Origin of the sequence: Nocardioides terrae, assembly GCF_900112345.1 — a bacterium.
GTDB lineage: Bacteria > Actinomycetota > Actinomycetes > Propionibacteriales > Nocardioidaceae > Nocardioides > Nocardioides terrae.
The window spans coordinates 57282-114952 of the sequence record NZ_FOLB01000005.1; the positions used below are offsets into that span (position 1 = coordinate 57282).

A 57671-nucleotide genomic window follows, 5' to 3' on the forward strand; every position below is an offset into this window, starting at 1 on the left:
GCGCCTCCCACACGTCCGGCGCACCGAACATGAGGGCCTTCGTCCTGGCGTAGTCCTTCGACGGCCCGCCCTCGACGAGGTACGACGCCACGGTGAACGGCGCGCCGGCGAAGCCGATCAGCGGCGTGCTCCCGAGCTCGGCGACGATCTGCTCGACCGCCTGGGTGATCATCGGGACGGAGTCCGGAGTGAGGTCCGGGATCGCCGCCACGTCGGCGAGCGTGCGCACCGGCTGGGCGATGACCGGCCCGACGCCCGGCTTGATGTCCAGGTCGACGCCGATCGCCTTCAGCGGGAGGACGATGTCGGAGTAGAAGATGGCCGCGTCCACGCCGTAGCGCCGCACGGGCTGCAGCGTGATCTCGGTCGTCAGGTCGGGGTCGAGGCAGGAGTCGAGCATGGCGACGCCCTCGCGCAGCTTGAGGTACTCCGGCAGCGACCGGCCGGCCTGCCGCATGAACCAGACGGGCGTGTGCGACACCGCCTCGCCACGGGCAGCCTTGAGGAACGCGGAGTCAGCGAGGGTGGTCACACCCCGGATGGTCGCACCCGGTCCGGCGTGTTCGCACATCCGGATGAGTCAGGCGCGCCTAGGGTGGGGGCATGGTGGTGCGTCACGAGACGCGCCCGGGCACGGGTGCGTCCTCCGGGAGCGGCGAGGTGCCGCCGGAGTTCCGTGCGGCGGTTCTCGCCATGCAGGCGGCGACGCTACGTCCGGAGATCTTCTGCGAGGAGATGCCGGCTCCGCAGCGGATCGCCCCACACGCGTCGGCGCTGAGCGCCGACGTCACCGTCGACGACACCGAGGTCGGCACCGGCCGGCTGATCCTCCTGCACGATCCCGAGGGCAACGACTCGTGGGGCGGCGGCACGTTCCGGTGCGTGGCCTACGCCCGCGCCGAGATCGACGTCGAGCTGATCACCGACCAGATGCTCGGCGAGGTCGGGTGGTCGTGGCTGCTGGAGGCGCTCGCCGCGCACGAGGCCGGCCACACCGCTGCCTCGGGCACGGTCACGCGGGTCGCCACCGAGAGCTTCGGCGGCATGGCCGACGAGGGCGGGACCGCCCAGCTCGAGATCCGCGCGTCGTGGACGCCCGACGCCTCGGAGACCGGCGTGCCCGACATGCGCGCCCACGTCGAGGCCTGGGGCGAGCTGCTCTGCACCGCCGTCGGCCTGCCGCCCGTCCCCGAGGGCGTGGCCGTGATGCCCAGCCGCCGAGGCCAGCGCGGTCAATGAGCCCCAAGGTCCCCACCGAGCCGGATGCCGTCGGCGAGCCCGAGGCCAGCCCCGAGGCCGCCGCCGAGCCCGCGCCCGAGGCTGCTCCTGAACCCGAGCCACCCCCCGCGCCACTGCTGACCCTGCGTGACGGGCTCCCCCACGTCACCGACACCGACGACGGGCTCGCCTCGGCCTGCGCGGCGATCGCGAAGGGCACCGGGCCGGTCGGCCTCGACGCCGAGCGCGCGTCCGGCTACCGCTACTCCAGCCGCGCCTACCTCATCCAGCTGCGCCGCGAGGGCAGCGGCACCTGGCTGATCGACCCGATCGGCCTCTCGACGCTGGCGCCGCTCCAGCAGGTGCTCGACGGCGCCGACTGGATCCTGCACGCCGCGACCCAGGACCTGCCCTGCCTCGCCGAGCTCGGGATCCGCCCGACGGCGGCCCTCTTCGACACCGAGCTGGCCGGCCGCCTGCTCGGCTACCCGCGCGTCGGCCTCGGCACGCTCGTCGAGAGCGTCCTGGGCTACTCGATGCTCAAGGAGCATTCGGCCGCCGACTGGTCGACCCGACCGCTGCCGGAGTCGTGGCTCGAGTACGCGGCGCTCGACGTCGAGGTCCTCGTCGAGCTCCGCGACGCGCTCGCCGGGGAGCTGGAGGCCGCCGGCAAGGCCGAGTGGGCCCGTCAGGAGTTCGACTACCTGCGCAGCTTCGAGCAGACGCCGCGCGTCGACGCCTGGCGCCGCACCTCCGGCACGCACAAGGTACGCGGCCGGCGCGGGCTCGCGGCGATCCGGGAGCTGTGGGAGGCCCGCGACGCGATCGCCCAGCAGCGCGACGTGACCCCCGGCCGGATCCTGCCCGACTCGGCGATCGTCGCGGCCGCCATCGAGATGCCGACCGACCGCAGCGCGCTGCTGAGCACGAAGGGCTTCCACGGCCGCGGCGCGGAGCGCTACTCCAACCGCTGGCTGGCCGCCCTCAAGCGCGCTGCCGAGCTGCCCGAGGACGAGCTCCCCACCAAGGCGCCGCGTGGCGACGGGCCGCCCGTCCCGCGCGCGTGGGCCGAGCGCGACCCGGTCGCCGCACGCCGCCTGGCACTGGCCCGCGAGGCGATGACCGGGCTCAGCGAGCGGATCAGCGTCCCGGTCGAGAACGTCCTGACGCCCGACTACCTGCGACGCACCCTGTGGACGCCGCCGCGGACCCGGGAGCCGGGCGAGCTCATCGACGAGGTCACGGCCATGCTGGCGGCGTACGGCGCCCGTGGCTGGCAGATCGCGCTGACCGCTCCCCTGCTGACCACGGCGATCCTGCAGGCCGAGGCCGAGGCCTGACTCAGCCGGCGGGCGTCGCGCTCGGGGAGGCCGGCGGGGCGAGCACCGGCTTGGAGAGCTCGTCGATCTGCGTCGTGAGCGCGTCCAGGTCGGCCGTCGGCCCGCCCTGGAGCAGCTGCCGCAACGGCGCGGCGACGGCCTGCTCGAGCGTCGGCCACTGCCGGGTGAACGGCAGGATCTGCATGTTGCGGACGGTGCTGACGAAGATCGGCGCGTGCAGCGGCTGCAGCAGCGGCTGGCGGAAGTCCTCCGAGAGCGCGACCTGCTGGTTGACCGGGACCATGTAGCCGGTCTGCGTGACGGTCCGGACCATCTGGTCCGAGGAGAGCGCGACGAGCAGGTCGGCGGCGGCCTCCCTCCGCTGCGTCGTCCGCGACAGGCACAGGCCGGTGAAGTCGCCCACGGTCGAGGCCTCGTCGACGGTCGGCATCGGAATGACGTCCCAGTGCAGGTCGTCGACCCCGCGCAGCTGCGGCACGAGGCTGCGGTCGCCGGCGATCATCGCGACCCGGCCCTGCTCGAACCACTGCAGCGCCGACTGCCGCTGGAGCTGACGGTCGGTGAGGGTGAGCTGCGGGTTGCTGAGCGTGGCGAGGATCTGCTGCAGCGCACCCTTGGTGCTGTCGTCGGAGAACGCCAGCGACGTCTGGTCGTCGTTGACGAGCTTGCCGCCGGCCGAGGTGATGAACGGCGCCAGCCCCGAGACCGTCGGGTCGATCGCGAACCCGCGCACGCCGGGGCGGACGCTGGTCGCGAACGTCGCCGCGGTCTGGAACTCCTCGAGCGACCAGCTCCTGTTGCTCGCTCCGGGCACGTTGAGGCCGACCGCCTTCATGCGGGCGAAGTCGACCAGGTCGGTGTTGTAGTAGATGACGCGCGGCGACACGGCGTAGGGCATGCACTGCAGGTGGTGCTCGGCGGAGAACGCCTCCAGCGCGTCGCGGGAGTACTCGTCGCCGATGTCGACGGCGCGCGCGTCGAGGTAGGAGTCGACCGGCTCGAGGCGCTTGTCGTTCCACAGCTGTTGGAGGTCACCGCGCGAGATGAGGAACACGTCCGGCGTGGACTGGCCGGCACCGATCTGCTGCATCATCGACGCGTCGTCCGGCCAGGACTTGAAGGTGACCTGGGCCTGCCGGGTGCTCACGTTGTAGTCGTCGACGACCCGCTGGTAGGCCGCGAGCTCGGCCGGGCTGCCCCAGGCACCGAAGGTGAGCTTCGCGGGCGGCGGCGGAGGCGCTGTCGACTTCGTCGGCGACGGCTTGGGGTTGGCCGACGGCTCGGCGTCGCTGTTGCAGGCCGCGAGGGCGAGGGACCCCGCCGCGACGAGGACGGCTGCGCGGGCGATTCGGGTGCGCAGGGTCATCGACGCGGATCCTCCTGAGGTGCGGGCAACCCGCTCACCCTATCGGCTCGCCGAAGCCGTGCTGGCCGAGGTCGTGATAGGCGCGTGCGGCCTCGATCACACGGCCGAACGTCGCCGGGTCGAGCGCAGCGCCCGCCCGGCGTACGTCGGCCGGGTCGACGTCGACCAACCGGTCGAGCCTGACCTCGCTCGGCCGGCGCCGTGCGTCCCGGCCCCCGAGCCCGCACGAGACCGCGGCGGACGCCTCGAAGGAGATGGTGCACGTCGGACCGGGAGCGCCTCACGGCGCATGGCCGCTCGTGGCGGCTGATTTTGGGACCCGGGGCTGCCGCGGCCCGACGTGCACGCTCCATGTAACCACGTCAGACCAACCCTTGTTCCAGTTCTTGGTGACCGGCTGCCTCGAGTTGCTCGGAGAGCGCCAGCATCCGGCGGATCTCCTCCTCGGGGGTGTCCTGCAGGGCAGCGCGGCCGGCCGCGACGACGCGCGCGAACGCGGCGGCGCGGAGGAGCACGTCGGCGAAGTCGCTGCCCGCGATGCCGCGCAGGACCTGGTCGACCATCGCCTTGAGCTGCTCGGGGCCCGGCGGGTCGGCGACCCCCGCGACCACGCGCGCGACCTGGGCGGCCGACCGGCCCGCCTCGAACTCCCGCGCGACCTGGACCGGCGCCGCATGCACCCACGAGCGCAGCAGGAAGAGCCGCCACAGGCACCCGGCGAGGGTGTCGGCCGGCGCGCCCGACCACACCTCGGCGATCGTCTCGATGCCCTCGGTGTCGGCGAGGTGGAGCAGCCGGTCGGCGGTCTCCGGGTCGTCCGAGGAGCGGGCGCCGCGGACCAGCAGGGTGGCGGCCTGGTCGGCCGCCTCCCGGACGCGGGCGGGGTCCGTGCCGCTCTGGATCGCGTCGAAGAAGCCGTCACCGGGTCGCATCGGACGATGGTGCTGGCGCATGGGTTCGACCTTAACCGCTGGGATACGGGAACGGCCCCGGAGTCGACGGAGACCCCCGTACGCCTCCGTCGGCCTCGGGACCGAGCAGCAGGACCATTCCCTGAGCAGCGGCTCGCGAAACGTGGCCGGCCGTCCGGAGCCGGCTGCGATCAGGCCAGCAGCTTGCGGATCCGGGCGTCGCTGACCGGCATCGCGGTGCCGAGCTGCTGGGCCCACAGCGAGACGCGGTACTCCTCCAGCAGCCACCTCACCTCGCGCAGCCGGTCGCCGGGCGGACGCCCGGCGGGCAGCGCGGCGACCTGGTGGAGGTAGAGCTCCTGCAGGTCGGTGATGCGGGCCATCAGGTCGGCGTCGGCGCGCAGGTTGTCGTCCAGCTTGCGGCGGCGCACGCCGATCGCCTGGAGGTAGGTCGGATAGCGACGCAGCCAGGTCGGTCCGGCCCGCCCGATGAAGCCGGGTTCGACGAGCCGGGCCAGCTGCGCCCTCATGTCGGTGACGGCGGGGAGCTGGTAGATGTCGACCCGGCCGCTCAGCGCCTTGTCGGCCTCGCGGTGGGCGGCCAGGGCCCGCAGCGCGTCGGCGAGGACGGCGCGCACGGCCGCCTCGTGCTCGCGCGCGCTGCCGAGTGCAGCAAGCAGGGCGTCGTACTCCTGCTCGGTGCGGACCTGCGCGCGTGCGTCGACGACCGCGCTGACGACGGCGACGCGGCAGTCCTCGACGACGTCGGCGGCGCTCGGGTAGGGCGCGGCGACCAGGCCGAGCTTGTCGGCGGTGCTCAGCGAGTCGACGATGCGCCGGGCGGTCCCCCGGTGCTCGAGCCCGTCGAGACCGAGGAGCAGCAGCCGCACGACGCCCAGCCGGTGCCGCGCCTCAGCCTCCTCCTCGGTGCCGACGACGCTGAGCCCGACGCTGGCGCCCTCGTCGACCAGGCAGGGGTGCACGGTGACCTCGTGGCCGGCGCGCTTCTCGGTGACGGTGCGCCGGATCGTGCCGAACGCCCACGTCCTCTGCCCGGTCGCGGTCAGGCCGGCGTCCCCGGCGACCTCGGCGATGGCCTTCTCGAACTCGCCCGCGAGCGGCGCCTTGAGCGCCTCGAGGTCCTTGCCCCTGGCCTGCTCGCGGCCGCGCTCGTCGACGACGCGGTAGGTGGGCCGCAGGTGCTCCGGCACCTTCGTCCAGTCCCACGCCCCGCGCGGGATGAGGACGCCGGCCGTGCTGCGGCCCCATCGCTCGAGGGCGTCGAGCAGATGCTCCTCCCCGGGCGGCACGGTCGCGAGGAACTCCCTCGCCCTGTCGGGAGCCGGGACGAAGTGGACGCGGAGGTTCTTGGGCAGGCTGCGGATCAGCGCGGTGACGAGCTCCTCGCGCAGGCCCGGGACGTTCCAGGAGAAGTCGGCGCCCTCGACGCGATTGAGCGTGCCGACGGGGATGTCGATGGTGAGCCCGTCCTCGACCGCGCCGGGCTCGAAGTGGTAGCTCACCTTGAAGGTCAGTGGGCTGGTGACGTCGCCGGCCAGCCACTCCTCGGGGAACTCGGAGACGTCGACGTCGCGCGCCACCATCGACGGGTCGAAGGTGAGGAAGCGGGGGTCCTCGCGACGCTTGTCCTTCCACCAGCGGTCGAAGTGCGCGCCGCTGACCACGTTGTCGCCGACCCGGGCGTCGTAGAAGTCGAAGAGGGTGTGCTCGTCCACCACGATGTCACGGCGGCGGGCCTTGTGCTCCAGCTCGCGGGCCTCGTCGAGGAGCTCGGCGTTCTCGCGCAGGAACCGGTGGCTGCTGTGCCACTCCCGCTGCACCAGGGCGTGCCGGATGAAGAGCTCGCGGGCGACGGCGCGGTCGACCCGGCCGTAGGAGACGAGCCGGTCGGCGACCAGCGGGACGCCGTACAGCGTGACCTTCTCGTGGGCCAGCACCGCCGCGCGCTTCCGCGACCAGTGCGGCTCGGAGTAGCTGCGCTTGACCAGGTCGCCCGCCAGCCGCTCGGCCCACTCGGGCTTGACCACCGCGACCTGCCGCGCCCAGAGCCGGCCGGTCTCGACGAGCTCACCGGCCATGACGAAGCCGGGGTTCTTCCGGCTCAGCACGCTGCCGGGAAAGATCGCGAACCTCGCCCCGCGGGCGCCGAGGTACTCCCGCGGACCGGGCCGCTTCCCCCGCCGGTCGCCGGTCGAGGCCTTGTCCCGCTCCTCCAGCAGGCCGATCTGGGAGAGCAGCCCGGAGAGCAGCGCCTGGTGGATGCCGTCCTCGTCGGGGCTGTCGGCCAGCTGCTCGGCCCTGATCCCGATCTCCTTGCAGACCTGCCGCAGCTGCGACTCGAACTCCTGCCACTCGCGCACCCGCAGGTAGTGCAGGTGCTCGCGCAGGCACATCCGCCGGAAGGCGCTCGAGGACAGCTCGCGCTGCTGCTCCTTGAGGTAGCGCCACAGGTTCAGCCAGGTGAGGAAGTCGCTCGACTCGTGCTTGAAGCGGGCGTGCAGCTGGTCGGCCTGCGCCTGCTCCTGGGGCCGGTCCGGCCCGGGCCGCTCGCGCGGGTCCTGCAGGCTCAACGCCGCGGCGATCACGATCACCTCGCGTACGACGCCCAGCCGCTCGGCCTCCAGCACCATCCGCGCCAGCCGCGGGTCGACGGGGAGCCGTGCGAGTCGCTCCCCGATCCGGGTGAGCCGAGGACCCCTTGTGGCATCCGTGTCCCGTGGTGCCGGAGCGGCGCCTCGGCGACCTGCCTGTTCACGCCCGTCCCAAGGGGTCCCCGGCCGAAGACCCCTTGGGTCTGCCGGGGCCGCTGTGCCCGCTGAGTCGCCTCGAGAGCCACTCCCCGCACGTGCGCCACTTGAGGTCCTCAGGGCACCGAGCTCCTCGAGCAGCTGCACGCCGGCGGTGATGTTGCGCCGGTCCGGTGGCTCGACGAACGGGAAGCCTTCGATGCCTCCCAGCTGCAGCGACGCCATCTGGAGGATCACCGACGCGAGGTTGGTGCGCAGGATCTCGGGGTCGGTGAACTCCGGGCGGGCGTCGAAGTCCTCCTCGGAGTAGAGCCGGATCGCGATGCCCGCCTCGACGCGGCCGCAGCGGCCGGACCGCTGGTTGGCCGACGCCTGGCTGATCGGCTCGATCGGCAGCCGCTGGACCTTCGTCCGGGCGGAGTAGCGGCTGATCCGGGCGACGCCGGTGTCGACGACGTACCTGATGCCGGGCACCGTCAGCGACGTCTCGGCGACGTTGGTCGCCAGCACGATCCGGCGGCCGGTGTGCCCCGAGAAGACGCGGTGCTGCTCGGCAGCGGAGAGGCGCGAGTAGAGCGGCACGATCTCGACGAGCCCCGGCCGGCGGTCGACGCCCAGCGCGGAGGTGAGCGCGTCGGCGGTGTCACGGATCTCCCGCTCACCGGGGAGGAAGACCAGGATGTCGCCGGGCCCCTCGACGGAGAGCTCCTTGACCGCATCGACGATCGCCTCGGTCTGGTCGCGGACGACCGGCTCACCCTCGTCGTCGGACTCGGGCAGCTCCATCAGCGGCCGGTAGCGGACCTCGACCGGGTAGGTCCGGCCGCTGACCTCGATGATCGGCGCAGGGGTCTCGATACGGGTCTCGATACGCTCGCTGGCGCTCGCTACTCGACCACCGAGATCGCTGGCGCTCGCTACTCGACCACCGAGATCGCTGGCGCTCGCTACTCGACCACCGGAGTCCAAGCCGAAGTGCTCGGCGAACCGCTCCGGGTCGATGGTGGCGCTGGTGATGATCAGCTTGAGGTCGGGCCGGCGCGGCAGGAGCTGCCGGAGGTAGCCGAGCAGGAAGTCGATGTTGAGCGACCGCTCGTGCGCCTCGTCGATGATGATCGTGTCGTAGCGGCGCAGCTCGCGGTCGCGCTGCAGCTCGGCCAGCAGGATGCCGTCGGTCATCACCTTGACGCGGCTGGCCCGCGACGTACGGTCGGTGAACCGCACCTGGTAGCCGACCAGGTCACCCAGCTCGGTGCCGAGCTCCTCGGCGATCCGCTCGGCGACCGACCGCGCGGCGATCCGGCGCGGCTGGGTGTGGCCGATCATCCTGCGGCCGAGCTCGAGGCAGATCTTGGGCAGCTGGGTCGTCTTGCCCGACCCGGTCTCGCCGGCGACGATCACGACCTGGTGGTCGCGGATCGCCGCGGCGATGTCGTCCCGGCGCTGGGTGACCGGCAGCTGCTCCGGATAGGTGATGGCGACGGGCAGCTCGGACATGGCCCGACCATTCTCCCCGATCCCCGGGCGCGGGCCGTCCCCCGCCCGGGTCAGGGCCGCACGACGGTCAGCTGCTCGGTGTCGGAGTCGGCTGCGTCTGGGGCGACTGCTGCTGGTCCGGCGCGGACCCGTCGGGTGCCTGCTGACGGTTCCGGAACCCGAACGGCCCGCCGCCGTCGCGCTGCCCGAAGCCGTGCCTGCCCGGGCCGCCGGGGAACCGCTCGAACCGGCCCGGGCCGCGGTCGTCGTGCCCGGTCGCGTGGCCGATCGCGATGCCGACGCCCAGCCCGACGACCAGGCAGGCCAGCCCGACCACGAGCGCGAGCCACAGCTTCGTGGTGCGCTCGCGGAACGGACGCCGCGGCGTCACCGGCTGCCACTGCGGCATCGGCTGAGCCGGGCCGGGCGCGTAGGGCCCCTGGCCGGCGTACGGTCCCGGTCCGGCGTCCGGCCCCGGCCCGTGCGGGGAAGGCTCTCCTGCGGGCGGGTAGCCCGGCGGCACCGATCCCTGGACGGAATCCGAGGGCGGACCCGTCGGCGGACCCGAGGGAGGGTCCTGCGGCCCGGTCGGCCCGTTGCTCTGCTCACTCATGCCCGCATCGTGCACCCCGACCCTGTGAGGGGCCTATGACGAGGCGATGACTCAGCTCGACGTTCCGGAGCTCGACTGTCCGTCCGACGGGGTGCCCGACTGACCGCCGGACTGTGTGCCCGGGTCCGAGCCGTCGAAGCCGCCGGGTCCGCCGTCCTGGCGCGGCAAGCGGCCCGTGCCCATCCCGGGCGGCTGCCGGAGGTCCGCCGGGCCCGAGCCCGAAACCTGGCGCCCGACCAGCACCCCGAGGCCGAGCCCGACGACCAGGCACGCGGCCCCGACCGCGAGGGCGAGCCACAGCCTCACGACGCGACCGCGGAAGGCACCCATCCGGTCGCGGACCCTGCGCCGCGGTGCAGCGGGGGCCACCTGCGCGGCGAACTCGCTGGAGGTCATCGGGGCCCACGTGGGACCGTCATAGGGACTGGCCGGCTGCTCGGGGGCGTGCGGCGCGGAAGGGATCTGCTGACTCATGCCCCGAGCCTGCGAGATCAAACTGTCCGCGCCCTGTGGGGACGGCAGGAGCCGGCCGAGAGTCAGCCGCCGGAGGGCACCGCGCCGGCGAGGGCCGGCAACGCGCCCGTGATCAGCTCGACCAGCTCGTCGCGGGTGACGCCCCCGCGCGCCTTCCAGCCGAGCACCATCTCCTCGGCGAGGGCCGACCAGCCGTGCACGAGCAGCCGCATCGCCGGGGTGTCCTCGAGCAGATGGTCGGTGTCGGACTCGAAGAGCCGGTCGGTGAGCGTGCGTCGCGCCTCGTCGTAGATGGCGCGCAGCGACTCGTTGCCGCTCCGAGCACCCGTCACGAGGGAGAGGTAGCCCTCGTAGTTCTCGTCGACGAAGTCGACGTAGCCGCGCATCGACACCAGGAGCCGCTCGACCGCGTCGCCCTCGACCGGCGGTGCGGTGCGGGTGATCAGGTCCGCGGCGGCCCGGCGGACCACTGCCTCCTGGAAGCCGGCGAGGCCTCCGAAGTAGTGGTAGAGCAGTCCGCGCGAGATCCCGGCGGTCTCGGCGAGCAGGTCGATGGAGATCTCCGAGAGCGAGCGCGTCGCGAACAGCCGGACGCCGAGGTCGAGCAGCTGCGAGCGCCGCTCGTCGGAGCTGAGCCGGGTGCGCGGGGCGGTGGTCACGACCACCACTCTATTGAAAGAAGTTCAACACCGCTATTGACGTTCGTTCAACAGCCTCCGTACGGTGGGTGCATGACCCGGCTCGACCACCGTCTCGTGGACCACCTCATCGTCGGCGCCGGCTTCGGCGGCCTGTGCGCGGCGATCAAGCTCGACGAGGACGGCGAGCGCGACTACGTCGTCGTCGAGAAGGGCGGCGACGTCGGCGGCACCTGGCGCGACAACACCTACCCCGGCGCCGCGTGCGACGTGCCGAGCCAGCTCTACAGCTTCTCCTTCGCGCCCAACCCCGACTGGTCGATGAGCTACTCCCCCCAGCCGGAGATCCAGGCCTACCTGCAGCGCGTCGCGAAGGACCACGGCGTGCTCGACCGGTTCGTCTTCGACACCCTCGTCGCCGACGCGGCGTGGGACGAGGACACCCAGCGGTGGATCGTGCGCACCGAGGGACCGAGCGGCGAGGCGACGTACGCCGCCCGCACGCTGATCGCCGGACCGGGCGCGCTCTCCGAGCCGCGCCTGCCCGAGATCGCGGGCATCGAGGACTTCCAGGGCGAGATCTTCCACTCCGCGCGGTGGGATCACGACGTCGACCTGGCCGGCAAGCGGGTGGCCGTCATCGGCACCGGAGCGAGCGCGATCCAGATCGTGCCCGAGGTGCAGCGGACCCTGCAGGCCACGGGCGGGCACCTCGACGTCTACCAGCGCACGGCGCCGTGGGTCATCCCGCGCAACGAGCACCACTACACCCCGCTGCAGAAGGCCGCCTTCCGGCACGTGCCCGGCCTGCAGCGGCTCGCCCGGACGGCGGTCTACTGGGGCCGTGAGGCCTACGTGCCGGCGTTCACCTGGAAGCCCGCGCTCGCCGCGCCCGCGAAGCGGTCGGCGCTGAAGAACATCGAGAAGGGCATCAGCGACCCCGAGCTGCGGGCGAAGGTGACGCCGAGCTACGAGATCGGCTGCAAGCGGATCCTGATCTCGAACGCCTACTACCCCGCTCTCGACGCCGACAACTGCGACCTGGTCACGGACCCCATCGAGAAGGTCACCGGCGACGCGATCGTCACCCGCGACGGGACCGAGCGGCCCGTCGACGTGCTGATCGTGGCGACCGGCTTCTACACCACCGACCTACCGATCGCGCACCGGCTGCGTGGGCGCGGCGGGCGGCTGCTGGCCGACCGTTTCGCCGAGACGGGCATGGCGGCCTACAAGGGCAGCACCATCCCGGAGTTCCCCAACCTCTTCTTCGTGGTCGGCCCCAACACCGGCCTGGGCCACAGCTCGATGGTGTTCATCATCGAGTCCCAGGTGCGCTACATCCGCGACGCGCTGCGCACGATGCGGACCAACGACTACGCGACCGTCGAGCCGACCGAGCGGGCCTTCGCGGACTGGAACGCCGACCTGCAGGCCCGGATGGCGTCGACGGTGTGGAGCAGCGGCGGCTGCTCGTCGTGGTACCTCGACGAGCACGGCCGCAACACCACCCTCTGGCCGCGGACGACCTACGTCTTCCGGAAGCTGCTGAGCACCTTCGACGTGCGCAGCTACCGGGTCACCGCGACCCGTATCGAGACCCCAGCCGACACCACCCCCGACAACCAGGAGAACGTGAACGCATGAAGTCGCTCAAGGACAAGGTCGTCGTCATCACGGGTGCCGGCTCGGGCATCGGTCGCGCGCTGGCCGTCGACATCGCCCGCCGCGGCGGCCTCCTTGCCCTCTCCGACGTCAACGAGGCCGGCCTGGCCGAGACCGTCGAGCTCGTCAAGCAGGCCGGCACCCCCCAGGTGAAGTCCGACCTGCTCGACGTCGCCGACCGCGAGGCGTTCCGGACCTACGCCGATGACGTCCTCGCCCACTTCGGCCGGGTCAACGTCGTGGTCAACAACGCCGGCGTCGCCCTGTCCGGCCGGGTCGAGGACCTCGACTGGGACGACATCGACTGGATCATCGGGATCGACCTCTGGGGCGTCATCCACGGCACCAAGCTCTTCCTGCCGGCGCTGATCGCGTCCGGCGACGGCCACGTCGTCAACATCTCCTCGCTCTTCGGGCTGATCTCGATGCCCGACCAGGCGTTCTACAACGCCGCGAAGTACGCCGTGCGCGGCTTCACCGAGGCGCTCCGCGAGGAGATGCTCATCGACGGCCACCGGGTCGCGGTCACCAGCGTGCACCCGGGCGGCATCAAGACGTCCGTCGCCCGCTCGGCCCGCTACTCGGCGAAGGACGACGCGACGAAGAGCGCGAAGTTCTTCGACGAGAAGCTCGCCAAGATGGAGCCGGAGCGGGCCGCCGAGATCATCGTCAAGGGCATCCTCAAGGACCAGGCCCGCGTCCTGGTCGGCCTCGACGCCCACCTAATCCACCACTTCGGCAAGCTCACCGGGTCGCGCTACCAGGACATCGTGGCGCTGGGCGCGAAGTACGTCATGCCCAAGAAGCGCTGACCCGCTCTCACGACTACGGACGCGGGACGAGCCGCTTCCTGCGCTCCCGGCGGGACCGACGGGTGGTGCGGGCCCGGAGCGGTCCGACCAGCCGCGGCCCGGCCAGCCGGCTCTCGACACGGCGCGCCTCACGGCCGAGCGGCTGGGCGACGTACTCGCCGAAGATGACGCCGGAGGCGAGCGCGACGGCGATCGACGCGGCGGCGAACATCGCCAGCAGCCCGCGGGAGGCGTCCTCGTTGCCGTGCGCGCCGAGCAGGGTGAGCCCGCGGTAGATCGAGATGCCGGGCAGCAGCGGCACGACGGCGGGTACGACGATCACCAGCGGCGGCACCCGGAGCCGGCCCGAGACCGAGTAGCTCACGAGTCCGACGAAGAAGGCCGCTCCCGCCACCGCCCAAGTGCCTCCGAACTCCTCGGGGAAGCCCAGGGCGATGCCCTCGGCGGCGGCCGCGACCAGGGCGATCGGGAGCAGGGTGCGACGCGGCCCGTAGGAGGCGTAGGCGAACGCCGCGGCGCCGATCGCCGCGCCGGTCAGCGCCCGGCTGACCGATCGCAGGTCGACGGCGCCGGGGTCGATCGGCGGCAGGTGCAGGCCGACCATCCGGGCCATCGCGATCCCGGCGCTGACGCCGCCGATGATGCCCGCCGTCGAGAGCAGCACCTCGGTGATCCGGGCGCCCGCGGTGATGTAGAAGCCGGTCAGGGCGTCCTGCAGGGCGCCCATGAAGCCGAGTCCGGCGAGCAGCACGACGATGTTGGCGGTGATCGCCGTGGAGACCTCGAGGTCGAACGGCACACTGACGCAGACCGCCAGGAGTGAGGCGACCCCGGCGGCGGCGACCTGCTGGTAGAACACCGGCACCCGGCGCCGTGACATCAGTCCCTGGAGCCGGTCGATGATCAGGGCGGCCACGCCGGCCAGCAGGACGACCGCGAGCTCGCCGCCGAGCTGGAGCGCGACGCCCGCGGCCATCACAGCCAGTCCGACACTGATCGCCCACCGCCGCCGCCCGTGCCCGGTCGACCTGATCCGGCCGAGCTCGGCGCGGGCGGCCTTGAGGTCGGCCTCGTCGCGCAGCACCGCCCGGACCAGGTGGTCGACCCGGGTGAGGTCCTCGTAGTCGATGGTGCGCTGCTTGACCTGCCGGGTGAGCAGCACGGGCACCGCTTCGGGGCTCTCCTGGTAGGCCATCTCGAGGTTGACGAAGGTGACGTCGACCTCGGCGTTGCGCAGCCCGAGATGGCGCGACAGCGTCCGCATCGTCGCGACCACGTCGGCGGCACCGGCACCCGACGACAGCAGCAGCTCACCGACCTTGAGACAGAAGTCCAGGGTCAGGTTCACCTCGCGCGGTTCCACGCGTCGCAGGTTGCCAGGGACAGGGGCGTCATGCACAGCCGGCATGGGAACCTGACGGTGTGCGGATCGACTTCCACCCCTCCCCGGAGCCGACGCTGGGCGTCGAGTGGGAGCTCGCGCTGGTCGACCGGCAGACCCGCGACCTGTCCAACAACGCGCCGCACATCTTCGCCCGCGCCAAGGCGCGGATGTCTGAGCCGGGCCGGATCCACCAGGAGCTGCTCCGCAACACCGTCGAGCTCGTCACGGGGATCTGCCACACCGTCGACGAGGCGATGGTCGAGCTGCGGGAGGCGCTGTCCCACGTCGTCCGCGCGGGTGACGAGGTCGGGGTGGACCTCTACGGCGGCGGGACGCACCCCTTCGCGAGCTGGACCGAGCAGCGGCTCTCCCCGGGGCACCGCTATGCGGAGCTGATCAACCGAACCCAGTGGTGGGGCCGGCAGATGCTGATCTGGGGCGTGCACGTCCACGTCGGGCTGCCGGCCCAGGAGCGGGTCATGCCGGTGCTGTCCGGGCTGCTCACCTACTACCCGCACCTCCAGGCGCTCTCGGCGTCCTCGCCGATCTGGGCCGGCGTCGACACCGGCTACGCGTCCAACCGCGCGCTGATGTTCCAGCAGCTGCCGACGGCCGGGTTGCCCTTCCAGTTCGAGACCTGGGGGCAGTTCGAGTCGTTCGCGTCCGACCAGCTGACGACCGGCGTCATCGACGAGCTGTCCGAGATCCGCTGGGACCTGCGCCCCTCCGCCAAGCTGGGCACGCTCGAGAACAGGATCTGCGACGGCGTCTCCACCTTCGAGGAGCTGGCGGCTATCGTCGCCCTCGCACACTGCCTGGTCGTCGACCTCGACGCCCGCGCCGCCGCCGGTGAGGCGCTGACCGTGCTGCCGCCGTGGCACGTGCAGGAGAACAAGTGGCGGGCTGCCCGCTACGGGCTCGACGCGATCGTCATCCTCGACGCCGACTCCCACGAGCGACTCGTCACCGACGACCTCGCCGACCTGCTCGTCCGGCTCGAACCGGTCGCGGAGCGGCTCGGCTGCAGCGCCGAGCTCGCCTCGGTCGCCTCGATCATCGGTCGCGGGGCGTCGTACCAGCGCCAGCGGGCCGTCGCCGAGAGGACCCACGGCGACCTCGTCGCCGTCGTCGACTCCGTCGTCCGCGAGCTGCGCGAGTCCCTCGGCTGACGTCCGGGCCGCCGCAGGCGAGTTCAGCCGGGTGGAGGCGGGAGGGCGTCGGTCGCCTCGAACTGGCCCATCCCGGTGAGCATCAGCAGGTCGACGATCACGCTGCGCAGCTGGAGCAGGACGCCCTCGGCGGTCATCACGTCGGTGCGCTCGACCGCGGCGGAGGCCTCGCCGAGCGCGAGCAGGGCGGGCCGGGCCGCCTCGGCGAGCTCCTCGGTGCCGCGCGCGTTGACGAGCTCCTCGGCGAGCAGGTCGGCGGCGTCGGAGAGGTCGAAGGCCAAGGTGGCGTAGGACGCGGGGACGGGTCGACCGCGGTACGCCGACACGGCCACCTGGCGGACCAGGACGCGGGTGCTGCGCAGGGCGCGGTCGAGCGGCTCGACGAGCTCGGCCATCTGCCGCACCGACGGCTTGTGCCGGATCCGGAACGGTGAGGACGCCACGACCGCCATGCCCTCGTCGGCGGCGGCCTGCAGCTCCCGGATCAGCCCGTCGGTCGACCGCGCCTCGGCCAGGACCGACATGCCGTGCACGGCATCGGCCTCGAGCATCACGTCGCCGGCCGCCCGGAGCAGGTGGGCGATCTTGCGGATCACGACGGCGGCCCGCTCACGCGGCCGGCGCAGCGGCGCGGCCGGGACGGCGGTCGCCGCGACGAGGGCGACCCCGCCGCCGATCAGCGCGTCGGTCCACCGGGTGAGGGCCACCCCCGAGGACGGCACCAGGGTGGCGACGAAGATGGACTGCACGGCCGCCTGGTTCACGAACAGCTGGGAGGCGTCCAGCAGCAGCCCCGCCGACATGGCCAGCCCGACGATCAGCGCGATCTGCCACGCGCCGGACCCGAGCCACGCGACCAGCAGATCGCCGAGCAGGACCCCGATCGCCACGCCGATCGTCACCTCGGCCACCCGGCGCAGCCGTTGGCCGTACGACGTCCCCAGGCTCACCACCGCCGCGATCGAGGCGAACAGCGGCGTCTGGTGCCCGAGCAGGTCGTGCGCGATGAACCAGGCCACGCCCGCCGAGACGGCGCACTGGGCGACCGCCCAGCGCTTCGAGCGCCAGCGGACGAAGCGGGCGCCGGCCGACGTACGGCTCCGATGCACCCAGGTGTCGAAGGCCGGCCGCTTCATGGCCCCGATCCTGGCAGAGGCCTTCAGCGGGCGAGCGTCACGGTGATCGCGGATCCTGCACCGCAGCTCCGTGGACGGACTCGTCCAGCCCGCCCCCGATCGCCGCGGCCACCGCACGCAGCCGCGCCCGGGTGATGGCGGCGACGGTGGCCAGGCCCGCGTTGGCGGCGTTGGAGCCGGGCCGGGTCGGCTCGGCCGAGTTCACGCTCAGGCAGGTCCGGGTGCCGCCGTCGGCGGTGTTGGCGAGCGCCACCGCGTGACCGGTCGTGCCGGACCCGGCGAAGAAGTCGAGGACGCGCGCATCGGACGGCATCGTGGCGAGGATGCGGCGGATCAGGCCGGTCGGCTTGGGGGACTCGAAGACGTGCCCGACGAGCACCTTGAGCTCGGCGACGGCGGTGTCGGTCGAGCCGACCTCCTCGGCCAGCCAGATCGTGCGCAGCTTCTTGCGGCGGCCGCCGCCGTCCACGCCGTGCAGCCAGTCGCGCTGGAAGACGTCGACCCGCTCGCCGCGACGGCCCGCGACCCGGCGGCAGACCAGGTCGCCCGGACGCTGCTCGATCAGCGGGCGCGACCAGCGCCAGACCGCCGCGGTCCCGTCACCGAAGACCGGCGTGATCTCGTGGGCGCCGGCGAAGGGCTCGGTCGTCACCCGACCGGAGTCGGGGTCGCCGTACACGGGGAAGTGGAGGGTGGGCGCGGTGACCGGGTTGAACTTCTTGTTGGTGTTGCGCAGCGGCAGGTGGCGGAAGCGGCGCCCGTCCTCGGAGACGAGCGGGAAGTCGCGCTCGTCGACGAGGTCGGTGCTGCTTGCGTCGAGCACGCACCGCCGGGCGTCGCGGGCGTAGACCAGCAGGTACTCGTGCGAGGTCGCGAAGCCGCTGCCGAGCTGGCGGCCCTTGGGGTTGAGGTTGACGACGACCTGGGCCAGGAAGCATTCCTCGCCGAAGACGTCGTCGAGCAGCAGGCGGAGGTACGCCGCCTCGTTGTCGTCGATGCTGACGTAGATCGCGCCCCGCTCGGTCAGGAGGGCGCGCGCCATCTCGAGCCGGGGCCGCATCATCGCCACCCAGGCGTCGTGCCGACCGCCGCGCCTCCCGTCCGCGCCGCGGATGTCGTCGACGTAGGCGAAGTCGTTGCCGGTGTTGTAGGGCGGGTCGATGTAGACGAGGTCGAAGCGCTCACCCGTGTCGTGGAGCCGTCGGAGCACGTCGAGGTTGTCGCCCTCCACGAAGGTGTTCCACGGCTCCACGGACGGCAGGGTATCCGTGGAGCACCCCCGCCCGGCGGGGCCACGCCTCACTGGTTGGCGGGGACGAACGCCAGCGCGACAGTCGTCACGGGCGCCAAGCACTCCGGCTTCCGGCTGGCCACCGGGTCGGGCCGGACCACGACGTCATCCGTCGCCTCGACGCTCGCCCCGGGCGGGACGTCGCAGCCGACCGCGACGACCTGCGCCCACAGGGTGCCGCCCGCTCCCCTCTCCTGCTCGATCGCGGCCCGCAGCTTCTCGGCGAGCGAGGCGTCGAAGCGGGCGAGGTAGCGGTCGACCTCGGCATCGGTCGCCAACCGGGTCGCCGTGGTCTCGCCCTGACCGCCGCCGGCCGTCTGCGAGACGAGGCGGACGACCTCGGCGGGCGCACCCGGCTCCGACTGGCCCTCCGACGCGCACGCCGCGAGCAGGAGGACACCCACCACCGACCCGAGCATTCGTCCCATGATGGTTCGACGCTAGCCGGGTCGAACCGGTTCCCGCGCCACGCCGACCCCGTGGCAGGGTGACCGCGTGACCCGCCGCTTCACCCGCGCCGAGCTGGACTCCTTCCAGGGCGCGACCGTCCCCGACCTCCTCGGCCCCGGCCTGAAGCTGCTCTTCGTCGGCATCAACCCCGGCCTGTGGACCGCCGCGACACAGACGCACTTCGCGCACCCGGTCAACCGCTTCTACCCGGCGCTGTACGCCGCGGGGATCATCACCCGCCCGATCGACCCCGCGGCCGGGATGACCGACGAGGACCGCGCCCACCTGGTCGGCCGCGGGATCGGGATCTCCAACGTCGTGCACCGTGCCAGCGCCCGCGCCGACGAGCTCTCCAAGGCCGAGCTGGTCGAGGGCGGCCTGCGTCTGCAGGAGCTCGTCCGGCGGGAGCGCCCGCGCGTCGTGGTGGTCGCCGGCATCACGGCGTACCGCTCGGCCTTCGGCGAGCCGAGGTCGGTCGCCGGCCGCCAGCCTGCCGAGCGCGAGGAGGCCTGGGGCGGCGCGCAGATCTGGGTCGTCCCCAACCCCAGCGGCCTCAACGCCCACGAGACGGTCGCGAGCCTGGCCGAGGCCTACGCCGCCCCCGCCCGAGCGGCCGGGGTCCTGCCCGACGCTTGAGCAATCTCGCTGGTCGAGTAGCCCCAGCAATCTCGCTGGTCGAGTAGCCCCAGCAATCTCGCTGGTCGAGTAGCCCCAGCAACCTCGCTGGTCGAGTAGCCCCAGCAATCTCGCTGGTCGAGTAGCCCGAGCCGCTAGGCGAGGGCGTATCGAGACCCGCCCGGTGGTCTCGATACGCCCGCTCGTTCCTCGCGGGCTACTCGACCAGCGACGGGTCAGTCGTAGGGCTGGTCCTTGCCGGCGATGGTGAGCCCGTCCTGGACGACGAAGCCGCGGGCGCGGTCCTCGTCGGGGTCGAGGCCGACCTGCGCGCCGGGCGGGATGACGACGTTCTTGTCCAGGATCGCGTTGCGCACGACCGCTCCCTCGCCGATCCGGACGTCGTTCATCAGCACCGACCCGAACACCTCCGCGCCCGGCGAGACGAAGACACCGGGCGAGAGCACCGACCGCGCGACCGAGCCGCCGCTGACCACGACGCCCGGCGAGAAGAGCACCTCGTCGACCGAGGAGTCGACGACCTTGGCCGGCGGGTAGGGGCCGTGCGAGGTGTAGATCGGCCAGTCGTAGTTGTAGAGGTTGAAGATCGGCAGCGGCGAGACCACGTCGAGCTGGGCGTCGTAGTAGGAGCGCAGCGTCCCGACGTCGCGCCAGTAGCCCCTGTCGCGCTCGGTGGACCCGGGCACCTCGTTGTCGCGGTAGTCGTAGACAGCGGCCTGGTTGCGGCGCACGAACGCGGGAACGATGTCGCCGCCCATGTCGTGCTTCGACCCGATCTCGTCCGCGTCGCGGGTGACGGCCTCGACGAGCGCGTCCGCGTCGAAGACGTAGTTGCCCATCGACGCGAGGATCTCGTCGGGGTTGTCCGGAAGACCGACCGGGTCCTTCGGCTTCTCCAGGAACTCGCGGATGCGGCGCGGGTCGTCGGGCTCGACGTCGATGACGCCGAACTGGTCCGCCATCTCGATCGGCTGCCGGATCGCCGCAACCGTGCAGCCGACGCCTGCCTCGCAGTGGGCGTCGATCATCTGGGCGAAGTCCATCCGGTAGACGTGGTCGGCGCCGACCACGACCACGATGTCGGGCCGCTCGTCACCGACCAGGTTGAGGGACTGGTAGATCGCGTCGGCGCTGCCGAGGTACCAGTTCTTGCCGACCCGTTGCTGCGCCGGCACCGAGGCGACGTAGTTGCCGAGCAGGGTCGACATCCGCCAGGTCTGGCTGACGTGGCGGTCCAGGCTGTGCGACTTGTACTGCGTCAGCACGACCACCTGGCGGCAGCCGGAGTTCACCAGGTTCGACAGCGCGAAGTCGATGAGCCGGTAGGTGCCGCCGAACGGGACGGCCGGTTTGGCGCGGTCGGCGGTGAGCGGCATCAGCCGCTTGCCCTCCCCGCCGGCGAGCACGATCGCGAGGACCTTCTTGCGGGAGGGGTGCGCCATGACGAAACGGTAGCGTGACGCCGTGCGCGTCGACATCCTGTCCAAGGAGTACCCACCCGAGGTCTACGGCGGCGCCGGGGTCCACGTCGCCGAGCTGGTCAGGGCACTGCGCAGCGGGAGCGACGTCGAGACCGTCGTACGCGCCTTCGGCGCGCCGCGGGACGAGCCCGCGACCTTCGCGTACGCCGACCTGCCCGGTCTGGCCGACACCAATGCCGCGCTGCGGACCTTCGGGGTCGACCTGGCGATCGCCGACGCCTGCGCGGGGGCCGACCTGGTGCACTCGCACACGTGGTACGCCAACCTGGCCGGGCACCTGGCGAGCCTGCTGCACGGCGTCCCGCACGTCCTGACCGCCCATTCCCTGGAGCCGCTGCGGCCGTGGAAGGCCGAGCAGCTCGGCGGCGGCTACGCGCTGTCCTCCTGGGCCGAGCGCACCGCCTACGAGGCGGCCGCGGCGGTCATCGCCGTCTCGTCGGCGATGCGCGAGGACGTGCTGCGCGCCTACCCGGCGGTCGACCCGGACCGCGTGCACACCGTCCACAACGGCATCGACACCGGGCTCTGGGCCCCGGCTCCGAACCCCGACCGGGTGCGCGAGCTGGGCGTCGACCCCGACCGGCCGAGCGTGGTCTTCGTCGGCCGGATCACCCGGCAGAAGGGGCTGCCCTACTTCCTGCGCGCGGTCGCCTCGCTGCCGGCGGAGGTGCAGGTGGTGCTGTGCGCCGGCGCGCCCGACACTCCCGAGATCGCGGCCGAGGTCGAGGGGCTCGTCGACCGCCTGCGCGACACCCGCGACGGCGTCGTCTGGATCGCGGAGATGCTGCCCCGCGCCGACGTCATCGCCCTGTTGAGCAACGCCACCGTGTTCGCCTGCCCCTCGGTCTACGAGCCGCTCGGCATCGTCAACCTCGAGGCGATGGCCTGCGAGGCGGCGGTCGTCGCCACCGCCACGGGGGGCATCCCGGAGGTCGTCGAGAACGGCGTGACCGGTCTGCTCGTCCCGATCGAGCAGGCCGCCGACGGCACCGGGACACCGGTCGACCCCGAGGGCTACGTGGCCGACTTCGCGACCGCCCTCAACGCGCTGGTCGCCGAGCCGGCGCGCGCCGCCGAGATGGGTCGGGCCGGCCGCCGGCGCGCGATCGAGGCGTTCAGCTGGGCGGCGATCGCACAGCAGACGGTGGAGGTCTACCGCTCGCTCGTCTGAGCCGGTGGCGGACCAACCAGATCCGACCGATCGCTTGATGCGGACGGTTCCCGGCCGATGGAGGATCGACGTCCCATCGGATCCCGGGAGCTCCCATGCCTCTCCCTCGGTCGGTGCCCCGCCGCACCGCCCTCGCCTCAGGCGCGACCGCCGCCGCCCTCACCGGCGTGCTGGCCGGTCCGGCCGGTCGCGCGGTCGCGGCGCCGTCGTACGCGCCGGGGAGCTATCCACTCACCCCCGTCCTGCCCACCGCGGACCGGCACCTGCTGTCACGGTTCTCCTACGGCATCACGCCGGGACTGCGCGACGAGGTCCGCGCCGCGGGCGGCGCCCGGGCGTGGTTCGACGCGCAGCTGACGGCCGCCCACGACCCGAGCGACCACCTGCACCTGGACTGGTGGCCGCACCTGGCGGACGACGCGTCGCAGATCTGGCAGAACGACAAGAACAAGGTCCGCGCCGGCTGGCAGCTGATGCAGGACTACGGGCGCCGCGTGCTGGTGCGGCGCATCCTCACCACCCACCAGGTGCGCGAGGTGATGACGGAGTTCTGGGAGAACCTGCTCCACGTCCCGACGCCCGCCGACGGCGTCTTCACCTGGCGGATCCCGTACGGCGAGCGGCTGCGCGCGCTCGCATTGACGAGCTATGCCGAGCTGCTACACCACGCGGTGACCCACGAGGCGATGACGATCTTCCTGAGCGGCTACGACTCCACCAAGGCCCACCCCAACGAGAACCTCGGCCGCGAGCTGCTCGAGCTGTTCACCGTCGGCGTCGGCAGCTACGACGAGGACGACGTGAAGGCGTCTGCGCGCATCCTGACCGGCTTCCACATCGACATGTGGCGCACGTTCGGGTCGTCCTACCAGGCGGGCGACCACTGGACCGGCCCGGTGCGCGTCCTCGACTTCACCTCCGACAACGCCGCGGCGGACGGGCGCGCGGTCGTCGACGCCTACGTGTCCTACCTCGCCCGGCACCGGTTCACCGCCGAGCGGATCGCCCGACGCCTGGCCGTGGCGTTCGTCAGTGACGACCCACCCGCGCCGCTCGTCGAGCGCCTGGCGGCCGTCTACCTCGAGCACGACACCGCGATCGTGCCCGTGCTCCGCGCGCTGGTCGACTCCGCCGAGTTCGCCTCCGCGGTCGACGCCAAGCTGCGTACGCCGGCCGAGGACCTCGTCGCGACCTACCGGCTGCTCGGCGTGGAGCTCGCGAAGCCGACCTCCGACAACTCGGGCGCCAACGCGATCATCTGGCAGGCCGAGGCGCTGGGTCAGGCGCCGATGGCGTGGCCGCGCCCGGACGGCGCGCCGCTGGTCGCCTCGGCCTGGGCGTCGCCGTCGCGGGTGCTTGCCTCGATGTCGGTGCACTCCAACATGGGTGGCGGCTGGTGGCCCAAGCTCGACATGACCTATCCGGGCTACGCCTCCTGGGCGCCCGCGCTACCGATCTCCTTCCGCGACCTCGTCGACCACCTCTCCCGCCTGCTGCACCACCGCGCGTCGGACGCGTCGCTGCTCGAGGGCGCCTGCCTGGCCCTGAAGATCACCGACCCCGGCGTCCAGGTGAAGGCGGGGTCCAGCGTCCTGGGGTGGCAGATGCCGACCCTGCTCGCCACGCTGCTCGACCACCCGAGGTGGTACCGCCGATGAACGGCTGCCCCGAGTTCGCACTCCTCGACTCCCTCACCGTGAGCCGGCGCGGGCTGCTGCGCGGCCTGACCGCCGGCGGCGTCGCGACCACCGTGGGGTCCGCCGTGATCACCGCCTCGCCGGCGTCGGCCGCTGCGGCGCAGTCGGTGCTCGTCGTACTCTCCCTGCGCGGTGCCGCCGACGGGCTGTCGCTCGTCGTCCCCCACGCCGACCCGGCCTACTACGCCGCCCGCCCGACGATCGCGGTCCCTCGCACTTCGTTGCTCGCCACGGACGCCGGCTTCGGGCTGCACCCCGGGCTGACGCCGCTCCTGCCGATGTGGAACGCCGGCCAGGTGGCCGCCGTCCACGCGACCGGCATGGCCGTGCCGAACCGCTCCCACTTCGAGGCGATGGAGCTCGTCGAGGATGCCGACCCCGGCTCGGCCGCCCGCTCGGGCTGGCTCAACCGCCTCGTCGGGCTCACCTCGACCGGCGACCCGCTGCAGGGCCTGTCCATCGGCTCCACGACGCCGACCGCCCTGGTCGGCTCGGCCACGGTGATGTCGATGGACGACCTGGCGAGCACGACCGTCCCCGGGGACGCCAGTCGGCGTGCGTCGCTCGAGGCGATGTGGCGCGACGAGTCCTCGCCGATGAGCAGGGCGATGGGCGCGACGCTGGCCGGCGTCGACCGGCTCGGCACCGCCCGGGCGCAGACCGACAACGTCGCGACCTATCCCAGCACCGACCTGGGCCGGGCACTCTCCTCGGTGGCCCGGACGCTGCGCGCCGACCTCGGGGTGCAGGTGGTCACCGTCGACCAGGGCGACTGGGACATGCACTCCGACCTCGGCACCCTCGAGTGGGGCGGGATGCAGTCCAACGCTGCCGAGCTCGGCAAGGCGCTCGCCGCGTTCTTCGCCGACCTCGGACCGGTCCGGCCCAAGGTCACCCTGGTGGCGCTCAGCGAGTTCGGCCGGCGGGTCGTGCAGAACTCCGGCTACGGGCTCGACCACGGCTGGGGCAACGTCATGCTGACCCTCGGCGCGGGCGTGCGCGGCGGCTACTACGCCCGTTGGACCCCGCTGGCCAAGACGCTCGACGCCGACGTTCCCGTCACGACCGACTACCGCGACGTGCTGGCCGAGGTGGTCGCCGCGCGGATGCCGGCCACCTCGCTCGCGACGGTCTTCCCCGGTTTCGTGCGTACGCCGATCGGCTTCATGACCGGTCAGTCCGGGTGGGGCCGCACTGCACCGCCGCAGGTGCGGCCTCCGGCATCGCCGCCCGCCTCCGTCCCCACGACGCCGGCGCCGGTCCCGACCAAGCACCGACACCGGAAGCACAAGAAGCGCCGGCACAAGAGGCATCGGCGCCACGCGGGGAAGCGCTAGCGCGCTACTAGAGGTGGTCCAGCGCGGCCAGCTGGGCGCGGGTCGGCACGTAGGGCTCGATCCGCAGTCGCATCCCCGCCTCCGCGGGGGTGCGGTTGGCTTTCCTGCCGTTGCACAGTCGGCACGCGGCGACGGTGTTGAGCCAGGTCCACCCTCCGCCGCGTGAGGCCGGCACCACGTGGTCGATCGTGCTGGCGTGGTGGCCGCAGTAGGCGCAGCGATGGCGGTCGCGGCGCAGCACCGACTCACGGCTGTAGGCGGCCGGGCGGTACATCCAGTGCATGCGTATATAGCGCACGAGACGGATGACGCGTGGCCACGGGTGCGGGCCGATCATCCGGTCGTCGTGCGCCTCCTCGACGATGGCGACCTCACGGAAGAGCATGCGGACCGCGTGCTGGAAGGTCACCTTCCCGAGCGGCTCGTAGGAGGCGTTGAGCAGCGCAACATGGGTCGCCGCCATCGCACACACCCCCTTCGATAATCAAGGTAGGTGCGTGCGGTCGAACAGCCAAGCGATTTGGCTGATCAGTCACGCCGAGTTCAGGTGGGATCGGGCCCGGCCCACGCGAGGGGGAGCTCAGCGGCGACGGCGCTTGCGGACGACGGGTCGCCGGGCCGGCGTACCGATGGAGGTGTCGAGGTCGAGCGCCACCAGCTGGCGCCGGCCGTCGTCGAGGATGGTGGGCCGGGCGGTCATGACCGCGAGCAGGTTGCGGCTCGAGCAGACCACGACGTCGCCGGCCACCACCGGGGCGACCTCACGACCGAAGTAGCAGACGACGGGCGTGACGTGCTTGGCCTCGACCAGGCCGGTGCGGGCGTTGACGGAGGCGGCGGCGCGGGTCGCGCGGACGACGAGGTCCTGGCGGACGCCCGCCGAGCACAGCTCGTCGCGGCTGAACGGCCGCGGTCGACGCGACTCGATGACGAAGATGCCCTGCGGTCCGACGGCGACCTGGACCGGCGTACGACGACCACGCAGCGCGACGTCCTCGAAGACGGTCCACTCGTCGTCCGGCAGCGCGCCGAGGATCGCCGAGACGGCGCCGCCGTCGCTGTTGCGCGGGCGTGGCACCGCCCTGGTGGGCCACTGCCCCGAGTCGTTCGTCATGCCCTGCTTCCCTGCTTCCGCGTGAGCTCCGACGTTATGCCGGACGGGTCCGGGCTGTCAGACCTTCGCCGCAAAGTCGTCACTTCGGACTAGGTCCGATGTCTTGCCGGGCCATGCGGCAGGCTGTGCGCCGTGACGAACCGACTAGCCCCGCGCACCCGCGCTTTCGCCGCGATCCTCAAGCTGCTCGACTCCGAGCCGGCGACCGCGGAGCAGATGGCGGGGCTGCGCGTGCGGCGCGAGCGCCTGCGGCGTACCCCGGTCGGGCAGCTGGTCTTCGGGCGCCCGTCCGCGGCCGTCACCATCGAGGACGTCACGATCGAGGGCGGGTCGCGGCTGCACGTCCACCGACCCTCGTCGGCGCCCGCCGGCCCGCTCCCCGTGGTGGTGAACTTCCACGGCGGCGGCTGGTGCCTGGGTACGCCGGAGCAGTCGGCGTGGCTCGCCTCGCACGTCGCCGCGCAGGTGGGCGCGATCGTCGTCTCGCCGACCTACCGCCTCGCGCCCGAGCACCCCTACCCCGCCGCCGTCGACGACGCCTGGGCGGTGCTGCAGTGGGTGACGTCGAACGCCGTCTCGCTCTGCGGGGACCCTGCCCGGATCGCCGTCATGGGCGACAGCGCGGGCGGCAACCTGGCCGCGGTCACCGCGCTCATGGCCCGCGACTGTGGTGCCCCGGCCCTGCGTGCGCAGGTGCTCCTCTACCCCGCCGTCGAGATGTATGACCGCTACCCCTCCGAGGACGCCAACGCCGACGCCCCGGTCCTCACGTCGGTCGGGATGCGCCGCTTCGGGCACCACTACATGGGCGCGTCCTACGGCGCGGAGGACTGGCAGGCCTCCCCGGTGCGCGCCGCGTCGCACGCCGGCCTGCCGCCCGCCCTCATCGTCACCGCGTTCCACGACCCCCTGCGCGACCACGGGCCGCGCTACGCGTCGGTCCTGCGCGCGGCCGGGTCGCCGGTCGACCTGCGCGACTACGGGCCGGGCATCCACGGGTTCCTCTCGCTGCCCGGCGTCGTCCCCGTCGCCAAGGAGGCGCTGCGGGACGTCGTGGAGTTCCTCCGCGCCCATCTGTGAGAGCCCGTCGGTGAGGACTGTCGGTGCCGTCGGCCATCGTGGCCCTGTGCGGTCGGTGAGGATCGCGGCTGCCGCCGCGTTGCTGGCGCTGACCGGTTGCGGGGCCCAGGCCAGGGCGGGCCACGGGTCGGCCGGGTCGGCGACGCCGACGCCGGCGGTCTCCCCGGTCGCGACGGCGGGCGCGCGGGCGCAGCTCGCGGGGCTGCGGGCGGTCGAGCGACACCCGGGCGGGCCGGTGTACGACCGGGACGCGTTCGGCGAGGCCTGGGCCGACACCGACCACAACGGCTGCAACCAGCGCGACGACGTGCTCCTCCGCGATGCCGTGGCCGGGACCGCCACCACCCGGCAGCAGGGGCGCTGCGACCACGATGTGGTGGCCGGGACGTGGATCGATCCCTACACCGGCCGGACGCTGACCTTCACCGACCTCAAGGACCTCCACCAGGCGCAGGCGATCCAGATCGACCACGTCGTACCCCTCGCCGAGGCCTGGCTCTCGGGTGCTTCGGCCTGGCCCGCCGAACGACGCAAGGGGTTCGCCACCGACCTCGGCGAGCTGCTCGCCGTCGACGGGCCGACCAACGCGAGCAAGAGCGACGACGATCCGGCGGCATGGCGGCCTCGCCAGGCCTTCCAGTGCGAGTACGCCGCCCGCTGGATCGCCACCAAGGCGCGCTGGGACCTCGGCGTGGATGCGAGTGAGCGGCGGGCGCTCGAGGAGATGCTCGGCGTCTGCTAGGCCGGTTCGACCCCGGCGTGCGCCACTTCGAGGACGCCCTCCTTGACCCGCACGGCGACCTTCGTCCGACCGCTCCTCACGACCGTGCCGACCCGGCCGTGGAACCGGCCGGGCACGGTGATCCGCGCTCGGCAGCCTGGCCCGAGCCGGACCAGGCGGCGACCCTCGAGCAGCGCCTGCAGCTCGTGCACGTAGTTGGGGTGCATCGCGGCGGCCCGGCCGTGGTGGAGCCACTCGAAGATGCGCTCCTGGGTCGGCCGGCGGCGGCAGACCGCGCACAGCAGGACCCGCTCCGGCCGACGGTGACGGTCGGCGGTGTGCCCCTGCGGGCAGATGCCGACCCAGGCGCCCGGGACCGCCGGCGCATCGACCGGGACGCACCGCTCCGCCGAGCAGCCGATCCTCCGCGCGACCGCGACCCACGCCGGGCCGTGTCCCGCACGCGGGCCGGCCAGCGCATGCGCGATCTCGTGCAGGATCGTGTCGCGGACCTCGGCCTCGGGGTGCAGCCGGGTGATCGGCCCTGAGAGCCCGATGACCTGCTGGTGGTGCCGGCAGATCCCGGCCCGGCGCTTCGCCCGGTCGAGCTCCAGGCGCCAGCCGCGCAGCCCGTGCTCGTCCATCAGCTCACGAGCGAGCTCCCGGGCGGCGTCGAGGTCCATGGCAGAACCCTAGGATCCGGCACCGACAGTGCTGGCGACCGGTCGATAGCGACAACACCGATGCCCTGCGCCCCACCACCAACTGCCGGCAGATGCCAGATCCACACGCGCCGATCTGGCATCTGCCAGCAGTTAGTCGAGTTTGGTGACTCCCAACGCCGACCACGCACCCGGTCGGCCCGACCGAACCGCTCTACTGCGCGAAGTGGCAGAGGAACTGGGCGTCGCCGATGGCCGGATAGGCGGCAGGCAGCGCCCCCCTGTCGTCCAGCGGCGGGCTCGTGTTCTGCCCGGCGATCGCGAACCGGTAGGGCGAGGTGAGCGGGAGGTCGACCGGAACCACCGATCCCGGGCGCAAGGCCGGGCTCTGCCAGACCGGCTGCAGCGTGTTCGCCGGCGTGACGACCGACAGCGTCACGACACCACTCGACCCGTCGGCCGAACGATCAGTGAGGCCGACGTACCCCTTGAACCTGTTGCAGTTGCGGCCGAGCGTGTAACGCGAGTCGCCGGCGCCGATGGCGTACCAACCGCGCCACGGGGTCTGGTGTGATCGACTCCAGCTACGCGGTGAAGCGCTCGCCCTCGATGGCGCTGCCGGCGGTCCTGGGGGCGGCCTTGTGCGACGCGGCGTCTGCGGCCGCGGGCAGGCCGAGGAGCATGGCGCCCGCGAGCATCGCCGCCGCGCCCAGTGAGATGGCTCGCGGCATCGGTCGGATCAGTCCTTCTCGCAAGCGATCTTGTCGTGGTCGCGGTCGAGGCCCTTGTTGTAGCGCATCGCCTGGTTGAAGAGCTTGTCCGAGCGCTTGAAGCTCGTGACCGGCGTGCCGCTGCTGACGTGGTCGTGTGCCTTGGCCTTGCCCACGCCGTGCGGGAACTTCTTGTTCAGCGCCGTGCAGTTCTGGGTCCACGTGGGCTTCGCCTCGGCCGGCGCGTTCATCGACACCAGCCCACCGACGACTGCGACGGCGGCGATCACACGAAAGGCCTTCATGGCGGTTCCTCCTCGAGACGGGTTGGCGTCAACGTAAAGAGCCGAGCTGGCCGGCGGCGTCGGTTCCGGAGGAAAGGGGACCTTCGTCCCGATCCGGAGGATCCCGTGACTCAGCCCGGTGCGGCAGATGCTCAGGAGAACCGCAGCGCGAGGAGCGTGGTGTCGTCGTCGCCGGTCTGGGTGTCGCTGAACTCCATGAGGCCCCTTAACCACGCGTCGAGGTCCGGCCCGTAGGTGTGCCCCGCGTGGGCGCTGAAGCGGCGGGCCTGGTCGGCGAGGTCGGTGCCGCGGCGCTCGATCAGGCCGTCGGTGTAGAGCAGCATCGCCGCGCCCGGGGGCAGCGGGACACTCAGGGTCGTCGCCCGCCCGAAGTCGACGCCGAGCAACGGACGGACGGGGACGTCCGCCTCGCGCGACGACGGAGCTCCGCCGGGCGTCACGATGAGCGGCTGGGGGTGGCCGGCGTTGGCGATCTCCAGGGTGCGCGTCGCGGGGTCGGCGATCGCCACCACGGCCGTCGCGACGTGGGCGAAGAGCGTCGAGCTGATGTGGTCGAGCCGGTCGAGGCACGCGGCGGGCGGGTGACCTTCGAGGAGGTAGGCGCGCACAGCCGTGCGCATCTGGGTCATCGCCGACACCGCGCTCACCCCGTGCCCGGCGGCATCGCCGACCACGATGGCGACGCGACCGTTGTCGAGCTCGAAGCTGTCCCACCAGTCACCGCCGAGCTGGTACGTCGACGCCGGCCGGTAGCTAGCGGCGAGGTCGAGGCCGGCGAAGCGCGGGACCTGGTCGAGGACCACGCTGCGCCGCAGGGACTCCGCCACGGCGACCTGCTCCTGCGACCGCGCGAGGAGCAGGCCGGTGATGGACTTCCCGAGGTCTTCGGCCGCCTCGACCTCCCACGGCTGCCACGCATCGCTGCGTCCCCGGACGAGCTGGCGCCACTTCTCGAACGACTTGCGCGGGCTCAGCCGGACGCTCCCGTTCTCGGTCGCCGCCAGCAGCTTGTTGGTCGGGTCGCCACCCCAGTCCACGACCTGCGGCAGCTCGGGTCGCAGCCACAGCAGCCAGCGGTCCGTCGCGAGTGCGATCCGCAGGGCCCCGGCCGCGACGTGCGCCACGCCGGCGAGGTCGGGAAGGAGGTCCCCGAGACGGTCCGTCCTGGTCACGCCCGCCTCCGCACCGCTCAACGCGGTGGAGATCCGACGCAGCGTCGCGTCGTCGGGGACGTCACCGCAGGTGCGGACCACACCTTCGGAGAAGCTCGCCGCTCCGGTCGCGCCGACGAGCTCGAGCAGGGCGGGGTCGGCCAGGACGGCCTGGAGCGGGTGGTCGGTCGTGGCCGTGAGCCGGCGGCTCACCGACCCGACCATCATCTGGGTCGCCAGCCGAGCCTCGCGCGCGTCGGAGGTCACCCGCTCCGAGAAGAGCTGGGACGCCACCTGGCCGAGGAACTCGGCGGCGGCGCGGGCGTCGTGGCTGGGACGGTGTGGTCCGGAGTAGTGGTGGCAGGCCACCAGCCCCCACAGCTCGTCGTCGCGGACCAGGGACAGCGACATCGAGGCTCCGACGCCCATGTTGCCGAGGTACTCGACGTGGATCGGGGACACGCTGCGCAGGGTGGAGAAGGACAGGTCGAGCGGGGCATCCGTCTCCGGGTCGAGGACGGGGTGCAGCGCGACCGGCTCGTAGTGCACGTCGGCGATCAGGCGCGTCCAGTTGATCGTGTACAGCCGGCGTGCCTGCGCGGGGATGTCCGACGCCGGATAGTGCAGACCGGCGAACGAGTTGAGGTCGGACCGCCTGTCCTCGGCGATCACCTCGCCGTTCCAGTCCTCGTCGAAGCGGTAGACCATGACCCGGTCGAAGCCGAGCACGGTCCGGATCTCCTTGGCCAGCTGGTCGGCGAGCTCGGCCACCGAGCCGGCCGTCGCCAGGCGTGCCATCGCTGCACGGGTCGACTGGTAGGTCAACGGGAACGTCGAGATGCGGCCGAGCGGCTCCAGCTCGACGACCAGCCGGCTGCCGGAGCGGTGCAGCCGTACGTCGGCGGTGATGTCGGCGAAGCCGGCCGAGGGCGGGATGTCCGACAGCGGCAGGACCAGCGGCTCGCCGGTCAGCTCCAGAGCGGCTCGCTCGGCGACGGCCTCGCTCACCCCGGTGCCGACGAGCTCCGCGAACGGTCGGCCGATCGACTCCTCGACCGGGATGCCGAGCTGCTCCCCGACGTTCGTCGAGGCCATCACGACCCGGAGGTCGTCGTCGAGCGCGACGAGCACGCCGTGCGGCTGGATCGCACCGGGGATGTGGATCGGCTCCGCCTCGCAGGTGTCGAGGTCGACGGGTGCGTAGGCCGGGGTGTGGCCGGTCGCGCCGGGCTGGCTCACGCGACTCTCCTCGAGAGCGGGAACAGGCACGCGTCGTGTCGCGCGAGCAGCGCATCGGGCGAGTCAGCGGGGAAGGGCACGGGGCAGCACCTCCAGCTCGGCCAGCAACGCGCGGTTGAGCCGGAACGCCGTCCTCACCTCGTCGACGACCGCCTCGCGCTCCTTGTCGCCGAGGTCGAGGGCATCCAGACGCGCTCGATAGGCATCACGGTAGGGCTTGGGACGCGGAACCCCCGTGAAGTCGTAGAACTCGACACCAGCACCGGCCAGGCCGACCTGCCGCTGCAGAAGACGGCCGATGACCTGGCCGCCGAAGAGGTCGCCGAGGTAGCGGGTGTAGTGGTGCGCGACCAGCAGCCCGCCCCACGACCCGGCCTGGGAGATCCGATGGACGTACGCCGCCACGGCCGGTGTCGGCTCCGGCGGCGTGGGCGAGGCATCAATGCGCCCGGCCCAGGCGCCCAGGTCCGCCTCGAGCACGGCCAGACGTTCCAGCGCGGGGTCGTGCACCGCGGCGACCAGCGGGTCGTGCCGGTGGCGTCGTACGCCGGCCTCCAGCGCGGCGTAGACGTGCCAGAGGCGACCGAGATAGGTCGTGTAGGCCGCCTCGTCGATGCGCCCGGCCATCAGGCTGGCGAAGAACGCCGAACCCTCCGCCGCTTCGTGGTCCTCCCGGGAGCCCTCGCGCATCGCGGTCGACAGCGGCACGGTCTGGGAGAGGTCGAACGTCACGCAGGGAGCTCCTCGTCGTCGCAGCACGTCCGCGGGATGTGCATCGGCGCCCCGGCAGACCCTACGGCAGCGCCTTGCTCCATGGGATCACATCGGACCCGAGTGACGAAGCAACGGCTCTCGGTGTCCTGGCGACCCGCAGGCGGGTCGAGCGGCGTCGCCGCACAGCAACCGCTGACAGATGCCAGATCGGACACCGTCGGATCCGGCTGTCGGCAGCAGTTGGTGCGCGAGGTGACGGAGACGTGGCGTGGGCCAGCCCCGCCGTCTGAGCATCGGCCGGAAGACGCGAGAGGGACCGGAACCCTCATGGGTCCGGTCCCTCTCGTTGGGTCAGATACGACTAGCGATCAGCTGCAGCCGCTGGTGCTGCCGCAGCCCTCGCAGACGTAGCACGACCCGGCGGGGCGCATCTTCGTGCCGCAGGTGAAGCAGAGCGGGCTGTCGACCGCGGTGCCGCTGATGAGCTCGAGGAGCTCGGCGGTCGTGTGGGCAGACTTGGCCTCGGCCTTGGGGGCGTCCTCGACGACCTCGGCCTCGACCGGCTCGTCCTTGGTCACGACCTCGCTCGCCGCCCGACCGGCCTCGACGTCGGCCTCGGGGGCCGCCATGAGCTCGGCGGCCGAGCCCGTCTCCTCCGCGACGGGCTCGTAGGAGCCGGTCTCGAGGTAGCGCTGGCGCTCCTCGGCGGTGTAGATGCCGAGGGCGGCGCGCTGGTCGAACGCCAGGTAGTCGAGCGCCAGGCGCCGGAAGATGTAGTCCATGATCGACTGGCTCATCCGGACGTCGGGGTCGTCGGTGAGACCGGCCGGCTCGAAGCGCAGGTTGGTGAACTTCGAGACGTAGGTCTCCAGCGGGACGCCGTACTGCAGGCCGATCGACACCGCGATCGAGAAGGCGTCCATGACGCCGGCCAGGGTCGAGCCCTGCTTGCCGAGCTTGAGGAAGACCTCGCCCAGCTGGCCGTCGTCGTGGGCACCCGACGTCATGTAGCCCTCGGCGCCACCGACCGTGAAGGAGGTGGTGCGGGAGACCCGCGACTTGGGGAGACGCTTGCGGGTCGGGGCGTAGACGACCTTCTCCACGACCTTGGTGGCGACCTCGCCGACCGGGGCGGTGACGTTGGAGTCCTTGCCCTTGTTGTCGCCCTTGCCGTCGGAGAGCGGCTGACCGACCTTGCAATTGTCGCGGTAGACGGCGGTGGCCTTCAGGCCGAGCTTCCACGAGTCCAGGTAGACCTGCTCGATCTCCTCGACGGTGGCCGACTCGGGCAGGTTGACGGTCTTGGAGATCGCGCCGGACAGGAACGGCTGGACCGCCGCCATCATCCGCACGTGGCCCATCGGCGCCAGGGAGCGCTTGCCCATGGCGGTGTCGAAGACCTCGTAGTGCTCGGTCTTCAGGCCGGGCGCGTCGACGACGTGGCCGTTCTCGGCGATGTAGTCGACGATCGCCTCGATCTGCTCGGGCTGGTAGCCGAGCTTCTTCAGCGCCCGCGGGATGGTCAGGTTGACGATCTGCAGCGAGCCACCGCCGACGAGCTTCTTGAACTTGACCAGCGAGAAGTCGGGCTCGATGCCGGTGGTGTCGCAGTCCATCATGAAGCCGATCGTGCCGGTCGGCGCGAGCAGCGAGGCCTGGGCGTTGCGAAAGCCGTTGACCTTGCCGGTCTCCACCACGTCGCCCCACGCCTTGGCGGCGGCCTTGATGACGGGGCTGTCGACCGAGTTGATCGAGCGCAGGTCGTCGGAGGCGGCCTGGTGCTTGCGCATGACGCGCTGGTGCGCCTCGGCGTTGCGGGCGTAGCCGGCGTAGGGGCCGACCACCGCGGCGAGCTCGGCGGAGCGCTTGTAGCCCGCACCGGTCATCAAGGAGGTGATGGCGGCGGCGAGGGTGCGGCCACCGTCGGTGTCGTAGCCGAGGCCGAGGGCCATCAGCAGGGCGCCGAGGTTGGCGTAGCCGATGCCGAGCTGGCGGTAGTCACGCGTGGTCTGGCCGATGGCCTCGGTCGGGAAGTCGGCGAAGGAGATCGAGATGTCCATCGCGGTGAAGACCAGCTCGCAGGCCTGCTGGAAGCGGACGACGTCGAAGGTGTTGTCGTCGCTCAGGAACTTGAGCAGGTTGAGCGAGGCCAGGTTGCACGAGGAGTTGTCGAGCGACATGTATTCCGAGCACGGGTTGGACGCGGTGATCCGGCCGGTCTCGGGGTTGGTGTGCCAGTCGTTGATCGTGTCGTCGTACTGCAGGCCCGGGTCGGCGCACTGCCAGGCCGCCACGGCGATCTTGTGGAAGAGCTCGCGGGCGTCGATCTCCTCGATCACCTCGCCGTGCTTGCGGCCACGCAGAGCGAACTTGTCGCCCTTCTCGACCGCGCGCATGAACTCGTCGGTGACGCGGACGGAGTTGTTGGCGTTCTGGTACTGCACGGACGTGATGTCCTTGCCGCCCAGGTCCATGTCGAAGCCGGCGTCACGCAGCGCGCGGATCTTGTCCTCCTCGCGCGCCTTCGTCTCGACGAACTCGACGATGTCGGGGTGGTCGACGTCGAGCACGACCATCTTGGCGGCACGACGGGTGGCGCCACCGGACTTGATCGTCCCGGCGGAGGCGTCGGCGCCGCGCATGAACGAGACGGGCCCGGACGCGGTGCCGCCGCTGGAGAGGAGCTCCTTGGAGGAGCGGATGCGGGAGAGGTTGAGGCCGGCACCGGAGCCGCCCTTGAAGATGAAGCCCTCCTCCTTGTACCAGTTGAGGATCGAGTCCATCGAGTCGTCGACCGAGAGGATGAAGCAGGCGGAGACCTGCTGGGGGGCTTCGGTGCCGACGTTGAACCAGACCGGGCTGTTGAAGGAGAAGTACTGGTGCACGAGCAGCCAGGTGAGCTCCTGCTCGAACGTCTCGGCGTCGGCCGCGGCCGAGAAGTAGCCGTGCTCGACGCCGGCCTTGGTGTAGGTCTTCACCACGCGGTCGATGAGCTGCTTGAGGCTCTGCTCGCGCACCTCACTGCCGACGGCGCCGCGGAAATACTTCGTGGTCACGATCGTGGAGGCGTTCACCGACCAGAAGTCGGGGAACTCGACCCCACGCTGCTCGAAGACGGTCTCACCGGTCTTCCAGTTGGTCTGGACGACGTCGCGTCGCTCCCAGGTGATCTCGTCGTAGGGGTGCACACCCTCGGTGCTGAACACCCGCTCGATGTGGAGCCCCCGCCCGGTCGCACCCTTGCTGGGCGCACCGCTCACCGTCTCGGTCATTCCTCGTCCCCGTCTGTGAGGTTGTCGTGATCTTCTGATTGGGAAGTCTGCCGGTGACCACCGACAGTGCTGCACCTCGAAGAGTCGGACTCCGGTACAACACCGCGGCGGCCGCCGGTATGCCGCTGTTCGCGCTTGTGATGGCCCGGGCAGGTCGCTTCCCCACGGCCTGCCCGGGCCGCTTGTGGTCAGCCCGGTGGGGCTGAGGTGAGCAGGTCTCGCGACGGTCGCAGCGCGACCTCGTCGACCAGCGACGTGATGCCTGCTTCGTCGTCCGCGGTCGGCTCGTCGCCCCGGTCGTGACGCAGCATCGCGATCTCGTCCTCGAAGTCGTCGGCGCTCTCGAACTGCCGGTAGACGCTCGCGAACCGGAGGTAGGCGACCTCGTCCAGCCGTTTGAGCGGCCCGAGGATCGCCATGCCGACCTCGTGCGCGGGCACCTCTGCATACCCGCTCGTGCGCAGCGTGTCCTCGACCTCCTGGCCGAGGCACTGCAGCTGGTCCTCGGTGACCGGCCGGCCCTTGCAGGCCTTCCGGACGCCGGCGATCGCCTTGTCGCGCGTGAACGGCTCGGTCGCGCCCGAGCGCTTGAGGACCGTCAGCTGCATGAGCTCCACCGTGGTGAAGCGCTTCTCGCAGCCCTGGCACTGGCGCCGGCGCCGGATCGAGCCGCCGTCCTCCGCGACCCGCGAGTCGAGGACCTTGGTGTCGGTGTGCCGGCAGTAGGGGCAGTGCATCGTGGTCCTCCTCTCGGGGCGTCGCTGGGGATGAAGCTGTGGAGACGGTGTGGGAAACCCGCCTGGGGCTGTGCAGTACACGCCTCGCTCTGTGCACTAGATGTGGAGAACTACATGCGTGTAACTACTAGATGTAGTGGAACCCTAGCCCTGCCCTCGCAAGGCGTGTCAAGCGGTCGGCGTGTCGTCGCCCGAACGGCCGGGAAGTTGCGCACGGGACGGGTGCGATCCGGTGATTCGACCCGGATCCGGCCCGGTCATCGGCGACAATGTCGGCGTGAGCGGGCACCGGGGGAAGCGAGCGGCGCAGACGCAGCAACGGGCGCCCCGCTCGGCCGTGCTCGTGCACGCGCTCGGGATCACCCTGGCTGTCGCAGCGTGGGGCTACCTCGTCTGGGCGGCGATCGACTTCGGGTCCAGCGCGCGCGACGGCGACAGTCGCTCGTGGTGGTTCCTCGGCCTGGCCGGGGTCGGCGCCGTCGCCTGCCTCTTCGTCGGGCTCATGCTCGTCGCCCGACTCGTCCGAACCCTCGGGATGGCGCCAGAGGCCGAGCCGACGCCGGCCCCGCGCAGCCCCGGAGGCAAGCGCGCGGCTCGCTGACCCGCAGACGCGACGACGGCGCGGCAGGCCGTGGCCCACCGCGCCGTCGGTCCGGCGCCCTGCCTACGTCGTCAGAACTCCCAGCCCTCGCCGCGGGCCATCGGGTCGTCCTGGAGCAGCTCCCGCAGCCGGCGGAGGACCTTGCTCAGCAGCCGGGAGACCTGCATCTGCGTCACACCGATGACCTCGCCGATCTCCTTCTGGCTCATCTCCTCGTTGAACCGGAGCCGCACGATCAGGCGCTCGCGCGGCGTGAGGTTGGCGACCGCCTGCTCGAGCATCAGCCGCACCTCGATCGCGGCCAGGTCGTCGTCGTACGTCGGCAGCAGGTCGCTCAGGCTTGCGCCCTCCTCGACGGCGTCGGTCGGGGCGTCCAGCGAGGCCGGCGTGAAGCAGCCGCGGATCGACAGCGCCTCGTCGACCTCGCGCTCGGAGACGCCGAGCACTGCGGCGATCTGCGCGGAGCGCAGCTCGTCACCATGGGCCGACGCCTCCTCCCGAACCTGCATCGCCGCGGACTGCAACTCCTGCAGCGAGCGCGGGGGCCGCACCATCCAGCCGTGGTCGCGGAACCAACGCTTGATCTCGCCGCGGATCGTCGGAACGGCATAGGTGAGGAAGTCGGCGGCCACCGTCGGGTCGAACTTGTGCGCCGCGCGCACGAGTGCCGTGTAGGCGACCTGCTCGAGGTCTTCGAGCGGCACGCCACGACGCGCGTAGCGACGCGCGAGCGATCGGGCGACACCCGTGTTGACCAGGACGACCTGGTTGAGCAGCACATCGCGCTCGGGACCGGTGGCCTGGTGAGCTTCAGTGAACAGTCGTGCAGTCTCTTGCTGGCGCTGGTCGCGCGGAAGCTCCTCGCGGAGACCCTGCCATGTGGGGTTGGCGGTCATGATCTCAGCATGGCCCGCGAGAACCGCTTCCAATCGTGGCGAGGGGCTAAATGACCCCTGGGGGTGGGCGGGGCCCGTTCCGGGATCACCCAAAAGGGTGGGGCGGCGCCTGAAAGTGCGTCAGGAACGGTGAAGGGGCGGAGCCGTCTTCCCAGCGGCTCCGCCCCTCCTTCCCCGTCGATCCCACCGGCTGGGGTCGAGGCAGCCGGCGGAAGTCGCACCTATTCAGTTGTCCCCGCGTCGGTCGTGCGGGTGGTCATCGATGCGTCACTGCGCCACCGGGACGCGGAGGTCCTGGCCGGCCTGCAGGGCGCCCCCGGAGAGACCGTTGAGGTCCTGGATGTGGTCGACCATGTCCGCCGTGTGGCCCTTGACGGCCACACTCTGCGCGATGTCCCAGAGCGTCTCGCCGGGACCGACCTGGATGACGGTCGTCGACTCGGGGTGCTCCGTGGCAGTGGACCCGTTGGCCAGCACGAACCCCGCCACGAGCGCCACGGCGAGACCGACCAGGAAGACGACGACACGACCACGACGGGTCAGCCGGACCGTCGACCGGCGCGCCGCCGGGCGACGCGGGGTCATCACGCGGGTGGGGGTGAGGATCATCGTGCTCATGGTCAGCTCCTGGGGAAGTAGGGCTTGGTCGGGTCCGTCGGACGATGTCTATCGGCGAGCACCGACAGTTCTGGTCGGCCAGCCGATCGACCACCTGTTCGATCGAACACATGATCGAGACTAGATCACCTGTTCGAACGGAATCAAGGGCTGACTCGAACATTTTTTCGAGACACGCAGGTTCGAACAGATGTTTGAAGTGCGACCAGACCAGGGTCTACCGTGGGCCCATGAGCACCCAGACCCCCGGCCGGGGCAGGAAGCAGGCCGCGGCGTCGGGGCGCCCGGTGAGCGAGTTGCCGGACGGCCCGCCCGACGCGACCGGCCTGACTCCGCGGCAGCAGCGGATCCTCGCCCACCTCAAGGACTGCATCGAACAGCGCGGATACCCGCCGAGCATGCGCGAGATCGGCGCTGCGGTCGGCCTGACCAGCACCAGCAGCGTCGCCCACCAGCTACGGGTGCTGGAGGAGAAGGGTTTCCTCAAGCGCGACCCGCACCGTCCTCGTGCGCTCGAGGTCTTCCTGCCGGAGGTCCTCGCGGCCCGTAGGTCGATCGGCGCCGCGGAGGAGACCACGTTCGACGAGACCGGCATCGGCGACGCCACTCCCCCGGCGCAGTACGTCCCGCTCATCGGCCGGATCGCGGCCGGCGGCCCGATCCTGGCCGAGCAGCACACCGAGGCCGTCTTCCCGCTGCCCAAGGAGCTGGTCGGCGACGGGACGCTCTACCTCCTCGAGGTCTCGGGTGACTCGATGATCGATGCGGCCATCTGCAGCGGCGACTTCGTCGTCGTACGCCAGCAGCCGAACGCCGAGAACGGCGAGATCGTGGCGGCGATGATCGACGGCGAGGCGACGGTCAAGACCTACAAGAAGAAGGACGGCCAGGTCTGGCTGATGCCGCACAACCCTGCCTACGAGCCGATCGACGGCACCCACGCCACGATCCTCGGCAAGGTCACAGCGGTGCTTCGCAGCCTCTGACCCACCGCGGCGACGATCGTCCGCCTCCACCTCCGGCCCCGTCACAGCGACGGGGCCGGAGGTGTCTTGTTGCCAGGTGCACGTATCAGGGAAGGCCCTGGCTGCTCCCTGGTGTGCGGTAACTGAGAGGAAGTCAGGGCGCGACGGGCGCTAATCTGACGGACGAACCGATCGGGTGTCGGCGTGGTGATGAGGGGTGATCGGATGGATCGGCGGCTGCTTCGCGTGCTGCTCGCGCGCCGTGCCGGCCTCTACGCCGGTCTCCTCGAGATCTTCCTGATCGGGGTCCTCTGGACCGCCTACTCGCTCTCCCGGCTGCTGGCGTCCAACGACCTCTCAGCGGCCATGGCACGCGCCAAGGAGTTGTCCAGGCTGGAGCGGTACGTCGGCCTCGACTGGGAGCACGCGATCAACTCGTTCTTCGTCCGCCACGACATGGTGGGCCTGTTCGGCTCCTACTGGTACTCCGTCGCCCACTACATCGTCACGCTCGTCGTGCTGGTGTGGCTCTACCGCTTCCACCGCAGCGACTACATCATGATGCGTCGGGCACTGCTGGTCTCCACCCTGCTCGCACTCGGGCTCTACCTGCTCCTGCCGACCGCTCCCCCGCGCTTCGTCGACGGGTTCACCGACGTGCTCAACCTGCACTCGGCGCAGGGGTGGTGGGGTGCTGACGCCTCGGCGCCGCGCGGCATGGGCCAGCTCACCAACGAGCTGGCGGCCTTCCCGTCGCTGCACGCCGGCTGGGCGCTGTGGGTGGCGATTGCGACCTACCAGGTGACCAGGAGCCGGGTGCTCCGAACGCTGGGCGTGGCCCACGCGCTGATCACCGCCGTGGTGATCGTCGGCACCGGCAACCACTGGATGCTCGACGTCATCTGCGGCTGGCTGGTGGTTCTGGTCGGATGTGTGGCCGTGGCTCCCTTCACGCCTATAGTCGAGGCTCGCCCGATCTCACCTGCGTCTCGGAGACCTCATGCGCCTGCGCCGCTCGGCCCTGTCCGTCCTGCTGATGACGGGGCTCTCGCTCGGGGTGCTGAGTCCGGCTCGGGCAGCTGAGGACGCCCCTTCCGCGAGGTCCAGCGCGGGGGCGGATCCGTCCGCCGACCCGAGTGCTGCAGGCAACACCGATACCAGCGACGACACCGGCGACGCGGTCGGCGACGACGTCAGCGGCACCGTCGCCCATGCAGTCGGCCAGACCGAGGATGAGGCCGAACAAGCAGCCGAGGGCGGCCTGACCGCCCCCGCCACCCGCGTCGAGGCGCAGGAGTCACTCGCCGAGGTCAAGGACCTCGCGGCTCCGCCGTCCCTCGACGAGCCCCACCCCGCGATCGCGTCGGACGCGAGCAAGAACACCACCCTCGCGTTGCGTGACCTGTCGCTGCGGATGAGCGCGCTCCCGCGGACGGATCGGCCCTCGGCATACGAGCAGTTCCAGAGGCCGACCTACACGACACCGGTCACCCGAAGGTGCCTCGACAACATCTGCGTCCACTGGACGTCGTCACCCTCCGCCGGCCGGGACGCCACCGCCGACAGCTTCGCCTACGGTGACCTTTCCTCGCCGACGCCAGCGCCGGACAGCGTGCTGGCCACGATGGTGAATGTCTCGCGCGCGTACTACAACGCCGGCTACCGATACCCCCGGACCGACGCCACCCTCGGTGGCAGCGGCCAGACCGACATCTACCTGCGGGACGTCGGCGCCGAGAGGAAGTACGGCTACTGCACGGTGGACGTGACCAGCTCCGGCCACTTCGTCTTCCACGAGTCCGTCCCGGGTCGCTCCTCGGACCTGCCGGCGTTCTGCGTCCTCGACAACGACTACAGCAAGAGTGACTTCCCGACGGCACGCACGTCCGAACAGGACCTGAAGGTGACGGCGGCGCACGAGTACTTCCACGCCGTCCAGTTCGCCTACGACTACCTCGAGGACCGCTGGTTCATGGAGGCGACCGCCACGTGGGCCGAGGACCAGGTCTTCGACTCGATCAACGACAACGTGCAGTACCTCGCCCGCAGCCAGCTGCGCTACCCGGGCGCCTCCCTCGACAACTACAACGCAGCGGGCGGCTTCCTGCACTACGGCGACTGGCTGTTCTTCGAGTACCTCACCGAGCGGCTCCCCGCCCGGCAGGGCCTGCTGCCCGTCCTGGTCCGCCGGATGTGGCAGTACGCCGACAGCGTGAGCGGCCCGGACTACTACTCGATCCAGGCCGTCGCCGCGGCGCTGGCCGAGCAGCACGTGGACTTCCGCAAGATGTTCGGCAGGTACGTCGCCGCCAACCGTCACCCCGCGACGGCCTACGCCGAGGGTCGGGTCAACCACTACCCGACGGGGCGCCCGCGCCGGACCGCCCGGCTCCGCCCGAGCAACCGCGGCACCGCGGGGCGCTACCGGGTCAACCACCTCGCCTCGGCGACGGTCCGCTTCGTGCCGAAGCACCTCAGGAAGCACACCAGGCTGACCCTCGCGGTCGACATGGCCAACCGGAGGTCGGGCTCGGCGGCGGTCGCGCTGGTCTTCTTCCGCAACGGCCGCCTCACCACCAAGACGGTCCCGCTCCGCAGGAGCGGCAAGGGCAAGGTCCGGGTCCCGTTCGACTCGCGGCACGTCTCCCGCGTCGAGCTCGTGCTCGCCAACGCCAACCGGCGCTACAAGCACTGCTCCAACGACGTGAGTGGCTTCTCGTGCGGCGGCGTCTCGCGGCGCGACCACGTCACCGAGAGGTTCACCGCGAGGGCGAGCTAGCCCGCGCCAGCCGTCTCGCTCAACCGCTTCAGCGCCTGCCGCACGATCCCGGGGTCGGTGGTCGGCCACATCGGCGGCAGGCTCGCCTTGAGGAACCCGCCGTAGCGCGCGGTCGCCAGCCGGGGATCCAGCACCGCCACGACGCCCCGGTCGGTCGTCGTACGGATGAGGCGGCCGGTGCCCTGTGCCAGCAGCAGCGCCGCGTGGGTGGCCGCCACCTGCATGAAGCCGTTGCCGCCGGCCTTGTCGGCGGCGCGCTGGCGGGCACTCATCAGCGGGTCGTCGGGCCGCGGGAACGGGATCCGGTCGATGAGGACGAGCTGGCAGGTGTCGCCGGGCACGTCCAGCCCCTGCCATAGGCTCAGCGTCCCGAAGAGGACCGTGTGGGGATCGTTGACGAACTGCGCGGCCAGCTCGGGCAGCTGCGCGTCACCTTGAGCCAGGGTGGTGAGGTGCGGAAGCCGCTGGCGGACGACCTCGGCGGCGGCCTCGGCGGCGCGGCGCGAGCTGAAGAGACCCAGCGTGCGGCCGTCGGCGGCGTCGATGAGCTCGACGATCTCGTCGAACTGCGCCGGTCCGAGGCCGTCCCGGCCGGGCGGGGGCAGGTGGCGCGCGACGTAGAGGATCCCCTGCTTGGCGTAGTCGAACGGGCTGCCGACGTCGAGACCCCGCCACGGCAGGACCTCCTCGGTGCGCTCCTCGGCGTCCCGCTCCCCCGGCTTGAGGCCGAGGCTGCCGGCGACGGCGTCGAAGTCACCACCGAGCTTGAGCGTGGCGCTGGTGAAGACGACCGTCTTCTCGGCGAGCAGCTTGTCCCGCATCGGCCCCCAGACCTGCAGCGGCGCGACGTGGAGCCGGCTCGGCGCCCGGTCACCGCCCTCGGACATCCACAGCACGTCGTGCTCGGTGTTGGCCGCCATCCGCTCGGCGATCGCGAAGACGTCCTGAACCGAGCCCTTGGCCTGCTGGAGGCCCGCATCGGCGTTGTCGTCCTTGCCACCCTGTTTCTTCGGGTACGCCGACAGAGCGGCCCTGGCCGCGTCACGGACCAGCACCAGGGCGTCGTGGAGGTCGGCCGGCAGCGTCTCGAAGCGGCCAGGGCTTGCCTCGATCATGGCGACCTTGAGCGTGTCGGCGGCGTCGGCGAGGTCCTCGGCCTCGTCGCCCTCGACGTAGCGCCGGCTCCGACGGGCGGCCCGCTCGACGTCGAAGGAGTTGAGCTCGTCGGTCGCCGCCTGGGTCACGCGGGCGACGAGCTCGTGGGCCTCGTCGATGACCACGGCGTCGTAGTCGGGGATCATCGGGATGCCCTCGATCGCGTCGATCGCGAGGAGGGAGTGGTTGGTGACGATCAGGTGGCTCTTCTGCGCCTTCTCGCGGGCTCGCTCGGCGAAGCACTCCTGGCCGAACGGGCACTTCGCCGCGCCCAGGCAGTCACGGTGGGTGACGCTGACCTGGCGCCACTCGCGGTCGGTGTGACGGGGAGCGAAGTCGCGCTCACCCGTTCCGTCGTCCTGGGCCTGCTCCTCGGCCCAGGCGCGCAGCTCGAGCACCTTGGTCGCCATCTCGCCTCGCGGCACGTCGATCTGCAGCGTGCCCTGGTCGTCGGGCACGCCCTCGCGGATGCGGTGCAGGCAGGCGTAGTTGGACCGACCCTTGAGGACCGCGAAGCTGGTGTCGAGCCCGCGGCCCTTGACCGCCTCGACCAGCCGGGGGATGTCCCGCTCGACGAGCTGGTGCTGCAGCGCGAGGGTGGCCGTGGCCACGACGACGCGCTGGTCATGGAGCAGGCTGGGCACGAGGTAGGCCAGCGACTTCCCCGTCCCCGTCCCGGCCTGGACGAGGAGGTGGTCCTGGTCGGCCAGCGCCTGGCCGACCGCCTCGGCCATCCGGATCTGGCCGGTCCGCTCGCTGCCGCCGAGCGCCTCGACGGCGGCCGCGAGGAGCGCGTCGACAGCGGAGGCGTCGGACTCTGGGGCAGCCACTCCCGAACCCTAACCGGCCGCACGGACACCGACGGGGCCGGTCTCCACAGGCACCCAGGAGGGCACCCAGGAGGGCACCGAGGAGGGCGCTCAGGAGTCGGTGGCGAACGCCGCGTCGAAGGCGGCCTCGGGGGCGTCGAAGGCAAGCCGGCGGACGAACTCCAGCGCCTCGGGAGCACCGACGAGGCGGTCCATGCCGGCGTCCTCCCACTCGATCGAGATCGGGCCGGAGTAGCCGATGGTGTTGAGCATCCGGAAGCACTGCTCCCACGGGACGTCCCCGTGGCCGGTCGAGACGAAGTCCCACCCCCGCCGCGGGTCGGCCCACGGCAGGTGCGAGCCGAGCCGGCCGTTGCGGCCGTTGCCGACCAGTCGCTTCGCGTCCTTGCAGTCGACGTGGTAGATCCGGTCGCGGAAGTCCCACAGGAAGCCGACCGGGTCGAGGTCCTGCCAGACGAAGTGGGACGGGTCCCAGTTGAGGCCGAACGACTCCCGGTGCCCGATCGCCTCCATGGCCGCCACGGTCGTCCAGTAGTCGTAGGCGATCTCGGACGGGTGCACCTCGTGGGCGAACCGCACGCCGCACTCGTCGAAGACGTCGAGGATCGGGTTCCAGCGGTCGGCGAAGTCGCGGTAGCCGGCGGCCACCATCTCCTCCGAGGCCGGCGGGAACATCGCGACGTACTTCCAGATCGACGAGCCGGTGAACCCGACGACGGTGGAGACGCCCAGTCGCTGGGCGGCTCGTGCCGTCATCTTCATCTCCTCGGCGGCCCGCCGGCGCACGCCCTCGGGCTCGCCGTCGCCCCAGATCCGCGCGGGCAGGATGGCCTGGTGGCGGGCGTCGATCGGGTCGTCGCACACCGCCTGCCCCTTGAGGTGGTTGGAGATCGCGTAGACCTTCAGCCCGTACTTCTCGAGCAGGTCGAGCTTGGCCTGCACGTAGGCGTCGTCCTCGGCGGCCTGCCAGGGGTCGAGGTGGTCGCCCCAGCAGGCGATCTCGAGGCCGTCGTACCCCCACTCCGAGGCGAGCCGGGCGACCTCCTCGAACGGCAGGTCGGCCCACTGGCCGGTGAAGAGGGTGATCGGTCGGGGCATCGGGTCCTCCTGGTGTGAGCGGGTGGGGTACGTCGGCCGGGCCGGTCAGCCGACCGGTGCCGGAAGGGCGACCGACTTCCAGGCGCCGTCGGACGCGCTGCGCTCGACGGCGTCGAGCACCGACTGGACCTGCCGGCCGTCGGCGAACGACGGCCGCGGCTGCTCGCCGGCGCTGATCGCGGTCACCAGGTCGACGACCTGGTGGGTGAACCCGTGCTCGTAGCCGAGCCCGTGCCCGGGCGGCCACCACGCCCCCACGTAGGGATGCCCGGGCTCGGTGGCGAGGATCCGCCGGAAGCCGGCCGTCTCGGACGGCTCGGCGGCGTCGTAGAACTCCAGGACATTCATGTCCTCGAAGTCGAACGCGAGGCTGCCCCGCGAGCCGTTGACCTCGAGCCGCAGCGCGTTCTTGCGTCCGGTCGCGAAGCGGGTCGCCTCGAACACGCCCAGCGCCCCGGAGCCGAGCCGGGTCAGGAACGCCGCGGCGTCGTCGACGGTCACCGTCGCGTGCCCGTCGACGGCGCCACCCGCTCCGTCCGCACCGCCGAGCAGTGCCGACGCACCCTCCAGAGGTCGCGACGTCACGAACGTGTCCATCAGCCCGATCACGTCCGTGATCGGCTCGCCGACGACGAACTGCGCCATGTCGACGATGTGGGCGCCGATGTCGCCGAGCGCCCCGCTGCCTGCCTTCGTCTTGTCGAGCCGCCAGCTGAACGGCGCCTCCGGGTCCGCGATCCAGTCCTGGAGGTACTGCGCGCGCACGTGCCGCACCTCCCCGATCCGGCCCTCGGCGACCAGCTGCCGGGCGAGCGCGACGGCGGGCACCCGGCGGTAGGTGAAGCCGACCATGGCCCGGACGCCGCCGGCGTACGCGCGCTCGGCGGCCTCGGCCATCGCGTCCGCCTCGGCGAGGGTGTTGGCCAGCGGCTTCTCGCACAGCACGTGCTTGCCGGCCTCGAGCGCCGCGACGGCGATCTCGGCGTGGCTGTCACCGGGCGTGCAGATGTCGACGAGGTCGATGTCGTCGCGGGCGACCACGCTGCGCCAGTCGATCGCGCTCTCCGCCCAGCCGAGCCGGCCGGCGGCCGCCGCGGCCCGGCCGGCGTCGCGACCGCACACCACGGCCAGCTCGGGCGTGAGGGGCAGGTCGAAGAAGTGCGGTGCCGTGCGCCACGCCTGCGAGTGCGCGGCACCCATGAAGGCATGGCCGATCATGGCGACCCGGAGGGAGTCGGTCATCGGGGCTCCTGTCTGTCGGCCGTACGTCGGGTCAGGACTCGAACGCCGAGGACATGTACTGGTCGACGTTGTCCTTGGTCACCACCGGGGCGAACAGCTGCACCTTGCGGGGCACCTCAACCTCGACCATGTCGCTCATCGACTTGCTCTGGAGCAGCAGCCGGGCCAGCCGGATGCCGTCGGCGGCCTGCGTCGACGGGTAGATGACCGTCGCCTTCAGGACGCCGTCGCCCTTCTGGATCTCGCGCATCGCGTTGGCCGAACCGGCGCCGCCGACCATCACGAACTCGTCCCGGTTGGCGTTCTGGATCGCGGCCAGCACGCCGACGCCCTGGTCGTCGTCGTGGTTCCACAGCGCGTCGATGTGCGGCGCGGCCTGCATCAGGTTGGAGGCGGCCTTCTCGCCGCCCTCGACGGTGAAGTCGGCGGCGACACGGTTGTCGACGTTCTGCCCGCACTTCGCGAGCGCGTCCTTGAAGCCCTTGCTGCGGTCCTGGGTCAGCGGCAGCGAGTCGATGCCGGCGATCTCGGCGACGACCGCGTCCTTCTTGTCGCCGATCTGGTCGCAGACGTACTGGCCCGCCGAGACGCCCATGCCGTAGTTGTCGCCGAGCACGGTGACCCGCGCGGCGTTGGGGTCGTCGAACTCGCGGTCCACGTTGATGACCGGGATCCCGGCCTGCATCGCCTTGAGCGCCACCGGCGTCATCGCCGCCCCGTCGAAGGGCAGCAGCACGATCGCGTCGACCTTGTCGTTGATGAACGTCTCCACCTGGCTGATCTGCAGGTTGACGTCGTTGGTGCCCTCGGCGACGCGCAGCTCGACATCGTCGTACTTGTCGGCCTGGGCCTTCGCCGACGCGGTGATCGAGCCCATCCAGCCGTGGTCGGCGGCGGGGGCGGAGAACCCGATGACGACCTTGTCGCCGGGCTCGTCGTTGGAGCCGGCGGCGGCCTGGGTGGTGTCGGCCTTGGTGCTGGCCTTGTCGTCGTCGGAGGCGTTGCTGGTGCATCCGGTGACCGCGAGGAACGCGACCCCGGCCGTGAGAGCGGCGAGAAGTCGAGCGGGCCGGCCGGTCGGCAGTGACGGCAGCGACATGGTGGTGCTCCTTGGGTGTGGGGGCGGTCAGGTGTTCTTCCGAGATGCCAGTCGCTGCTGCAGGAGAACGGCGACGACGATGATGAGCCCCTTCACGACCGACTGGGCGGAGATGGAGAGGTTGTTGAGGGTGAAGACGTTGGACAGGGTCGTGAAGATGAGGACGCCCAGGACGCTGCCGACGACCGTCCCGCGGCCGCCGGTGAGCAGCGTGCCGCCGATGACCACGGCGGCGATCGCGTCCAGCTCGAGCAGGGTGCCGTGGGTCGAGCTGCCGGTGGTGGTCCGTGCCACGAGCATGACGGCGGCGATGCCGCAGCAGAGGCCGACGAGGACGTAGAGCAGCACGGTGTGGCGCTTGACGTGGATGCCCGCCAGGCGCGCGGCCTCCGGGTTGCCGCCGACCGCGATCGTGCGGCGGCCGAAGGTCGTGCGGTTGAGCAGGACCCATCCTGCGGCGGAGACCAGGAAGAAGACGATCACGATGACCGGCACGCCGACGACCTCGTCGTTGAAGAAGTCGCGCAGCCCGGTGGCCGTGAGGATCTGGGTCCTCCGGTTGGAGATGATCTCGGCCAGCCCGCGGGCACTGGCCAGCATGGCCAGCGTCGCGATGAACGGCACCACGCCGCCGTACGCGATGAGGAGGCCGTTGACCAGGCCGCACCCGGCGCCGACGAGCAGCGCCGTGGTGACGATGACCATCCAGTGGGTGTCCTCGGCCAGCCGCTGCGTCGCCAGGGTCGTGCACCACACCGACGACAGGGCCAGGATCGCGCCCACCGACAGGTCGATGCCCCCGCCGGTGATGACGAACGTCATCCCGATGCTGACGACCCCGACCACCGAGGCCAGCCGGAGGATCGTGAGCATGTTGTCGACGGTGGCGAACCGGTCGCCGGCCGTGATCACGCCGGCCAGGCAGAGCAGGACCAGCGCGACCACCAGGCCGAGGTTGCGCCCCGCGCTGCTGCGCAGGATCCCCGGCAGGCCGGAGCGCCGGGTCGAGCCGGCCTCGAGCGCGGCCTGCTCGACCCGGGCGGTGTCGCTCCCGGCACCGTTCCCCTGGGGTGCCGTGCCGATCGTCGGATTGTCCGTCACGCGACTCTTCCTTCCATGACCAGGTCGAGGACCTTCGACTCGTCCAGCTCCTCGGCGGGCGCCTCGTGCACGACCTCGCCCTCGCGTACGACGAGCACGCGATCGGCCAGGCCGAGCACCTCCTCGACCTCGCTGGAGACCACCACGACGGCGACACCGGAGTCGGCGAGCGCGCGGATCAGGGCGTAGATCTCGGTCCGCGCTCCGACGTCCACGCCTCGGGTCGGCTCGTCGAGCAGCAGCACCCGGCACTCACGCAGCAGCCAGCGGGCGAGGAGCACCTTCTGCTGGTTGCCGCCGGACAGCGTGCGCGCCGCCTGCGTCGTCCGACGCGGGCGTACGTCGAGCTGCTCGGCGAGCTCGTCGGCCCGGCGGCGCTCCTCGGCCATGTCGAGGAAGCCCGCGCGGGCGAACCGGTCCATCGAGGCCATCGTGATGTTGCGGTAGACCGCCTCGTCGAGCAGCAGGCCCTGGCTCTTGCGCTCCTCGGGGCACAGCCCGACGCCGGCGTTGACGGCGGCGGTCACCGACCCGCGCCGGAGCCGTCGGCCGGCGACCCGGACCGTGCCGCTGCCGGCCCGGCGGCCGCCGTACACGGTCTCGATGATCTCGGACCGGCCGGCGCCGACCAGCCCGGCCAGGCCGAGGATCTCGCCTGCTCGGACCGTGAAGCTGACGTCGCCGAACACGCCCGGCAGGGCCAGGTCCTCGACCTGCAGCATCGGCTCGCCGAGCGGACGGCCGGTGCGCGGCGGGAAGACGTACTCGATCGACCGACCGGTCATCAGGCGGATCAGCTCGGCGGTCGGCGTCGACTCGACGGCGAGACCGGTCGCGACGGTGCGACCGTCCTTGAGCACTGTGAGCCGGTCGCCGATCTCCCGGATCTCCTCGAGCCGGTGGGAGATGTAGACGACGGCCACGCCCTGCGCGGTGAGTCCCCGGATGACGCGGAAGAGGTTGCGCACCTCCTCCTGGTCGAGCACGGCCGACGGCTCGTCGAGGACCAGCAGACGGATGTCGTGGGACAGCGCGCGCGCCATGCTGACGACCTGCTGCGCCGCTGGGGACAGGCCGCCGACGAGGCGGCCCGGTCGGATCTCGGGGTGACCGAGCCGGATCATCAGGTCCGTGGTGCGCCGGGTCGTCTCGCGGCGCTGGGAGAAGCCGCCGGTGGAGAGCTCGTGGCCGAGGAAGATGTTCTCCGCCACGGTGAGCTCGGGCACCAGGTCGAGCTCCTGGTAGATCGTCGCCATGCCACGCCGCAGCGCCTGCGCCGGGCTCGACAGGGTCGTCCGCTCGCCGTCCCAGACGATCGTGCCGTCGTCGGGCTGGTGGACGCCCGAGAGGACCTTGATGAGGGTCGACTTGCCGGCGCCGTTCTGGCCCAGCAGGCAGTGCACCTCGCCGGCGCGCACGTCCAGGTCGACCCCGGCGAGCGCCAGCGCGCCGGGGAACTCCTTGACGATCCCGCTCATCCGCAGCAGCGCGCCGGACTGCGTCGCGTGCTCAGTGGCCTCGGCCATGCCCATCCCTCCACGCGGAGTGACGCTCGTCACCTCGCGCGACCCGCACGTTAGAGGGGTCGGCCCGGGTCTTTCAAGAGCATTCTGCTAATTAGTGCCCAGTTGTGGTCAAACTTTCGTCAGTGATTGGACAAAGTCAGAGCCGCTCATCGACGGCGTAGACCGAGTCGCTGATCAGCCGGGCCGCGCCGATGACCCCGCCCTCGTCGCCGAGCTCCGACACGACGATCGGCAGGCTGCCGGTGGCGAGCGGGAGGGAGTTGCGGTAGGTCACCGCGCGGATCTCGGCCAGCAGGGCGTGGCCCAGGCCGGTCACCCGGCCGCCGATGACGATCAGGCCCGGGTTGAAGAACGACACCAGGCTGGCCAGGACCTGGCCGACGCGGCGGCCGCTCTCCCGCATCAGCCGCAGCGACTCCGGGTCGCCCTGGGAGACGGCGGTCGCGACGTCGGCGGCGGTGAGCGCCTCACCCCGCTGCTCGAGCAGGTCGGCGAGCGCGGTCGAGCGACCGGACCGCGCCAGGGCGTTCGCCTCCCGGGCCAGGGCCGCTCCCCCGGCGTACGCCTCGAGGCAGCCGGTGTTGCCGCAGGCGCACTGCGGACCGCCGTCCTCGACCCGGATGTGCCCGATGTCGCCGGCGCAGCCGTCGACGCCACGGTAGAGCTCTCCGTCGATGACGATCCCGCAGCCGATGCCGGTCCCGATCTTGACGAAGAGGAAGTCGTTGACGCTGCGCGCGACCCCGGCGTGCTGCTCGCCGACGGCGAGGGCATTGACGTCGTTGTCCAGCACGACCGGACAGCCCAGCTCGCGGGAGAGGGCGTCGCGCACAGGGTAGCCGTCCCACCCGGGCATGATCGGCGGTGAGACCGGGACGCCGCGGTGGAAGTCGACGGGGCCGGGTACGGCGATGCCGGCGCCGAGGGGCTTGTCGACACCGGCCTCCGCCAGGACCTCGCGGGCCACCTCCAGCGCGATCGCCAGCACGGCCTCCGGCCCCTGCCGGATGTCGCACGGCCGCTCCCTGACGGCGAGCAGCCCGAGCCGTCCGTCGGTCACGCCGACCGAGAGGCCGGTGGCGCCGATCGCGACGCCGAGGAAGCGGATGTCGGCGGCCAGGTCGACCATGGTCGAGCGCCGGCCGCCCCGCGACGCCGCGGGACCGGCGTCCTGCGCCAGACCCAGCTCGCCGAGGCGCGCCACCTCCACCGCGATGGTGGTCCGCGAGACCGCCAGGCGGTCGGCGAGCTGCACCTTCGACAGCGGGCCGTCGTCACGCAACCGGGCGAGGACGCGGGCCTGCATCGGGCTCTCAGCCCGGCCCGCCAAGGAATGCCGCACGGGTGGATCCTGCCACGGTGGGCGTGATCACACCGACGGCGCTGACCTGCACAGACGATCCGTACGCGTGGATCGGCCCGAACCGGGGCACTGTCAGGTTTTGCTTGTTACCCGCCGGTTTGGCACCGTCGAAGGCCCATTTCAGGCTCGCAACAACTGAAGAGGACAGCATGACGACCCAGCAGGACCGTAGACACCACATTCGCGAACGCGCGGCGGACGCGCTCCGCAAGCCCGCCGCGGACGTCGTACCCCACCCCGCTCTCGACCTGCCGAACCCACCGCCCGTGGAGCGGGCGGGGCTCGACAAGGTCGTCTTCGGCGTGACGGCACTGCTCGCCCTCGCCTTCCTGGTGTGGGGCTTCGTGAGCACCGACTCGCTGGCCGACGCGTCCGGCAAGGCGCTGACGACGGTGATGGACGACGCCGGATGGCTGTTCGTGCTCACCGCCAGCGGCTTCGTCGTCTTCGTGATCTGGCTGGCCGCGAGCCGCTTCGGCGAGATCAGGCTCGGCCGCGACGACGAGGAGCCCGAGTTCCGCACGTCGTCGTGGGTGGCCATGATGTTCAGCGCCGGCATGGGCATCGGGCTGATGTTCTACGGCGTGAGCGAGCCGGTCAGTCACCTCGTCACCCCGCCGCCGGGCACCGGTGAGGCGGGCGGCCCTGCGGCCGTGCAGCACGCGATGGCGACCACGCTCTTCCACTGGACGTTGCACCCGTGGGCGATCTACGCCGTCGTCGGGCTCGCGATCGCCTACGGCGTCTATCGCAAGGGCCGCCTGCAGCTCATCTCCGCCGCCTTCGAGCCGCTCCTCGGCCGGCACGCCAACGGCGGCTGGGGCAAGGTCATCGACATCCTCGCGATCTTCGCGACCCTCTTCGGCTCGGCGGCCTCCCTGGGTCTCGGCGCGCTGCAGATCCGCAGCGGGCTGCAGATCGTCACGGGCATCGGCGCGACCGGCAACGCGCTCCTCGTCGGCATCATCGCCGTCCTCACGGTGGCGTTCGTGCTGTCGGCCGTCTCCGGGGTCGCCAAGGGCATCCAGTGGCTGTCCAACATCAACATGGTGCTGGCCGTCGTGCTCGCTGCGTTCCTCTTCGTGGTCGGCCCGACCGTCTTCATGCTCAACCTGGTGCCGACCTCGCTCGGCAGCTACGTCCAGGACCTGCCGATGATGGCCGCGCGCACCGGCGCGGAGGGCACCGACACCCAGGAGTGGCTGGGCAGCTGGACGATCTTCTACTGGGCGTGGTGGCTGTCGTGGACGCCGTTCGTCGGCATGTTCATCGCCCGGATCTCTCGTGGGCGGACGATCCGCCAGTTCGTCACCGGCGTGCTGCTCGTGCCGAGCCTGGTGAGCGTCATCTGGTTCTGCATCCTCGGCGGCGCGGCGATGGACCTCCAGAAGACCGGCACCGACATCGCGGGGGCGGGCGGCCTCGAGTCGCAGCTCTTCACGACGCTCGACTCCTTCCCGATGGCGAAGGTCGCGTCCGTGCTGGTGATGCTGCTCGTGGCCATCTTCTTCGTCTCGGGCGCCGACGCGGCCTCGATCGTGATGGGCACCCTGTCCGAGCACGGCACCCAGTCGCCGACCCGCGGGACGGTGATCTTCTGGGGCGTCGCGACCGGCGCCGTCGCCGCGGTGATGCTGCTGGTCGGCGGCGAGGACGCGCTGACCGGGCTGCAGTCGATCACCATCGTCGCCGCGCTGCCGTTCGTGGTGGTGATGGTCGGCCTGGCGATCGCGCTGGTGAAGGACCTGCGCTCCGACCCGCTGATCGTGCGGCGTCAGTACGCCCGCGAGGCGGTCGCCCAGGCGGTCGTCACCGGCGTCACCGAGCACGGCGACGACTTCGTGCTCTCCGTCGAATCGGCCGAGCCGGAGCAGGACACCGCCGAGGCGGCCGGGCCGGAGGCCGAGCCCGACCGCTGAGTCGTCGTCCGGCGCCCGGTGAGGACCTCTTGGGGGTCGCGTGGCGCGCGTGGCAGGTGATGCGCCCCAGCGGTCGCGTCGACCCCTCGCGCCCCAAGAGGTCCTCGGGCTGTGGAGAGCCGGTCGCCCGGCCGAGCGATCCGCGGCACCTTGGGGGCATGGATCACGAGGAGCGCGTACGCCGCGCCGTCAACGCGGCGCACGAGGCGGCGATCGCCTCGGGCGGCGTCGTCTGCCGCGGCAGCGCGGCACTCGCCCACGGGTGGGAGGTCCTCCGCATCCCGGGCCGCCCGCAGGTCACCGTGCCCAAGGGGCGTCGCAAGGAGCGCCTCGACCCTCGCCTGGTGGAGTACCGCAAGCTCAACCTCCCGGAGCACCAGGTCGACGAAGTCGTGACCGTCGAGTGGCGCACGCTGAGCGACTGCCTCCGCTACTACCCCGCCTCCGAGGGCCTCTGCATCGCAGACTCGGCCCTGCTCCACGGCTTCGCGCACGACCGCCTCGTCGAGCTGGCGAAGGCGGCACGCGGACCCAATGCGTTCAAGGTCAAGCTGGTCGCGGCAGCGGTCGACGAGCGAGCGGCCAACGTCTTCGAGTCTGCGACGCGTGCGATCGCGCTGAGTGTGGCCGGCCTTGACGCGACCCCACAGGTGTCCATCTACCAGGACGGTGCCTTCCTCGGTCGGCCGGACCTCGTCGACCGGCAGCTGGGCCTGATCATCGAGGCGGACTCCGCGAAGGAGCATGCGACCGTCGAGGGGATCAACCGCGATGCGGCGCGCTACGACACCTTCGTGATCCACGGCTGGGTCGTGCTCCGGTTCACCTGGCGTCAGGCCGTGCACCGTCCTCATTGGGCCCGGTCGGTGCTCATCGCTGCGGTCGAGCGTCGGCGTACGGAGCTCGGGCTGCCCCTGCTGCCACGGCCGAGGATCCTCTGGGTCCCGAGTCGCCGCAGGGCCGCATGAGGTGCTGCACAGGTCTCACTGACCGCACGGGACGCAAGGGGTCCTCGGGCGAAGACCCCTTGTGCCGCGAGGGGCACGCGAGGAGCACGAGGCAGCGCACGAGCCACGCCGGGCACACGAACCCCAAGAGGTCCCCAGGTCGCGAGGGTCAGCTCGGCAGGTGCCGGGCCACCCAGTCGCCGTACTCGCGGTGGCCGGTCGGCGTGAGGTGCAGCCGGTCGGCGAGGTAGGGCAGACCGGTGAGGTGGATCGAGGAGACGTAGTCGACCCCGGCCGCCCTCGAGAGCGCCGCCAGCCAGCGGTCGACGCGCTGCGCGCCTGCCCGGCGACGCGGGGCGGGCGCAGGTCCGACGACGACCACGGTGCGTCCCTGGAGCCGCGACATGAGGAGCCGGAAGCCGGAGCGTACGGCGGCGTAGGACTGGTCGAAGTCGTTGAGCCCGCCCTCGACGACGACCAGGTCGGCGCCGCGGGCGGTGCCCGCGCGGGTCGCGTAGGACACCGCGCCGCAGGGCGAGGCGTGGGCCGAGAACCCGGACCCGGAGAAGCCGTCCACGCGGACCTGACCGGGCAGCCGGGAGGGCCAGCCACGGCGAGGGTCGGTCAGCTTGTAGCCCGCGGACCACGAGTCGCCGATCACGACGACCGGCCGCCCGGAGCCGGCGACGCGCTTGAGCTGGGTCGCGTGGTCGGCCGCGAAGCGGTGGCACTGGGCGGCTCCCGACGCGCTCGCGGGTCCGCGCAGCGCGACCATACCGGCGAGCGCGAGGCCGACGGCGATGACGAGAGCGAGCGAGACCGAGAGGACGGCCCGGCTTCTGACGCGAGGCACGCGACCATGGTGAGCGTCCGCCCCGACTTTCGCAGCAGAATTCCGCAAGAGTGATCTGAACGAGGTACGCCGGCCGGGCCGAGGTGGCCCGGCCGGCGCCTCCATCCGGCGGCCGGTCACGCGCTCGCGAACTCCGTCCCGTTCCAGACCAGGTCGAGCCGGGCGGCGAACGGGGAGTCGCCGATCCGGTCGGCCGGGTAGAGCAGGGCCAGCTCGTCACGCAGCCGAGTGACCCCCGGCAGGAGTCCCGCGACGCAGACGAGCGAGGCCCACGCCGTGTCCGCGGGCGTCGTCGGCGCAGCGTCCACGGGTGTGGTGACCCACCCCTGGGCCGCGAGGATCGGAGCGACCGACACGAGCTTCGTCGGCCCCAGCGAGCCGAGCACCGGCTCGCCGGTGTCGGGGTCGAGGGCCGCCGTCTCGACGGTCACGTCGGGCAGCGTCGCCGTCGGCGCGGCGGCGGCGTCGGGCCGTGCCCACACCGTGAACGGCGAGGCCGGCTCGTGGGCCAGCACGAGACTGTCGGTGAGCGGATCGGCGAGCGCAGCGGTCGGGAGCAGCCGCAGCCGACGCCCGATCGCCTCCAGGTCGTCCGACGCCGTGGACAGGTCCGGCGCGAGCGGCGGTGACCACAGCGGCAGGACGGCACCGAACGCGTGGACGGCGTCCCGCGCGGCGACGACGCCGCCGGCGAGATCGCTGCGCACCAGCACCGAACCCGGTGCTGTCGGGCCGGCGTCACCCTCGGGTCGGTCGTTGGCGAGCGAGGTGAACCCCAGCAGCGTCGGACCTGGAGCGAGCGCCCGCGCGGAGCCGCTGGCGATCCCCAGCGCCCCGGCGACGACGTCGAGCAGCGTCTGCCGCTGGCCGAGCGTCTCGAGCAGGTTGAAGTAGCCGCCCGACTCGGTGACGTTGAGGGGTGCCGGGACGCGGGTGGGGATGAGGTCCCCGTCGAGCGCGAGGCGGCGCAGCAGCAGCGTCTGCGCCTCCACGGCCTCGGGGTTGGAGGCGGCCTGGATCACCGCGGTCAGGGCATCGAGCGCGCGGTCCTCGGCGCTCGAAGGGGTGGTTTCAGTCATGGCGGTCTCCTCCTAGGCCTCGACCGTGAACTTGGACTTGTCGGACTTCTCCGACGCGCCCGCCTTCGTCGTCACGACGACGTCGACGGCGCCCGGGGCGAGACCGCTCGGCACCTTGCCGGTGATCTTGGTGTCGCTCTCCACCTTCTGCTCGGCGAGGTCCTTCTCGCCGACGGTGACCTTCTGGACCTCGGTGAAGCCGGTGCCGGTGATCACCAGTGCGGCGGCGACCTTGCCCTTGACGGGCTCGAGCTTGGTCACCGTCGGCTTCTTGGCGGCGTCGTCCTTCTTGCCCGCCGCAGCGGCCGCCGCCTTGGCGGTGATGACGTTGGGGATGCTCTCCATGGCCGTCTTCGCCATCGAGGTGGCCCCGGCCAGCGCGTCCTTGCGCGCCGACTCCGCCGTCTTGAGCGACTCGGTGATGAGCTGGGCGAGCGCCTCCGACCCGGTCAGCGAGGCGACGTCGAAGCCCTTGGCCTCGGCCGCCGCCTTCACCAGGTCGCCGAGCACGCCGAAGTCCGCCGCCGGCCCCTGCGTCGAGATCTGGATCGCCGGAGAGACCCCGGTGAGGGTGTTCGGCGCCTGCAGCCCGGCCGTCAGCGAGCCGTCGGGCACCGTCACGCCGGCGATGTCGGGCGCCTCGTCCATCGGCGAGTCCTGCCAGTTCCAGAACCGGGTCAGGTCGATCTTCTCTGCCGACGGCTGGCTGCCGAGCACGGCCTCGCCGAGCACCCCCTGGGTCGGCAGGGCGATCGTCGACGTCGGCGGCGAGAAGCCCGCCGTGTGGTAGCGCGTGAGCGCGTCCTGCACCGAGGCGGTCGTGAACGGTACGCCGTCGACCGGCTCCCGCTTGGCGACCAGC

Annotated in this window: 51 protein-coding genes and 1 pseudogene (2 of these 52 cut by a window edge); 17 read left to right on the forward strand and 35 right to left on the reverse strand. The window is 71.7% G+C overall.

Features of this window, described 5'->3' with window-relative positions:
• Positions 1-571: the 5' portion of a uroporphyrinogen decarboxylase gene (gene hemE, locus BM236_RS08250; protein WP_091122388.1), read on the reverse strand. 500 nt of this gene lie to the left of the window's left edge; 571 of the gene's 1071 nt are visible here — the first part of the coding sequence; it begins with the start codon at positions 569-571; the stop codon falls past the left edge of the window.
• Between the two features lie 32 nt (positions 572-603).
• On the opposite strand from hemE, the gene BM236_RS08255 reads away from it, so the two are divergent.
• Positions 604-1239: a DUF3000 domain-containing protein gene (locus BM236_RS08255; protein ID WP_091122391.1), complete on the forward strand. Its 636-nt coding sequence runs from the start codon at positions 604-606 to the stop codon at positions 1237-1239.
• Positions 1236-2558: an HRDC domain-containing protein gene (locus tag BM236_RS08260; protein WP_091122393.1), complete on the forward strand. Its 1323-nt coding sequence runs from the start codon at positions 1236-1238 to the stop codon at positions 2556-2558. Before BM236_RS08255 ends, BM236_RS08260 begins: the two co-directional genes overlap by 4 nt.
• Before the next feature lies 1 nt (position 2559).
• On the opposite strand, the gene BM236_RS08265 is transcribed toward BM236_RS08260, so the two are convergent.
• From BM236_RS08265 to BM236_RS08290, 7 genes are all read right to left on the reverse strand, one after another.
• Positions 2560-3924 (reverse strand): extracellular solute-binding protein, encoded by a 1365-nt coding sequence (locus BM236_RS08265; RefSeq protein WP_091122396.1) that lies wholly within the window; start codon positions 3922-3924, stop codon positions 2560-2562.
• Positions 3925-3958: 34 nt separating this feature from the next.
• Complete coding sequence (locus tag BM236_RS19490; RefSeq protein ID WP_281247635.1) at positions 3959-4093, reverse strand: hypothetical protein; 135 nt, start codon at positions 4091-4093, stop codon at positions 3959-3961.
• 193 nt (positions 4094-4286) lie between these two features.
• Positions 4287-4856 carry a hypothetical protein gene (locus BM236_RS08270; protein ID WP_091122829.1) on the reverse strand — a complete coding sequence of 190 codons (570 nt, stop codon included), beginning with the start codon at positions 4854-4856 and terminating at the stop codon, positions 4287-4289.
• A 170-nt stretch (positions 4857-5026) separates the two neighbouring features.
• On the reverse strand, positions 5027-9100 hold the full coding sequence (gene hrpA, locus BM236_RS08275) for an ATP-dependent RNA helicase HrpA (RefSeq protein ID WP_091122398.1): 4074 nt from the start codon (positions 9098-9100) through the stop codon (positions 5027-5029).
• A 67-nt stretch (positions 9101-9167) separates the two neighbouring features.
• Positions 9168-9692, reverse strand: a complete 525-nt coding sequence (locus tag BM236_RS18685; protein WP_139230058.1) for a hypothetical protein — start codon at positions 9690-9692, stop codon at positions 9168-9170.
• A gap of 51 nt (positions 9693-9743) precedes the next feature.
• On the reverse strand, positions 9744-10166 hold the full coding sequence (locus BM236_RS08285) for a hypothetical protein (RefSeq protein ID WP_139230059.1): 423 nt from the start codon (positions 10164-10166) through the stop codon (positions 9744-9746).
• 62 nt (positions 10167-10228) lie between these two features.
• Positions 10229-10825 carry a TetR/AcrR family transcriptional regulator gene (locus BM236_RS08290; RefSeq protein ID WP_245750212.1) on the reverse strand — a complete coding sequence of 199 codons (597 nt, stop codon included), beginning with the start codon at positions 10823-10825 and terminating at the stop codon, positions 10229-10231.
• A gap of 72 nt (positions 10826-10897) precedes the next feature.
• Here BM236_RS08290 and BM236_RS08295 point away from each other — a divergent pair, with 72 nt between their 5' ends.
• Together BM236_RS08295 and BM236_RS08300 are read left to right on the forward strand one after the other, a co-directional pair.
• Positions 10898-12451, forward strand: a complete 1554-nt coding sequence (locus BM236_RS08295) for a flavin-containing monooxygenase (RefSeq protein ID WP_091122406.1) — start codon at positions 10898-10900, stop codon at positions 12449-12451.
• On the forward strand, positions 12448-13281 hold the full coding sequence (locus BM236_RS08300; protein WP_091122409.1) for an SDR family NAD(P)-dependent oxidoreductase: 834 nt from the start codon (positions 12448-12450) through the stop codon (positions 13279-13281). The genes BM236_RS08295 and BM236_RS08300 overlap by 4 nt, the downstream gene beginning before the upstream one ends.
• Before the next feature lie 13 nt (positions 13282-13294).
• On the opposite strand, the gene BM236_RS08305 is transcribed toward BM236_RS08300, so the two are convergent.
• Entirely contained in the window at positions 13295-14644 is a 1350-nt protein-coding gene (locus BM236_RS08305) for a threonine/serine exporter family protein (protein WP_245750213.1), read from the reverse strand.
• A gap of 59 nt (positions 14645-14703) precedes the next feature.
• Here BM236_RS08305 and BM236_RS08310 point away from each other — a divergent pair, with 59 nt between their 5' ends.
• Entirely contained in the window at positions 14704-15834 is a 1131-nt protein-coding gene (locus tag BM236_RS08310) for a glutamate--cysteine ligase (protein WP_091122415.1), read from the forward strand.
• A gap of 23 nt (positions 15835-15857) precedes the next feature.
• Here BM236_RS08310 and BM236_RS08315 read toward each other — a convergent pair whose 3' ends face one another.
• Genes BM236_RS08315 through BM236_RS08325 form a run of 3 tightly spaced genes read right to left on the reverse strand, consistent with a single transcriptional unit; the run spans position 15858 to position 18689 of the window.
• Positions 15858-16970 (reverse strand): FUSC family protein, encoded by a 1113-nt coding sequence (locus BM236_RS08315; RefSeq protein WP_091122416.1) that lies wholly within the window; start codon positions 16968-16970, stop codon positions 15858-15860.
• 37 nt (positions 16971-17007) lie between these two features.
• Positions 17008-18222, reverse strand: coding sequence for a site-specific DNA-methyltransferase (locus BM236_RS08320; RefSeq protein WP_091122419.1), 1215 nt, complete (start codon positions 18220-18222; stop codon positions 17008-17010).
• A gap of 47 nt (positions 18223-18269) precedes the next feature.
• Positions 18270-18689: a hypothetical protein gene (locus BM236_RS08325; RefSeq protein WP_139230060.1), complete on the reverse strand. Its 420-nt coding sequence runs from the start codon at positions 18687-18689 to the stop codon at positions 18270-18272.
• Between the two features lie 67 nt (positions 18690-18756).
• Here BM236_RS08325 and BM236_RS08330 point away from each other — a divergent pair, with 67 nt between their 5' ends.
• Positions 18757-19347 carry a mismatch-specific DNA-glycosylase gene (locus BM236_RS08330; protein WP_091122424.1) on the forward strand — a complete coding sequence of 197 codons (591 nt, stop codon included), beginning with the start codon at positions 18757-18759 and terminating at the stop codon, positions 19345-19347.
• A 215-nt stretch (positions 19348-19562) separates the two neighbouring features.
• Here the strand turns inward: BM236_RS08330 and glgC are convergent, their stop codons facing one another.
• Positions 19563-20789 (reverse strand): glucose-1-phosphate adenylyltransferase, encoded by a 1227-nt coding sequence (gene glgC, locus BM236_RS08335; RefSeq protein ID WP_091122833.1) that lies wholly within the window; start codon positions 20787-20789, stop codon positions 19563-19565.
• Positions 20790-20811: 22 nt separating this feature from the next.
• On the opposite strand from glgC, the gene glgA reads away from it, so the two are divergent.
• The 3 genes from glgA (at position 20812) to BM236_RS08350 (ending at position 25033) form a co-directional block, all read left to right on the forward strand.
• On the forward strand, positions 20812-21999 hold the full coding sequence (gene glgA, locus BM236_RS08340; protein WP_091122426.1) for a glycogen synthase: 1188 nt from the start codon (positions 20812-20814) through the stop codon (positions 21997-21999).
• A 95-nt stretch (positions 22000-22094) separates the two neighbouring features.
• Positions 22095-23657 (forward strand): DUF1800 domain-containing protein, encoded by a 1563-nt coding sequence (locus BM236_RS08345; RefSeq protein WP_091122429.1) that lies wholly within the window; start codon positions 22095-22097, stop codon positions 23655-23657.
• A complete protein-coding gene (locus tag BM236_RS08350) occupies positions 23654-25033 on the forward strand; it encodes a DUF1501 domain-containing protein (RefSeq protein ID WP_091122431.1) in 1380 nt (459 codons plus the stop codon). Before BM236_RS08345 ends, BM236_RS08350 begins: the two co-directional genes overlap by 4 nt.
• 7 nt (positions 25034-25040) lie before the next feature.
• On the opposite strand, the gene BM236_RS08355 is transcribed toward BM236_RS08350, so the two are convergent.
• Together BM236_RS08355 and BM236_RS08360 are read right to left on the reverse strand one after the other, a co-directional pair.
• On the reverse strand, positions 25041-25496 hold the full coding sequence (locus BM236_RS08355) for an HNH endonuclease (protein WP_091122434.1): 456 nt from the start codon (positions 25494-25496) through the stop codon (positions 25041-25043).
• 117 nt (positions 25497-25613) lie between these two features.
• On the reverse strand, positions 25614-26147 hold the full coding sequence (locus tag BM236_RS08360) for a nuclease-related domain-containing protein (RefSeq protein WP_091122436.1): 534 nt from the start codon (positions 26145-26147) through the stop codon (positions 25614-25616).
• Positions 26148-26279: 132 nt separating this feature from the next.
• On the opposite strand from BM236_RS08360, the gene BM236_RS08365 reads away from it, so the two are divergent.
• Together BM236_RS08365 and BM236_RS18940 are read left to right on the forward strand one after the other, a co-directional pair.
• Positions 26280-27227, forward strand: coding sequence for an alpha/beta hydrolase (locus BM236_RS08365; protein ID WP_091122439.1), 948 nt, complete (start codon positions 26280-26282; stop codon positions 27225-27227).
• A gap of 46 nt (positions 27228-27273) precedes the next feature.
• A complete protein-coding gene (locus BM236_RS18940) occupies positions 27274-27969 on the forward strand; it encodes an HNH endonuclease family protein (protein WP_175507610.1) in 696 nt (231 codons plus the stop codon).
• On the opposite strand, the gene BM236_RS08375 is transcribed toward BM236_RS18940, so the two are convergent.
• The 8 genes and pseudogenes from BM236_RS08375 to nrdR form a co-directional block, all read right to left on the reverse strand.
• Entirely contained in the window at positions 27966-28631 is a 666-nt protein-coding gene (locus BM236_RS08375) for a SprT-like domain-containing protein (protein ID WP_091122443.1), read from the reverse strand. The genes BM236_RS18940 and BM236_RS08375 overlap by 4 nt on opposite strands.
• A gap of 193 nt (positions 28632-28824) precedes the next feature.
• Positions 28825-29163, reverse strand: a pseudogene (locus BM236_RS08380) (NPCBM/NEW2 domain-containing protein); the annotation flags it as partial.
• A gap of 31 nt (positions 29164-29194) precedes the next feature.
• Positions 29195-29341 carry a hypothetical protein gene (locus BM236_RS18945; protein ID WP_175507611.1) on the reverse strand — a complete coding sequence of 49 codons (147 nt, stop codon included), beginning with the start codon at positions 29339-29341 and terminating at the stop codon, positions 29195-29197.
• A gap of 8 nt (positions 29342-29349) precedes the next feature.
• Positions 29350-29625 (reverse strand): excalibur calcium-binding domain-containing protein, encoded by a 276-nt coding sequence (locus BM236_RS08385; protein WP_091122447.1) that lies wholly within the window; start codon positions 29623-29625, stop codon positions 29350-29352.
• Positions 29626-29756: 131 nt separating this feature from the next.
• A complete protein-coding gene (locus tag BM236_RS08390) occupies positions 29757-32015 on the reverse strand; it encodes a SpoIIE family protein phosphatase (RefSeq protein WP_175507612.1) in 2259 nt (752 codons plus the stop codon).
• A gap of 63 nt (positions 32016-32078) precedes the next feature.
• The gene (locus BM236_RS08395; RefSeq protein WP_245750214.1) at positions 32079-32747 is read right to left on the reverse strand and encodes a biliverdin-producing heme oxygenase; all 669 of its coding nucleotides are present in this window, start codon (positions 32745-32747) and stop codon (positions 32079-32081) included.
• Positions 32748-33097: 350 nt separating this feature from the next.
• Positions 33098-36001: a vitamin B12-dependent ribonucleotide reductase gene (locus tag BM236_RS08400; RefSeq protein ID WP_091122452.1), complete on the reverse strand. Its 2904-nt coding sequence runs from the start codon at positions 35999-36001 to the stop codon at positions 33098-33100.
• A gap of 188 nt (positions 36002-36189) precedes the next feature.
• A complete protein-coding gene (gene nrdR, locus BM236_RS08405; RefSeq protein WP_245750215.1) occupies positions 36190-36738 on the reverse strand; it encodes a transcriptional regulator NrdR in 549 nt (182 codons plus the stop codon).
• Positions 36739-37015: 277 nt separating this feature from the next.
• On the opposite strand from nrdR, the gene BM236_RS08410 reads away from it, so the two are divergent.
• Positions 37016-37339: a hypothetical protein gene (locus BM236_RS08410; RefSeq protein ID WP_139230061.1), complete on the forward strand. Its 324-nt coding sequence runs from the start codon at positions 37016-37018 to the stop codon at positions 37337-37339.
• 71 nt (positions 37340-37410) lie between these two features.
• Here the strand turns inward: BM236_RS08410 and BM236_RS08415 are convergent, their stop codons facing one another.
• Both BM236_RS08415 and BM236_RS08420 read right to left on the reverse strand, forming a co-directional pair.
• The gene (locus BM236_RS08415; RefSeq protein WP_091122455.1) at positions 37411-38235 is read right to left on the reverse strand and encodes a sigma-70 family RNA polymerase sigma factor; all 825 of its coding nucleotides are present in this window, start codon (positions 38233-38235) and stop codon (positions 37411-37413) included.
• Positions 38236-38502: 267 nt separating this feature from the next.
• Complete coding sequence (locus tag BM236_RS08420) at positions 38503-38853, reverse strand: LysM peptidoglycan-binding domain-containing protein (RefSeq protein ID WP_091122456.1); 351 nt, start codon at positions 38851-38853, stop codon at positions 38503-38505.
• A gap of 230 nt (positions 38854-39083) precedes the next feature.
• Here BM236_RS08420 and lexA point away from each other — a divergent pair, with 230 nt between their 5' ends.
• From lexA to BM236_RS08435, 3 genes are all read left to right on the forward strand, one after another.
• Positions 39084-39839 carry a transcriptional repressor LexA gene (gene lexA / locus BM236_RS08425; protein ID WP_091122459.1) on the forward strand — a complete coding sequence of 252 codons (756 nt, stop codon included), beginning with the start codon at positions 39084-39086 and terminating at the stop codon, positions 39837-39839.
• Positions 39840-40043: 204 nt separating this feature from the next.
• Entirely contained in the window at positions 40044-40901 is an 858-nt protein-coding gene (locus BM236_RS08430; RefSeq protein ID WP_245750216.1) for a phosphatase PAP2 family protein, read from the forward strand.
• A complete protein-coding gene (locus tag BM236_RS08435) occupies positions 40819-42597 on the forward strand; it encodes an MXAN_6640 family putative metalloprotease (protein ID WP_139230062.1) in 1779 nt (592 codons plus the stop codon). Before BM236_RS08430 ends, BM236_RS08435 begins: the two co-directional genes overlap by 83 nt.
• On the opposite strand, the gene BM236_RS08440 is transcribed toward BM236_RS08435, so the two are convergent.
• From BM236_RS08440 to BM236_RS08470, 7 genes are all read right to left on the reverse strand, one after another.
• A complete protein-coding gene (locus BM236_RS08440) occupies positions 42594-44582 on the reverse strand; it encodes an ATP-dependent DNA helicase (RefSeq protein WP_175507613.1) in 1989 nt (662 codons plus the stop codon). The genes BM236_RS08435 and BM236_RS08440 overlap by 4 nt on opposite strands.
• A 90-nt stretch (positions 44583-44672) precedes the next feature.
• Positions 44673-45680 (reverse strand): sugar phosphate isomerase/epimerase family protein, encoded by a 1008-nt coding sequence (locus tag BM236_RS08445; protein WP_091122462.1) that lies wholly within the window; start codon positions 45678-45680, stop codon positions 44673-44675.
• Positions 45681-45725: 45 nt separating this feature from the next.
• A complete protein-coding gene (locus tag BM236_RS08450) occupies positions 45726-46922 on the reverse strand; it encodes a Gfo/Idh/MocA family protein (protein WP_091122464.1) in 1197 nt (398 codons plus the stop codon).
• A 31-nt stretch (positions 46923-46953) separates the two neighbouring features.
• On the reverse strand, positions 46954-48021 hold the full coding sequence (locus BM236_RS08455) for a substrate-binding domain-containing protein (protein WP_091122466.1): 1068 nt from the start codon (positions 48019-48021) through the stop codon (positions 46954-46956).
• Between the two features lie 27 nt (positions 48022-48048).
• Entirely contained in the window at positions 48049-49122 is a 1074-nt protein-coding gene (locus BM236_RS08460) for an ABC transporter permease (protein WP_245750217.1), read from the reverse strand.
• On the reverse strand, positions 49119-50648 hold the full coding sequence (locus BM236_RS08465) for a sugar ABC transporter ATP-binding protein (protein ID WP_217645267.1): 1530 nt from the start codon (positions 50646-50648) through the stop codon (positions 49119-49121). Before BM236_RS08465 ends, BM236_RS08460 begins: the two co-directional genes overlap by 4 nt.
• 136 nt (positions 50649-50784) lie before the next feature.
• Positions 50785-51990, reverse strand: coding sequence for an ROK family transcriptional regulator (locus tag BM236_RS08470; protein ID WP_217645268.1), 1206 nt, complete (start codon positions 51988-51990; stop codon positions 50785-50787).
• Between the two features lie 170 nt (positions 51991-52160).
• Here BM236_RS08470 and BM236_RS08475 point away from each other — a divergent pair, with 170 nt between their 5' ends.
• Complete coding sequence (locus BM236_RS08475; protein WP_091122470.1) at positions 52161-53930, forward strand: BCCT family transporter; 1770 nt, start codon at positions 52161-52163, stop codon at positions 53928-53930.
• 158 nt (positions 53931-54088) lie between these two features.
• Complete coding sequence (locus BM236_RS08480) at positions 54089-54898, forward strand: hypothetical protein (RefSeq protein ID WP_091122472.1); 810 nt, start codon at positions 54089-54091, stop codon at positions 54896-54898.
• A 148-nt stretch (positions 54899-55046) separates the two neighbouring features.
• Here BM236_RS08480 and BM236_RS08485 read toward each other — a convergent pair whose 3' ends face one another.
• The 3 genes from BM236_RS08485 to BM236_RS08495 all read right to left on the reverse strand — a co-directional run.
• On the reverse strand, positions 55047-55730 hold the full coding sequence (locus BM236_RS08485; RefSeq protein ID WP_175507614.1) for an SGNH/GDSL hydrolase family protein: 684 nt from the start codon (positions 55728-55730) through the stop codon (positions 55047-55049).
• Positions 55731-55846: 116 nt separating this feature from the next.
• Positions 55847-56809 (reverse strand): hypothetical protein, encoded by a 963-nt coding sequence (locus BM236_RS08490; RefSeq protein ID WP_091122476.1) that lies wholly within the window; start codon positions 56807-56809, stop codon positions 55847-55849.
• A 12-nt stretch (positions 56810-56821) separates the two neighbouring features.
• On the reverse strand, positions 56822-57671 hold the final stretch of the coding sequence (locus tag BM236_RS08495) for an IPT/TIG domain-containing protein (RefSeq protein ID WP_091122478.1). 2705 nt of this gene lie beyond the right edge of the window; the window shows 850 of its 3555 coding nt (coding positions 2706-3555); its start codon lies off the right edge, out of view; it ends in the stop codon at positions 56822-56824.

Bases quoted from the DNA above. Each gene is read 5' to 3' on its own strand.
- BM236_RS08255 (WP_091122391.1), top strand. From the start codon at position 604: ATGGTGGTGCGTCACGAGACGCGCCCGGGCACGGGTGCGTCCTCCGGG.
- BM236_RS08260 (WP_091122393.1), top strand. From the start codon at position 1,236: ATGAGCCCCAAGGTCCCCACCGAGCCGGATGCCGTCGGCGAGCCCGAG.
- BM236_RS08265 (WP_091122396.1), bottom strand. From the start codon at position 3,924: ATGACCCTGCGCACCCGAATCGCCCGCGCAGCCGTCCTCGTCGCGGCG.
- BM236_RS08270 (WP_091122829.1), bottom strand. From the start codon at position 4,856: ATGCGACCCGGTGACGGCTTCTTCGACGCGATCCAGAGCGGCACGGAC.
- hrpA (WP_091122398.1), bottom strand. From the start codon at position 9,100: ATGTCCGAGCTGCCCGTCGCCATCACCTATCCGGAGCAGCTGCCGGTC.
- BM236_RS18685 (WP_139230058.1), bottom strand. From the start codon at position 9,692: ATGAGTGAGCAGAGCAACGGGCCGACCGGGCCGCAGGACCCTCCCTCG.
- BM236_RS08285 (WP_139230059.1), bottom strand. From the start codon at position 10,166: ATGAGTCAGCAGATCCCTTCCGCGCCGCACGCCCCCGAGCAGCCGGCC.
- BM236_RS08295 (WP_091122406.1), top strand. From the start codon at position 10,898: ATGACCCGGCTCGACCACCGTCTCGTGGACCACCTCATCGTCGGCGCC.
- BM236_RS08300 (WP_091122409.1), top strand. From the start codon at position 12,448: ATGAAGTCGCTCAAGGACAAGGTCGTCGTCATCACGGGTGCCGGCTCG.
- BM236_RS08315 (WP_091122416.1), bottom strand. From the start codon at position 16,970: ATGAAGCGGCCGGCCTTCGACACCTGGGTGCATCGGAGCCGTACGTCG.
- BM236_RS08325 (WP_139230060.1), bottom strand. From the start codon at position 18,689: ATGGGACGAATGCTCGGGTCGGTGGTGGGTGTCCTCCTGCTCGCGGCG.
- glgC (WP_091122833.1), bottom strand. From the start codon at position 20,789: ATGGCGCACCCCTCCCGCAAGAAGGTCCTCGCGATCGTGCTCGCCGGC.
- BM236_RS08345 (WP_091122429.1), top strand. From the start codon at position 22,095: ATGCCTCTCCCTCGGTCGGTGCCCCGCCGCACCGCCCTCGCCTCAGGC.
- BM236_RS08350 (WP_091122431.1), top strand. From the start codon at position 23,654: ATGAACGGCTGCCCCGAGTTCGCACTCCTCGACTCCCTCACCGTGAGC.
- BM236_RS08355 (WP_091122434.1), bottom strand. From the start codon at position 25,496: ATGGCGGCGACCCATGTTGCGCTGCTCAACGCCTCCTACGAGCCGCTC.
- BM236_RS08360 (WP_091122436.1), bottom strand. From the start codon at position 26,147: ATGACGAACGACTCGGGGCAGTGGCCCACCAGGGCGGTGCCACGCCCG.
- BM236_RS08375 (WP_091122443.1), bottom strand. From the start codon at position 28,631: ATGGACCTCGACGCCGCCCGGGAGCTCGCTCGTGAGCTGATGGACGAG.
- BM236_RS18945 (WP_175507611.1), bottom strand. From the start codon at position 29,341: ATGCCGCGAGCCATCTCACTGGGCGCGGCGGCGATGCTCGCGGGCGCC.
- BM236_RS08385 (WP_091122447.1), bottom strand. From the start codon at position 29,625: ATGAAGGCCTTTCGTGTGATCGCCGCCGTCGCAGTCGTCGGTGGGCTG.
- BM236_RS08400 (WP_091122452.1), bottom strand. From the start codon at position 36,001: ATGACCGAGACGGTGAGCGGTGCGCCCAGCAAGGGTGCGACCGGGCGG.
- nrdR (WP_245750215.1), bottom strand. From the start codon at position 36,738: ATGCACTGCCCCTACTGCCGGCACACCGACACCAAGGTCCTCGACTCG.
- BM236_RS08415 (WP_091122455.1), bottom strand. From the start codon at position 38,235: ATGACCGCCAACCCCACATGGCAGGGTCTCCGCGAGGAGCTTCCGCGC.
- BM236_RS08420 (WP_091122456.1), bottom strand. From the start codon at position 38,853: ATGAGCACGATGATCCTCACCCCCACCCGCGTGATGACCCCGCGTCGC.
- lexA (WP_091122459.1), top strand. From the start codon at position 39,084: ATGAGCACCCAGACCCCCGGCCGGGGCAGGAAGCAGGCCGCGGCGTCG.
- BM236_RS08430 (WP_245750216.1), top strand. From the start codon at position 40,044: ATGGATCGGCGGCTGCTTCGCGTGCTGCTCGCGCGCCGTGCCGGCCTC.
- BM236_RS08435 (WP_139230062.1), top strand. From the start codon at position 40,819: ATGCGCCTGCGCCGCTCGGCCCTGTCCGTCCTGCTGATGACGGGGCTC.
- BM236_RS08445 (WP_091122462.1), bottom strand. From the start codon at position 45,680: ATGCCCCGACCGATCACCCTCTTCACCGGCCAGTGGGCCGACCTGCCG.
- BM236_RS08450 (WP_091122464.1), bottom strand. From the start codon at position 46,922: ATGACCGACTCCCTCCGGGTCGCCATGATCGGCCATGCCTTCATGGGT.
- BM236_RS08455 (WP_091122466.1), bottom strand. From the start codon at position 48,021: ATGTCGCTGCCGTCACTGCCGACCGGCCGGCCCGCTCGACTTCTCGCC.
- BM236_RS08465 (WP_217645267.1), bottom strand. From the start codon at position 50,648: ATGGCCGAGGCCACTGAGCACGCGACGCAGTCCGGCGCGCTGCTGCGG.
- BM236_RS08475 (WP_091122470.1), top strand. From the start codon at position 52,161: ATGACGACCCAGCAGGACCGTAGACACCACATTCGCGAACGCGCGGCG.
- BM236_RS08480 (WP_091122472.1), top strand. From the start codon at position 54,089: ATGGATCACGAGGAGCGCGTACGCCGCGCCGTCAACGCGGCGCACGAG.
- BM236_RS08490 (WP_091122476.1), bottom strand. From the start codon at position 56,809: ATGACTGAAACCACCCCTTCGAGCGCCGAGGACCGCGCGCTCGATGCC.